The organism is Chromobacterium sp. IRSSSOUMB001 (assembly GCF_023507765.1).
Lineage (GTDB): Bacteria > Pseudomonadota > Gammaproteobacteria > Burkholderiales > Chromobacteriaceae > Chromobacterium > Chromobacterium haemolyticum.
Genome location: NZ_JALCYU010000002.1, coordinates 396,080 through 443,197 on the forward strand (window position 1 = coordinate 396,080; position 47,118 = coordinate 443,197).

The 47,118-nt window shown below is 64.0% G+C and carries 46 protein-coding genes (1 of these 46 running past the window's edge); 22 read left to right on the forward strand and 24 right to left on the reverse strand.

The features are described 5' to 3' along the window. The 5 genes in view from MOV80_RS03970 to mltG are tightly spaced (at most 48 nt apart) and all read right to left on the reverse strand, a layout consistent with a single transcriptional unit that may run on beyond the window. A protein-coding gene (locus MOV80_RS03970) for a TatD family hydrolase (RefSeq protein WP_019101878.1) crosses the window boundary here: on the reverse strand, window positions 1-596 show its 5' portion. Its footprint begins 175 nt before the window's first position; 596 of the gene's 771 nt are visible here — the first part of the coding sequence; it begins with the start codon at window positions 594-596; the stop codon falls past the left edge of the window. 48 nt (window positions 597-644) lie between these two features. Continuing rightward, a complete protein-coding gene (locus MOV80_RS03975) occupies window positions 645-1,019 on the reverse strand; it encodes a PilZ domain-containing protein (RefSeq protein WP_019101879.1) in 375 nt (124 codons plus the stop codon). 18 nt (window positions 1,020-1,037) lie between these two features. Further along, on the reverse strand, window positions 1,038-2,051 hold the full coding sequence (locus MOV80_RS03980) for a DNA polymerase III subunit delta' (RefSeq protein WP_019101880.1): 1,014 nt from the start codon (window positions 2,049-2,051) through the stop codon (window positions 1,038-1,040). Continuing rightward, complete coding sequence (tmk, locus tag MOV80_RS03985; RefSeq protein WP_019101881.1) at window positions 2,051-2,686, reverse strand: dTMP kinase; 636 nt, start codon at window positions 2,684-2,686, stop codon at window positions 2,051-2,053. The genes MOV80_RS03980 and tmk overlap by 1 nt, the downstream gene beginning before the upstream one ends. Continuing rightward, window positions 2,686-3,678 carry an endolytic transglycosylase MltG gene (gene mltG, locus MOV80_RS03990; protein WP_039755172.1) on the reverse strand — a complete coding sequence of 331 codons (993 nt, stop codon included), beginning with the start codon at window positions 3,676-3,678 and terminating at the stop codon, window positions 2,686-2,688. The genes tmk and mltG overlap by 1 nt, the downstream gene beginning before the upstream one ends. A 198-nt stretch (window positions 3,679-3,876) precedes the next feature. Here mltG and MOV80_RS03995 point away from each other — a divergent pair, with 198 nt between their 5' ends. The 8 genes from MOV80_RS03995 (at window position 3,877) to MOV80_RS04030 (ending at window position 11,012) form a co-directional block, all read left to right on the forward strand. Beyond that, window positions 3,877-4,554, forward strand: a complete 678-nt coding sequence (locus MOV80_RS03995) for a DUF3313 family protein (RefSeq protein ID WP_019101883.1) — start codon at window positions 3,877-3,879, stop codon at window positions 4,552-4,554. A gap of 106 nt (window positions 4,555-4,660) precedes the next feature. Continuing rightward, complete coding sequence (locus MOV80_RS04000) at window positions 4,661-5,341, forward strand: DUF3313 family protein (protein WP_019101884.1); 681 nt, start codon at window positions 4,661-4,663, stop codon at window positions 5,339-5,341. A gap of 57 nt (window positions 5,342-5,398) precedes the next feature. Then, window positions 5,399-6,127 carry a molybdate ABC transporter substrate-binding protein gene (gene modA / locus MOV80_RS04005; RefSeq protein WP_107732809.1) on the forward strand — a complete coding sequence of 243 codons (729 nt, stop codon included), beginning with the start codon at window positions 5,399-5,401 and terminating at the stop codon, window positions 6,125-6,127. Then, window positions 6,124-6,798, forward strand: a complete 675-nt coding sequence (gene modB / locus MOV80_RS04010) for a molybdate ABC transporter permease subunit (protein WP_107732810.1) — start codon at window positions 6,124-6,126, stop codon at window positions 6,796-6,798. The genes modA and modB overlap by 4 nt, the downstream gene beginning before the upstream one ends. 169 nt (window positions 6,799-6,967) lie before the next feature. Continuing rightward, the gene (locus tag MOV80_RS04015) at window positions 6,968-7,231 is read left to right on the forward strand and encodes a hypothetical protein (RefSeq protein ID WP_019101887.1); all 264 of its coding nucleotides are present in this window, start codon (window positions 6,968-6,970) and stop codon (window positions 7,229-7,231) included. A gap of 170 nt (window positions 7,232-7,401) precedes the next feature. Then, window positions 7,402-8,877, forward strand: coding sequence for a flagellar cap protein FliD N-terminal domain-containing protein (locus MOV80_RS04020; protein ID WP_161523178.1), 1,476 nt, complete (start codon window positions 7,402-7,404; stop codon window positions 8,875-8,877). A gap of 93 nt (window positions 8,878-8,970) precedes the next feature. Further along, window positions 8,971-9,669, forward strand: coding sequence for a FadR/GntR family transcriptional regulator (locus MOV80_RS04025; RefSeq protein ID WP_039755173.1), 699 nt, complete (start codon window positions 8,971-8,973; stop codon window positions 9,667-9,669). Window positions 9,670-9,740: 71 nt separating this feature from the next. Then, the gene (locus MOV80_RS04030) at window positions 9,741-11,012 is read left to right on the forward strand and encodes an MFS transporter (protein ID WP_249604851.1); all 1,272 of its coding nucleotides are present in this window, start codon (window positions 9,741-9,743) and stop codon (window positions 11,010-11,012) included. 208 nt (window positions 11,013-11,220) lie between these two features. Here MOV80_RS04030 and MOV80_RS04035 read toward each other — a convergent pair whose 3' ends face one another. The 3 genes from MOV80_RS04035 to MOV80_RS04045 are packed head-to-tail and all read right to left on the reverse strand — an operon-like array spanning window position 11,221 to window position 14,982. After that, window positions 11,221-11,745, reverse strand: coding sequence for a DUF2946 family protein (locus tag MOV80_RS04035; RefSeq protein WP_043592832.1), 525 nt, complete (start codon window positions 11,743-11,745; stop codon window positions 11,221-11,223). Between the two features lie 55 nt (window positions 11,746-11,800). Continuing rightward, the gene (locus tag MOV80_RS04040) at window positions 11,801-14,293 is read right to left on the reverse strand and encodes an FtsX-like permease family protein (RefSeq protein WP_249604852.1); all 2,493 of its coding nucleotides are present in this window, start codon (window positions 14,291-14,293) and stop codon (window positions 11,801-11,803) included. After that, window positions 14,290-14,982: an ABC transporter ATP-binding protein gene (locus MOV80_RS04045; protein WP_048414370.1), complete on the reverse strand. Its 693-nt coding sequence runs from the start codon at window positions 14,980-14,982 to the stop codon at window positions 14,290-14,292. The genes MOV80_RS04040 and MOV80_RS04045 overlap by 4 nt, the downstream gene beginning before the upstream one ends. Before the next feature lie 2 nt (window positions 14,983-14,984). Here MOV80_RS04045 and MOV80_RS04050 point away from each other — a divergent pair, with 2 nt between their 5' ends. Then, a complete protein-coding gene (locus MOV80_RS04050) occupies window positions 14,985-15,584 on the forward strand; it encodes an arylesterase (RefSeq protein WP_048414371.1) in 600 nt (199 codons plus the stop codon). A gap of 117 nt (window positions 15,585-15,701) precedes the next feature. Beyond that, a complete protein-coding gene (locus MOV80_RS04055; RefSeq protein ID WP_107732813.1) occupies window positions 15,702-16,997 on the forward strand; it encodes an MFS transporter in 1,296 nt (431 codons plus the stop codon). 88 nt (window positions 16,998-17,085) lie between these two features. Here MOV80_RS04055 and MOV80_RS23550 read toward each other — a convergent pair whose 3' ends face one another. The 6 genes from MOV80_RS23550 to MOV80_RS04085 form a co-directional block, all read right to left on the reverse strand. Further along, window positions 17,086-18,318 (reverse strand): GGDEF domain-containing protein, encoded by a 1,233-nt coding sequence (locus tag MOV80_RS23550; RefSeq protein ID WP_146176146.1) that lies wholly within the window; start codon window positions 18,316-18,318, stop codon window positions 17,086-17,088. Next, a complete protein-coding gene (locus MOV80_RS04065) occupies window positions 18,315-19,517 on the reverse strand; it encodes a GGDEF domain-containing protein (RefSeq protein WP_107732815.1) in 1,203 nt (400 codons plus the stop codon). The genes MOV80_RS23550 and MOV80_RS04065 overlap by 4 nt, the downstream gene beginning before the upstream one ends. Window positions 19,518-19,656: 139 nt before the next feature. Then, window positions 19,657-20,271: a peroxiredoxin C gene (locus MOV80_RS04070; RefSeq protein ID WP_019103359.1), complete on the reverse strand. Its 615-nt coding sequence runs from the start codon at window positions 20,269-20,271 to the stop codon at window positions 19,657-19,659. Between the two features lie 290 nt (window positions 20,272-20,561). Then, on the reverse strand, window positions 20,562-22,355 hold the full coding sequence (aspS, locus tag MOV80_RS04075) for an aspartate--tRNA ligase (RefSeq protein ID WP_249604853.1): 1,794 nt from the start codon (window positions 22,353-22,355) through the stop codon (window positions 20,562-20,564). Between the two features lie 84 nt (window positions 22,356-22,439). After that, window positions 22,440-23,108, reverse strand: coding sequence for a DUF502 domain-containing protein (locus MOV80_RS04080; protein WP_043632133.1), 669 nt, complete (start codon window positions 23,106-23,108; stop codon window positions 22,440-22,442). 6 nt (window positions 23,109-23,114) lie between these two features. Further along, window positions 23,115-23,390 (reverse strand): zinc ribbon domain-containing protein, encoded by a 276-nt coding sequence (locus MOV80_RS04085; RefSeq protein ID WP_114153413.1) that lies wholly within the window; start codon window positions 23,388-23,390, stop codon window positions 23,115-23,117. Between the two features lie 265 nt (window positions 23,391-23,655). Between MOV80_RS04085 and fabI the strand changes: the two genes are divergently transcribed. From fabI to MOV80_RS04100, 3 genes are read left to right on the forward strand one after another with little or no spacing between them, the layout of a single operon-like run. Next, the gene (fabI, locus tag MOV80_RS04090) at window positions 23,656-24,432 is read left to right on the forward strand and encodes an enoyl-ACP reductase FabI (protein WP_043632752.1); all 777 of its coding nucleotides are present in this window, start codon (window positions 23,656-23,658) and stop codon (window positions 24,430-24,432) included. Between the two features lie 11 nt (window positions 24,433-24,443). Then, window positions 24,444-25,379, forward strand: a complete 936-nt coding sequence (locus tag MOV80_RS04095; RefSeq protein ID WP_043632128.1) for a phosphate acetyltransferase — start codon at window positions 24,444-24,446, stop codon at window positions 25,377-25,379. Then, entirely contained in the window at window positions 25,376-26,530 is a 1,155-nt protein-coding gene (locus tag MOV80_RS04100; protein WP_203389545.1) for an acetate/propionate family kinase, read from the forward strand. Before MOV80_RS04095 ends, MOV80_RS04100 begins: the two co-directional genes overlap by 4 nt. Window positions 26,531-26,626: 96 nt before the next feature. Here the strand turns inward: MOV80_RS04100 and MOV80_RS04105 are convergent, their stop codons facing one another. Continuing rightward, window positions 26,627-27,670, reverse strand: a complete 1,044-nt coding sequence (locus tag MOV80_RS04105) for a phospholipase A (protein ID WP_249604854.1) — start codon at window positions 27,668-27,670, stop codon at window positions 26,627-26,629. 92 nt (window positions 27,671-27,762) lie between these two features. Continuing rightward, entirely contained in the window at window positions 27,763-28,026 is a 264-nt protein-coding gene (gene rpsT, locus MOV80_RS04110) for a 30S ribosomal protein S20 (RefSeq protein ID WP_039756090.1), read from the reverse strand. A gap of 126 nt (window positions 28,027-28,152) precedes the next feature. On the opposite strand from rpsT, the gene murJ reads away from it, so the two are divergent. From murJ to queF, 3 genes are read left to right on the forward strand one after another with little or no spacing between them, the layout of a single operon-like run. After that, on the forward strand, window positions 28,153-29,688 hold the full coding sequence (gene murJ / locus MOV80_RS04115) for a murein biosynthesis integral membrane protein MurJ (RefSeq protein ID WP_019103350.1): 1,536 nt from the start codon (window positions 28,153-28,155) through the stop codon (window positions 29,686-29,688). Window positions 29,689-29,690: 2 nt separating this feature from the next. Beyond that, window positions 29,691-30,458 carry a CPBP family intramembrane glutamic endopeptidase gene (locus MOV80_RS04120; protein WP_019103349.1) on the forward strand — a complete coding sequence of 256 codons (768 nt, stop codon included), beginning with the start codon at window positions 29,691-29,693 and terminating at the stop codon, window positions 30,456-30,458. Between the two features lie 50 nt (window positions 30,459-30,508). After that, entirely contained in the window at window positions 30,509-31,348 is an 840-nt protein-coding gene (gene queF, locus MOV80_RS04125; protein WP_249604855.1) for an NADPH-dependent 7-cyano-7-deazaguanine reductase QueF, read from the forward strand. Window positions 31,349-31,570: 222 nt separating this feature from the next. On the opposite strand, the gene MOV80_RS04130 is transcribed toward queF, so the two are convergent. From MOV80_RS04130 to aroQ, 5 genes are all read right to left on the reverse strand, one after another. Beyond that, the gene (locus tag MOV80_RS04130; RefSeq protein WP_043592853.1) at window positions 31,571-32,680 is read right to left on the reverse strand and encodes a DUF3426 domain-containing protein; all 1,110 of its coding nucleotides are present in this window, start codon (window positions 32,678-32,680) and stop codon (window positions 31,571-31,573) included. Next, a complete protein-coding gene (prmA, locus tag MOV80_RS04135) occupies window positions 32,677-33,573 on the reverse strand; it encodes a 50S ribosomal protein L11 methyltransferase (RefSeq protein ID WP_043592855.1) in 897 nt (298 codons plus the stop codon). The genes MOV80_RS04130 and prmA overlap by 4 nt, the downstream gene beginning before the upstream one ends. Beyond that, on the reverse strand, window positions 33,573-34,931 hold the full coding sequence (accC, locus tag MOV80_RS04140) for an acetyl-CoA carboxylase biotin carboxylase subunit (protein ID WP_249604856.1): 1,359 nt from the start codon (window positions 34,929-34,931) through the stop codon (window positions 33,573-33,575). The genes prmA and accC overlap by 1 nt, the downstream gene beginning before the upstream one ends. A gap of 121 nt (window positions 34,932-35,052) precedes the next feature. Continuing rightward, window positions 35,053-35,508, reverse strand: a complete 456-nt coding sequence (gene accB / locus MOV80_RS04145; RefSeq protein ID WP_043592859.1) for an acetyl-CoA carboxylase biotin carboxyl carrier protein — start codon at window positions 35,506-35,508, stop codon at window positions 35,053-35,055. A 36-nt stretch (window positions 35,509-35,544) separates the two neighbouring features. After that, entirely contained in the window at window positions 35,545-35,994 is a 450-nt protein-coding gene (aroQ, locus tag MOV80_RS04150; RefSeq protein ID WP_043592887.1) for a type II 3-dehydroquinate dehydratase, read from the reverse strand. Window positions 35,995-36,273: 279 nt separating this feature from the next. On the opposite strand from aroQ, the gene queA reads away from it, so the two are divergent. The 5 genes from queA (at window position 36,274) to ubiB (ending at window position 40,792) form a co-directional block, all read left to right on the forward strand. Further along, window positions 36,274-37,296 carry a tRNA preQ1(34) S-adenosylmethionine ribosyltransferase-isomerase QueA gene (gene queA / locus MOV80_RS04155; RefSeq protein ID WP_019101333.1) on the forward strand — a complete coding sequence of 341 codons (1,023 nt, stop codon included), beginning with the start codon at window positions 36,274-36,276 and terminating at the stop codon, window positions 37,294-37,296. Between the two features lie 37 nt (window positions 37,297-37,333). Further along, window positions 37,334-37,705, forward strand: a complete 372-nt coding sequence (locus tag MOV80_RS04160) for a DUF971 domain-containing protein (RefSeq protein WP_019101334.1) — start codon at window positions 37,334-37,336, stop codon at window positions 37,703-37,705. A 2-nt stretch (window positions 37,706-37,707) separates the two neighbouring features. Next, on the forward strand, window positions 37,708-38,442 hold the full coding sequence (gene ubiE, locus MOV80_RS04165) for a bifunctional demethylmenaquinone methyltransferase/2-methoxy-6-polyprenyl-1,4-benzoquinol methylase UbiE (protein WP_043592865.1): 735 nt from the start codon (window positions 37,708-37,710) through the stop codon (window positions 38,440-38,442). 232 nt (window positions 38,443-38,674) lie between these two features. Continuing rightward, complete coding sequence (locus tag MOV80_RS04170; RefSeq protein WP_118266585.1) at window positions 38,675-39,259, forward strand: sterol-binding protein; 585 nt, start codon at window positions 38,675-38,677, stop codon at window positions 39,257-39,259. A gap of 6 nt (window positions 39,260-39,265) precedes the next feature. Continuing rightward, on the forward strand, window positions 39,266-40,792 hold the full coding sequence (gene ubiB, locus MOV80_RS04175) for a ubiquinone biosynthesis regulatory protein kinase UbiB (protein WP_249604857.1): 1,527 nt from the start codon (window positions 39,266-39,268) through the stop codon (window positions 40,790-40,792). A 6-nt stretch (window positions 40,793-40,798) separates the two neighbouring features. Here the strand turns inward: ubiB and MOV80_RS23415 are convergent, their stop codons facing one another. From MOV80_RS23415 to MOV80_RS04195, 3 genes are all read right to left on the reverse strand, one after another. Continuing rightward, window positions 40,799-42,211 (reverse strand): 3'-5' exonuclease family protein, encoded by a 1,413-nt coding sequence (locus MOV80_RS23415; protein ID WP_275975315.1) that lies wholly within the window; start codon window positions 42,209-42,211, stop codon window positions 40,799-40,801. A gap of 129 nt (window positions 42,212-42,340) precedes the next feature. Next, on the reverse strand, window positions 42,341-43,615 hold the full coding sequence (locus MOV80_RS04190) for a Y-family DNA polymerase (RefSeq protein ID WP_114154941.1): 1,275 nt from the start codon (window positions 43,613-43,615) through the stop codon (window positions 42,341-42,343). Between the two features lie 135 nt (window positions 43,616-43,750). Then, window positions 43,751-45,505, reverse strand: coding sequence for a cholesterol oxidase substrate-binding domain-containing protein (locus tag MOV80_RS04195; protein WP_249604858.1), 1,755 nt, complete (start codon window positions 45,503-45,505; stop codon window positions 43,751-43,753). 302 nt (window positions 45,506-45,807) lie between these two features. On the opposite strand from MOV80_RS04195, the gene MOV80_RS04200 reads away from it, so the two are divergent. After that, window positions 45,808-47,118: condensation domain-containing protein (locus MOV80_RS04200; protein WP_249604859.1), on the forward strand; the 1,311-nt coding region annotated here is incomplete at its 3' end.

Genomic DNA, 47,118 nt, shown 5'->3' on the forward strand with positions numbered 1-47,118 from the left:
ATCAACATCCGTTCCAGCGGTACTTTCTGAGCCACCTCCTTGACCTGTGCCGCATTCTTGAAAGTCACCACGCCAGAGAAGGAAATGTAGAAGCCCAGCTCCAGCGCCGCCTGCGCCACCTCCCAGGTTTCGGTAAAGCAATGCATCACGCCGCCGCACACTTCAGCGTTCTCTTCACGCATCAGGCGGATGGTGTCCTCGGCGGATTCGCGGGTATGAATCACCAGCGGCAGGCCCACGCGCTTGGCGGCTCGGATATGGGTGCGGAAGCGTTGATGCTGCCAGTCCAGATCGCCTTTGCACCAGTGGTAGTCAAGGCCGGTTTCGCCGATGCCCACCACTCGCGGATGCGCGGCCAGCGCCACCAGCTCGTCCTCGCTGTATTCTTCCGCCTCCGGATCGTCCGGATGCACGCCCACGGTGGCGTACAAATTGCCGTGGCTTTCCGCCAGCGCCAGCACTTGCGGATATTTGGGACGGCTGACGCCGATCACCAGCGCGTGGCTGACCTGGTTGGCCTGCATATTGGCCAGCACTTCCGGCATGCGCGCGGCGAGGTCGGGAAAATTGATGTGGCAATGGGAATCGATAAACATAGTTGCGTCAATCAGGCTGCGGCGCGCGGAAGCGCGTCGCGAAAACAATCACATGGTATGGGTGGGTCGGCTGGAGTTGAGCACGCCGCTGAGCAGGGCCTCGATCTTGTCCTTGGCCTGCTTGCCGGCGTCGCCGGCGACGAACTCGACGCCGACGCCCTGCACCCGGCTGTTATTGGCGCCGGCCGGCGTCAGCCACACCACCTTGGCCTGCACCGCGATGCGCTGCGGGTCGTCCATCAAGGTCAGCAGCAGGAACACTTCCTCGCCCAGCTTCATTTCCTTGTTGGTGGGAATGAAAATGCCGCCGTGGCGCACAAAGGGCATGTAGGCGGCGAACAGCGCGCTGCGCTCCTTGATGTGCAGGGACAGCACCCCGGGACGGTTGGGGTTGAGGTCCGGGCGAGTGGCGGAAGTGTCCATACTTGCTAACCCTCAGTGTCAGGCGGCCTTGCCGCTGGCGAATATCTTGAGATAGTCCATCAGCACCGCCTCCAATTGCAAGCGCGTGTTCAGCGTATGCTGGCCAAACGGCGCCAGTTGGTTGAGCGTTTGCTGGCACGCCATCAATTGCGCGATGTCGGCGCGCGCCGACAGCTGCTGCAAGGCGCGCTCCTGATCTGGATAATAGCGGAGCAAACCGGCCAGTCTCAAACTCGCTAGATCATGCAGCCATTTCATCAGCCAGCCGATGGGTAGCAGCAGCGGCAGTTTCTGTTTGTCCACCGCCTCCGCCAGCTGCAGCACATTGGCGAAGCTGGGCTGGGCCAATCCTTGAACAAACTGGCCACGCAGCTTGGCCAGCGCCGGATCGTGGTCGAACAGCGGCGCGCCGCCATTGTGGGCCAGCTCCAGTTCGGCGTCGGCCACGCCTTGCTCTCGCAACCAGGCCAGCGCTTGCGCCTGGTCCGGCCGCGTCAGCGGGAATTGGCGGCAGCGGCTGCGTATGGTGGGCAGCAGGCGTTGGGGCGCATGCGCCACCAGCAGAAACAAGACCTCCGCCGGCGGTTCTTCCAGGATTTTGAGCAAGGCGTTGGCGGCGGCCGGATTCAGGCTTTCCGCCGGCTCCACCAGCACGATGCGCCGGCCGGCGCGATGGGCGCTCAGATGAGCGAAGTCGATCACCTCGCGCACCGCCTCGATTTTGATCACCGGCAGCTTGCGGCTGACCTTCTTGCCCTCCGCGCCCTCCTTGCCTTCTTCGTCCTCATCGCCCAGCGGCGACAAGCGGCGGAAGTCCGGATGAGTGCCGTGCAGATACCAACGACAGGCTTCGCATTCGCCGCAAGGACGGTGACCGGCTTGGGGGCGTTCGCATAGCAAGGACTGGGCCAGATGTTCGGCGAACTCCAGTTTGCCGATGCCCGCCGCGCCGGTGAACAACCAGGCGTTGGGCAGGCGGTCGCGCTCGGTGTTCAGCCGCGCCCAGTCGCCTTGTTGCCAGGGCAGCAGCATCACGCGGCCTCCAGCAGTTTTTGCAAGCAGGCCGCGATATCCACCTGGATCTCGGCGATGGAACGGCTGGCGTCCAGCACCGCGAAACGCGGCTGTCCGGCGGCGCGCCTCAGATAGGCTTCGCGCACGCGCACGTGGAAATCGGCTTTTTCCTGCTCAAAGCGATCCAGCTGCCGGGTCTTGGACATGCGCTCGGCCGCCACCTCCAACGGCAGGTCGAACAGCAAGGTCAGATCCGGCTGCAAACCGTGTTGCACCCATTGCTCCAGTTCGGCGATGCGCTCGAAGGGCACGCCGCGGCCGCCGCCCTGGAAGGCGAAGGTGGAATCGGTGAAACGGTCGGACACCAGCCACTGGCCGGCGGCGAGCGCGGGCTCGATCACGCTGTGCAGCAATTGCTGGCGCGAGGCGAACACCAGCAGGGTTTCCGCGTCCAGCGAGGCCTCGGTGTCCACCGCCAACAGCAGTTCGCGGATTTTCTCTCCCAGCGGAGTGCCGCCCGGCTCGCGGGTGAATACGGCGTCGACGCCGTGTTGCGCCAGCCAATCGCGGATAAAGGTCAGATGGGTGCTCTTCCCGGCGCCGTCTATGCCCTCCAGGCTGATGAAGCGGCCGCGTTGCTGCTCTAGCGCCATTACTGTCCTTTCTTCAAGATGTATTTGCGCACCGCCTGATTGTGTTCGTCCAGCGTCGCGGAAAAGTGCGAGGTGCCGTCGCCTCGGGCGACGAAATACAGGGCGTTGGTTGCGGCCGGATTAGCCGCCGCGTCCAGCGCCGCCTTGCCCGGCAAGGCGATGGGCGTCGGCGTCAGCCCGGCGCGGGTATACGTATTGTAAGGCGTGTCGCGGCGCAGATCAGCCTTGCCTATCTTGCCCTGGTACAGGCTGCCCATGCCGTAGATCACCGATGGGTCGGTCTGCAGCCGCATGCCCTGCTTCAAACGGTTGACGAACACTCCGGCCACCATTGGGCGGTCGGCGTCTTCGCCGGTTTCCTTTTCGATCAGGCTGGCCATGATCAGCAGTTCGTAAGGCGTGCGGTAAGGCAGCTCCGGCTTGCGTGCCGCCCAGGCCGCCTCCAACCGTTGCTGCATGGCGCTGAAAGCCTGCCGGTACAGTTCAGCGTCTTCTATGCCCGGGCTGAACAAATAGGTGCTGGGAAAGAACAGGCCTTCCGGCTTGGCGTCGCCAAAGCCGAGCCGCCGCATGATCTCCTCGTCGCTCCAGTCCTTGGCGGTGTGCTGGATATCCGGGTTGCGGTCTATCGCCTGACGGAACTGGCGGAAGGTCCAGCCCTCGATCACCGTCAGGCTGGCCTCGTCAGGGTGGCCATCCGCCAAGCGGTTCAAGATGTCCAGCATCGATGCCTGGCCGTCGAAACGATACAGACCCGCCTTGATCTTGCGGTCCACGCCTTGCAGGCGGGCCAGGGCCACCATCACCTGACGGCTGCGAACCACTCCCTCCTGTTCCAGCCCGCGCGCCACCTGGCTCAGGGTGCGGTTGGGCCCCACGGTCAGCTTGTAACCGGCTTCCGGCAAACCAACCGGAATCAGAACCACCCAGGCCAGCCAGGCACAGCCCAGCGCCAGGCACAGCAACATCAGGCGAAACAGTGTTTTCATCATTTGACGGAAAGAATCAGGCAGCGCAGCGGAACGATCGCGCATGATACCAGACAAGCCGGCCTGACCGACATGTCAGGCCTTCCTCCCGCAATCAAGCAAAGTTTGCGCCAAATCAACTGTCCACCTTTCCATTTTGCATAGTTTTGCTCGCGTTCTATACCTGATTAAATGGACTGCTTAAATGATGCGAGTCTTTTCATGAAGCCATTCTTCAATCTGGGATGCGCATTGGTGGCCTGGACGGCGCTGGCCAGATTGGCGGCAGTCCGGCAGACCGACAGGGATTTATGGCGCCTGCCTATGGCGGCCTTCCGGCAAGGCCGGCATGCGCAGCAATTGACTTACCTGCAATCGCCCGCGGCGCTGAACGACTACCACGCGCTGATCGTGGAACCGCTGTTGCTGCTGAACCGGCAACAGGACGGCGGCTGGCAGTTACTGCAAGCCGCGGAACAAGAAATCGTCAACCAGATCCTGCGCCGCCAAGTGGCCGCGCTGTTGCAAGCCTGGCCAATCGCGCTGACCGACGTCGCCACCCCAGGCGTGCTGCGCTTGCGCATCGCGGTGGCGGCGCGCCAGTCTCGGATCGCCCAAGACAGCCAACCGTTGAGCAGCAGCCACGTGGCCCTGCAGCTGCCTTGCATGGCTTCCAATATAGAACCGTATCTGCAACTGGTGTCCTCGGTGTCTCAATTGGAAGACGCGATGGGACGAGGCGTGGTCGCCGGCGGCGTCACCATGCAGTCACAGGCCGAAGCCGAAGCCAGCGACGAGGACGACGGCTGGCGGCAATTGCTGATCCAGGATTGGTCCCCGTTGCTGCGCCAGCAATTGACGCCGACGGCGCGGCACGGCGCGGCCTCGCCTGCGCAATAAACCGCATGACGATAGTCCGCCTCGTCACAAAGTTGCAACAATATCGATGGAACGCCGCTGGGCGGCCGCAGTCCATCTCCCACGCAATCCCCATTGAGCCCGCACGATGAAACCCTTCTTTAAACTCGCCTGCGCGCTGATGGCTTCCGCCTTGCTGGCCAATATCGGTCACGCCGGGGACAAGCCGGAGAATCTGGTCCTGCTGCCCAGCGAAGCCTTCCACCCCAGCCCGGATCATGCCGGCCAGGTGTTGTACCTGCAGCCCGGCGTTGATCTGAAACGCTATCACGGCATCCTGATCGAACCGCTGATCTTTCTGGGCCGCCAAGCGGACGGCCAGTGGCAGGCCACGGCGGCGGATGAGCATAACCGGCTCGACGCCTGCTACCGCAACAGCCTGGCCCGGGCGCTATGCCTCGAGGGGCTGCCGGTGGCCGACGCGGCCGGACCGGGCATCGCCCGGCTGCGCGTGGCGGTGGGCGACATGCTGAGGGAACTGGCCGGACCGGATGCGCGGCGGCCATTGCAGGCCTCACTCAATCTGGCCCGCTTCGCAGACGACATCGACCCCTACCTCGCCCAAGTCTCCACCATAGGCCAGCTGGAGGACTCGGAGTCCGGATTGCTGCTGGCCGGCGGCGTCAACCTGCTGGGAAAAGAATTAAATCCGGACGACGCGCAACCCTCCAACGCGGAGTGGCTGCAACAGCGCGTCGACCTTTGGAGCCGCCATCACGCGCGGCAGATGGCCCAACACTTGGCGGCGGCTACACCGTTTGGGGAGTAGGCTAGCGCCCGGGCTGGCGGCATAATGGTCGCCTCATACCCTGTCAGGAAGCAGACCATGCCGCGCAAAGTCTTGAGCTTGTTGCTGTTGCTGTCCCCGCTGTTCGCCGCCGCCGACACCGTCACCGTGGCGGTCGCCAGCAATTTCCAGCAGACGCTGGACAAGGTCGCGGTGGAGTTCAAGGCAGCCAGCGGCCACGACATCAAGGCTAGCGGCGGCGCTTCCGGCAAGCTGGCCGCGCAGATCCGTCAGGGCGCGCCGTTTGACGTGTTCCTGTCCGCGGACGACGAACGCCCTGCCGAATTGCTGCGCGACAAGATAGGCAAACCCGACAGCCGCTTCACCTACGCCATCGGCAAACTCGCGTTGTGGAGCAAGCAGCGCGACGACGCGGGCGAAGCCGCGCTGCGCGGCGGCAACTTCAACAAACTGGCCATCGCCAACCCGGCGGCCGCGCCCTATGGCCGCGCCGCGGTGGAAACCCTGACAGCGCTGAAGCTCGCCGACGCGCTCAAACCCAAGTTCGTCACCGGCGACAATATCAGCCAGACCATGCAGTTCGCCCAAGTCGGCGGAGCCGACTTCGCCTTCGTCGCTTATGCGCAATTGTTGGAGCAAGGCATCTCCAAGCACTACTGGCTGGTGCCCGCCAAGCTGCATCAGCCCATCCGCCAGGACGCGCTGCTCGTGCGCGACACCCCGGCGGCCAGGGCCTTTCTCGCCTTCCTCAAGGGCGACAAGGCCCGCGCGCTGATCAAGAAAGCGGGCTACGACTTCTCGCAATGACGGCTTCCGAATGGGCGGCCATCGCCCTCACGCTGCGGCTGGCCGCCATCAGCACCCTGATCCTGCTCATGCTGTGCGTGCCGCTGGGCTGGTGGCTGTCGCGCACGCGTTCCCGCCTCAAACCGGTGATAGAGGCCGGCGCAACCTTGCCGCTGGTGCTGCCGCCCACGGTGTTGGGCTTCTATCTACTGGTGGCCTTCGGCCCGCATGGTCCCATCGGCCAGCTGACCGCCTGGCTGGGCTGGCCCGGCCTCGCCTTCACCTTTCAGGGGCTGATCATCGCCTCGGTGCTGTATTCCCTGCCCTTCGTGCTGCAGCCGCTCATTGTCAGCTTCAACGCGGTGCGGCGCGAGGAAATCGAAACCGCGATGATGCTGGGCGCCAACCGCTGGCAGCGGCTGACCCGCGTCATTCTGCCTAGCTGCCGTTCCGGCGTGCTCGCCGCAGCCAGCATGGGCTTCGCCCACACCGTGGGCGAGTTCGGGGTGGTGCTGATGATAGGCGGCAATATCGAAGGGGAAACCCGGGTCATTTCCATCGCACTGTACAACCATGTGGAGCAGGCGGACTACGCCAGCGCGCACCGTCTGGGGCTATTGCTGGTCTTGTTCGCCTTCTCCACCCTAGCCCTGGTTTATCGTCTCAACACGCGTCAGCGCCACTACGACTGAGAACCTGTTCGCGCTTTGACCCGTTGTCGATTTTGCTAACGATACTGATATCTATTGATGCAAGCCGTTACATGACGTCAACAAAATGCAGTGTTCATGCGCTATAACTTGGAGTATCGTTTTTCTCGCCCGTCATGGGACCGACAACCCGCCCTACTAAGGATGAATCATGCGCAAATACCTGATGATCGCTGTTTTGGCCCTGACTTCCGCCAACCTGGCGCTGGCTGACGCCGCCTGCGACGCCAAAGCCGCCGAGAAAAAACTGGCCGGCGCCGCCAAGAGCAGCTTCCTGAAGAAATGCGAGAAAGACGGCGCCGCCGCCAACGCCCAAAAAAGCTGTGACGCCAAAGCCGCCGAGAAGAAACTGGCCGGCGCGGCCAAAGCCAGCTTCGTGAAGAAATGCGTGAAGGACGCGGCCCCGGCCAAGTAAGTCTCCTTCCCGGCGGCCTGTCCGCCGGGACAGCCCGCTCGCCGGCAAATTCCTGATTCTTCGCCTACACTGAGAGGTGGCAACAGGGATTCTGCGGGTGAGCCATGGCAAACAATATCCTCGGAAATTACAATCCGCTGTTATCGCTTTTCGGCAATAACAATCAATTCTTGAGCGGTTTATTGGGCTCGTCGCCCATTGTGCCGCTGATCCGCAGCAGCAACAGCTCGCAAAGCGCCGGCACCGATCCCAATGTGGTGCTGATTTCCGGGCTGGGCCAGTTGCTGTCCAGCCTGAACGTCTTCCAGGACAGCCTGCAACAGATCTATTCCCCGTACGCGGTCAACAACTCCATCAGCGGCAGCAGCAGCAATCCGTCGGTGGCCAGCGTTTCCACCGCCGCCGGCGCGCAAAACGGCAATTACAGCGTATCGGTGTCGCAGCTGGCGCAGGCGCACAGCGCAGTCACCGCCTTTACCTTGCCGGACACCAGCAGCACCGCGGTGGGCAGCGGTACCCTGACCATCAAGACCGGCAGCTACGCCTACACCTCGCCCACCTCGGCCACCAGCTTCACTCCCAGCGGCAGTTCGGCCACGCTGTCCATCAACAACGGCACGCTGTCCAGCATCGCCACCGCCATCAACGGCTCCGGCGTCGGCATGGTGGCCAATATCGTGCAGAATGCCTCCGGCAATTATCAGTTGCAGATCAGCGCCGCCCAGACCGGCGCCAGCAACAACTTTCAGATCCTGGTCAGCGATAACGACGGCAACAATACAGACCAAAACGGCCTGTCCCGTCTCGCTTTCGACCAAACCCAGGCGGTGGGCAGCGGCCAGAACCTGACCCAGACCCAGGCCGCGCAAAACGCCAACTACCTGATCAACGGCGCCTCGGGCTCCAACGCCGGCAACAGCGGCATCTCGCTGGGCTCCTCGGTGTCCATGGACCTGCTGTCCACCGGCAGCACCAATATCTCGGTCAAGCTGGACCTGAACGGCCTCAACGGACAGGCGCAATCGCTGGCCGACGCCTTCAACACCCTGCAAGGCAGCCTGAACGCGCTGCTGGTCAGCGGCGGCTTGCTCAGCCGCGACCCCATCGCCAAGCAATTGGCCAGTAGCATGAACCAGCAGGCCGCCGCCAGTTACAGCAACGGCAGCTCGCTGCTGGTCAAGCTGAACCAGATCGGCCTTAACTTCCAGTATCCGCAACAGTTCGGCCAGATGGGCAGCCTTAGCCTGAGCAACAACAGCCTGCAAAGCGCTTACAGCGGCGACTCCCAAGGCGTGGCCAACCTGCTCTACACCGCTGCCCGAGCGTTGAACTGGCTGGCCAATAGCTACGCCTCCTACGGCAACGGCACCATCCCTCAAACCCTGACCGCCTTGCAAAAAATGCAGTTCAGCCTGCAACTGAGACAATCCGCCACCCCGGCGTCCAACACCATTCCCGCCAATCTCTCCTCCCTGACGGTCAATCAGTCCGGCTCCATCCAGCTGAGCGCGCAACAGATCAGCGCGCTGTCGCTGTACGCGATGGTCTACTCCCTAGGGGCACCCTATGCGGTCAGCTCCCAGATTCTGAACAACGGTCTGGGCCTGTCCGGCAACAGCGGCAACGGCATCTCCACTTATGCATGATTGATATTTGCTATTTGTTTTCCATTTAGCATTGTCGGCACTGTATTGTCCCGCTAAAATTCATCGGATGATTGGATGAATCAGGAGCAAGTCATGTCGGCGCTTCCCTATAAACGCTCGCTGGTCGACATCGCTGTGGAAAACATCGCCAAGCGGCTGGCGGACGGCGATTGGCCGCTGGGCGCTCGCATTCCCACCGAGCCGGAACTGGCGGAACAACTAGGCGTCAGTCGCAACACGGTGCGCGAGGCGGTGCGGGTGCTGCTGTACGCCGGCCTGCTGGAGGTGCGCCAGGGCGACGGCAGCTATGTGCGCGCCACGGTCAACCCCGGCGAGGCGATGCGCGCCATCAGCCGCGCCAGCCTGCGCGAGCACCTGGAAGTGCGCTGCATGCTGGAGGAAAACGCTGCGCGGCTGGCCGCCAGCCGCTGCCCGGAAGCGGATCTCAGCGCGATAGCGGACGCGCTCGCGCGGCGTGGAGAGCGGCTGCCGCAGGAGCCGCTGGAGGCCTTCATCGACCGGGATCTGGAGTTTCATCTCGCCGTCGCCAACGCCAGCGGCAACCAGGCCTTGGCCGAGCTCTACGCGTACTTCTCGCGCGCGGTGCGCCAGCATGTGCAGCAGTCCATCCTCGACGAGGCGCTGCCGGACCCGGACCTCGCCGCCCACCAGGCCATTTACGAAGCCATCCGGCTGCGCCGGCCGGACGAGGCGGCGCAAGCCGCCGCCGCCATCACCCGCCCCCTGCTGGAGGCGCTGGATCGTTTGCTCAATCGCTCCGCCGCGGCTTGAGCCAGACTCGAGTCGGCCCCCTGGCGCGGGGAGCCCGCTCCGACAACAACAAAAGCGCAGAAGGAAAACCCATGTCCACACCCAAATCCGTGCCGGATCATTTGCCGGTCGAAGACACGCTGATCGACGCCGAGATCGACGACGCCGGCGTGCAAAGCCAGCGCCCCGCGCTGCACCGTCCCTGGCTCTTGCTGCTGGGCCTGATCTTGGTAGGCGTCAATCTGCGGCCGGCGCTGTCCAGCCTGTCCCCCGTGCTGCATGACGTCGCCGCCAGCCGCGGGCTCAGCGGCCTGATGGCCGGCCTGCTCACCACGTTGCCGGTCGCCTGTCTCGGCCTGTTCGGCCCCTTGGCGCCGCGGTTGGCCCGCCTCTGGGGCAGCGAAAAAACCATCGCGCTCATCCTGGTGACGCTGGCGCTGGGCATTTTGCTGCGCACTCAGTTCGGTCAATTCGGACTGTTCGCGGGTTCGGCCTTGGCCGGCGCCAGCATCGGCGTCATCGGCGTGTTGCTGCCCGGCATCGTCAAACGCGACTTCCCCGCTCAGGTCAGCCTGATGACCGGGGTCTACACCATGGCGCTGTGCCTGGGCGCGGCGCTGGCCGCCGGTCTGACCGTACCAGCAATGCGCTGGATGGACGACAGCTGGCAAGGCGCGTTGGCGATCTGGGCAAGCCCGGCGCTGCTGGCCTTGCTGGTGTGGTGGCCGCAAACGCGGATCCGGCAGGCGTCCCATCACGGTCAATGGCTGGTGCGCGGCTTGCTGCGCGATCCCTTGGCCTGGCAAGTCACCTTGTTCATGGGTTTGCAGTCGTCGATGGCCTACATCGTGTTCGGCTGGCTGCCGTCCATCCTGATAGACCGCGGCGAGACCGCGCTGCACGCCGGCCTGCTGCTGTCCATTTCCATCATGGTGCAGGTGGTGTCCTCGCTGCTGGTGCCGGCGCTGGGACAGCGCTGTCGCGACCAGCGCCCGCCGATCGCCGTCACCGTGGCGCTGGTGATCAGCGGCCTGCTCGGCATGCTGTTCGCGCCGACAGACAGCCTGCTGTTCTGGGCGGTGCTGCTGGGTCTGGGCCAAGGCGGCCTGTTCAGCATGGCGTTGAGCCTGCTGGCGTTGCGCTCGCCGGATCCCCATGTGGCCGCTCATCTGTCCGGCATGGCCCAGGGCGTCGGCTATGCGCTGGCTTCTCTCGGTCCGCTCAGCGTAGGCCTGATCCGCGACCAGACCCACAGCTTGTGGCCGCTGGGTCTGTTATTCACACTCATCTCCGCCGCCACCTTCGCCATGGGCATGTTGGCTGGGCGCAAGCGTCTGGTGCAGGTGGAGTCGCGTCCGCTCTAAGAGCTTGTTCAAAGTCTGCTGCGCTTCGTGGAGCGTTGCACGGTGAGTACAAGCTCAAAATGCTCATGTACGCCATGTACATTCGGCGTTCTCAGCCGTTTTCGCCTTGTTTCGCCCTTGTTCGCGAGATCGTAAACAGGTTCTAAGCCATCCGCGGACCAAACAAAACCCCGGGCAAGCCCGGGGTTTTGTTTGACGGTGAAACGGCTCAGCCTTTGGGCCGTCCGACGATGCCGTAACGCAGCCACAAATCCGGCAGGCTCTCCTTCCCCAGCGGAATCGCCGCCTTGCCCAGCGCCAGCCTGTCCGGCAACGAGGCCATGTCGCCGTCCCAGCCCGGCGCCCCTTCTTCCAGCACCGCGGCCAGGTCGCGGTCATCCACCGCCGCCAGCTCGCCGCCGATCTCGATCAACAACATGCCTTCCGGCGTCAGCCAGGCGGAGCGCGCCGGCACGTCGTCGTCGTACGGCAGCGTGCTCCAACCCGACGGAGTGCGCCGCGCCACCAGCGGCGCGGCGTCCAGCGTCACATAGACTTTTTGCGGCCCGTTCTGCACATAACAGCGCCCCAGACCGTCGCGGCTGTAGTTGCGGCCAAAAAACTCGGTCATCGCCTCATGCTGCAAGCGCTCGTCCTTGATCCACCACTGGCCGCGCGCGTCCAGCCGCAACCAGCCAAACACGGCGGGCACGTTCGGCCACTTGGCCATTGCCGCCTGTACTATCGCATCCATCATGCGTCTCCTTGCGGGTTTCGCCCCGCTTGACTCTCAGCTTTGACCACCAAACTCAAATCGCTCTCAACACCGCCATCGGCGAAGTCCGGGTCACTCTCCCGACGAGCGGCCAACCGGCCACCACCACCACCAGCGCGCCACAGGCGATGCCGGCGGGCAACAGCCACGGATTGAACACCAAGGGCAGGTTGAACAATTTGACCGAAGCCAAAGCGCCGATGCCCATCGCGCCCAATGCCGCCAATAAACCGGAAAACGCGCCCAGCCAGGCCAGTTCCGCCAGCACCACGCTGCGCACCTGCCGCCGCGACGCCCCCAGCGCCCGCATCAGGCCGACATCGAACAGCCTCTCGTCGCGAGTGGCCGCCAGCGACGCCCACAACACCAGCACGCCGGCGGCCAAGGCCAGGCCGAACATGGCCTCGATGCCGCGCGACAGCTTGTCCATCATCGCCCTCACCTCGGTCAGGATCGCCCCGACGTCGATCACGGTCAGATTGGGAAACTCGCCCACCAGGCGATTGACGAAATCCTCGTCCGCCGCCTCCAGCCGGAAGCTGGTGATCCAACTGGCCGGCTGCTGACTGAACTGACCGGGCGTGCCGATCACGAAGAAATTGACGCGGAAGCTGTCCCACGGCACTTCGCGCAAACTGGTGACCTTGGCGCGGTAAGCGGTGCCGGCCAGATCGAAAACCAGCGTATCGCCCAGCTTGATGCCCAAAGTGCCGGCCAGTTCCCGTTCCACCGAGAACTGCGGCGGAATCCGTTTCTGAACTGGCCACCACTGGCCCGCCGTCAGCTTGTTGCCCGGCGGCAACTCATCGCGCCAAGAGAGGTTGAACTCCCGCTCGGCCAAGCGCCGCGCGCGTTCGTCCTCATACGCGGATGGCCGCACCGGGCGCTCGTTGATCGCGATCAGCCGCGCCCGCACCATGGGCGCCAATTCAGGCGCCGCGCGTCCCTCCGCGGCGAAGGCGTTGCGCACGCCGTCGAGCTGGTGGCGCTGAATATTGATGACGAATTTATTCGGCGCGTCCGCCGGCACGCTGCGTTGCCAGGCGCCGATCAGGTCGTCGCGCACAATGGTCAGCGTCAGCAAGGCCATCAGGCCCACCGACAAGGACACGATCTGGATCACCGCCAGCCAGTGACGGCGGGCGATATTGGCGATGCCGAAGCGCCAGCCCACCCGGCGTCCGCGCGGCAGCCGCCGCATCAGATAGACCACGCCCAGCGCCAGCGCGCCCACCGCGGCGAAGAAGCCCAGCATGCCGGCCAGCAGCCAGCCGGCCACCGCCAGGTCGCCCACCTGCCAGGCGGCCAGGCCCAGCAGCGCCACCAGGGCCAGCAAGGGCGCCAGCACGCCCTGGCGCGTCGGCGTCAATTCATCGCGCAGCACCGCCGCCGGCGGCACGTCGCGTATGCCCATCAAGGGCGGCAGCGCCAGACCGGCCAGCAGCACCAGCGAGGCCAGCGGGCCCACCAGCCAGGTCAGCCAGCCCGGATCGGGCAGGATTTCACCGACATAGCCGCTGGCCAGCCGCATCAAGGCCAGCTGCACGCCGAAGCCGCCGGCGGTGCCCAGCGCGCCGGCCAGCAGGCCCAGCAAGAGGAACAGGCTGACGAACAGCCCCCACACCTCGCCCGCGGTCAGGCCCAGGCAGCGCAGCACCGCCACCTGCTGCCAATGGCGCGCCAGATAACGCCGCACCACCAGCGCCACCGCCGACGCCGCCAGCGCCACGGTCAGCATCGCGGTCAGGCCCAGAAAACGCCGCGCGCGCTCCAGCGCGGTGCGCACTTCCGGCCTGGCCTCCTCCACGTTTTCCAGCCGCGCGTCCTTGGGCTTGGCCTTTTCCAGCCACTGGCGGAAATCGGCGACGCCGCGGTCGTCTCCGGCGAACATCAGCCGCCAGCGCGCGCGGCTGCCTTCCTGAATCAGGCCGGTGGCGGCCAGGTCGGCGCGGTTGAACATCAGCCGCGGCACGAAGTTGTACAAATCCATCGCGCCGTCCGGCTCGCGGACGATTTCGCCGGCCAGCCGCAGCTGCGCGCCGCCCACGCCCAGGGTGTCGCCCAGCTTCAGCTTCAGCCGCCGCATCAGTCTGGCGTCGGCCCAGGCGGTGCCCGCGGCCGGCCGCAGGCTGCCGGTTTCGATCCGGCCGTCGGCCAGCCGCACGCTGACTTCGCCGCGCAAGGGATAGTTGTCGCTGACCGATTTATACGTGGCCAAGGCCGCCTGGCCGCCGGAAAACACCATGGAGGGAAAGCTGATGTTGTCGGCCAGCCGCAGGCCGCGCTTTTCCGCCTCGCGGCGGATGGACTCCGGCGCCGGCTGATTGCCGTTGAGCACCAGATCGGCGGCCAGCAGCTGGGTGGCCTGGGTGGTCAGCGCGCGCTCCACGCGGTCTGAGAAAAAGGCCACGCTGCTCATCGCCATCACCGCCACCACCAGGGCCAGCGCCAGGATGGTCAGCTCGCCGGACACCAGTTCGCGGCGGATGAAGCGGAACACCAGGGTCAAGCGGCCGGCCAGCGTCATGAGCGCGCTCCGTTGAGCTTGCCTTCCACCAGCCGGTAGATGGCGTCGCAACGGCTGGCCAGTTCGGTGTCGTGGGTAACCAGCACCAGCGCGGTGCCCTGCTCGGCGTTGAGCTGGAACAGCAGGTCGATGATCTGCCGGCCGCTGTGCGGGTCCAGATTGCCGGTGGGCTCGTCGGCGAACAGCAGGCCGGGATGAATGACGAAGGCGCGCGCCAGGGCCACCCGTTGCTGCTCGCCGCCGGAAAGATGACGCGGGTAATGGCCCAGCCTGTGGCTGAGGCCGACGCGGTCCAACATCTGGCGCGCCGCTTCGCGCGCGTCGGCGCGGCCGGCCAGCTCCAGCGGCAGCATCACGTTTTCCAGCGCGGTCAGTTGCGGCATCAGCTGGAAATTCTGGAACACGAACCCCACCTTGTCTCTGCGCAGCAGCGCGCGCGCGTCTTCGCTCAAGCCGGACAAGGCTTGGCCGAACAAGGACACCTCGCCGCCGGACGGATGGTCCAGCCCCGCCAACAGGGACAACAGGGTAGACTTGCCGGAGCCGGAGGCGCCGACGATGGCCACGCTCTCGCCCGGATACAGGGTCAGCGTGGCGCTGCGCAGGATGTTCAGCGGCTCGCCGTGGAAATGCACCTGCTTGGCCAGCTCGCTGGCCGCCAACACCGCCTGGGTTTCAATTGGATTCATTTATGCGCTCGATACTAAGCAAAGTTCTACTTTCCGCCGGCCTGTGCCTGCTGATGCTGCCGGCGTCCGCCGCGACGATACTGGTGTTCGGCGACAGTCTGTCCGCCGGCTACGGCCTGTCTCCCGGCCAGGGCTGGGTCAGCCTGCTCGCCAAGGAGATGGGGGCGAAGCACCGCATCGTCAATGCCAGCGTCTCCGGCGAAACCACCGCCGGCGGCCTGGCCAGGCTGCCGGACGCGCTGGCGCGCCATCGCCCGGACATCGTGGTGCTGGAACTGGGCGCCAACGACGGCCTGCGCGGCCTGCCGTTGGCGCAGATGCGCGGCAACCTGTCCAAGATGATCGCCTTGGCCAAACAAAGCAAGGCCAAAGTGGTGCTGGTGGGCATGGCCCTGCCTCCGAACTATGGCCCGCAATACGGCGCCGAGTTCCGCAAAGCCTACGCCGACCTGGCCAAGCGCGAACGCCTGCCCTTCGTGCCGCTGCTGGTGGCCGGCTTCGAGGCCGATCTGTCCCAATTCCAGCCGGACGGGCTGCACCCGGTGGCCGCCGCCCAGCCCGCGATGATGCGCACGGTCAAGGCCAAGCTGCCGCTGCGCTGAAAACCCGCGCGCGCGCCGCGCGGCGGCTTCAGACTCGCCCAGGATATTCACGGAGTTGACTTTCTTCGCTGCAACGCAGCAAGATAAGTCAAAAGCATAATCATATCCTGGATTCTTATGAGCCGCCCGCCCCCCGCCCCCTGGCTGAAACGCCTGCTGTCCCCCTATCGCGGCCTGCCCGCCACGGTCTACATCCAGGTGTTGTGCAGCCTGATCAACAATATCGGCGGCATCTCTAAGCTCTTCCTGCCGCTTTATCTGCGCGAGAACTACCAGCTGGGCTATGCGCAGATCGGCCTGATGATGGCGGCCTACGGCGCCGGCGCGCTGCTGGGCTCCCTCAACGGCGGCGCGCTGTCCGACCGCTTCGACGGCCGCAAGCTGGCCACGCTGTTCCTGACCGCCTCCGGCCTGTGCCTGCTGTTGCTGGCGCTGGCGATCCCGCTCTGGCTGTTCGTGCCGGTGCTGCTGGTCTCCGGCTTCGCCGACGGCGCTTTCCGTCCGGTCAATCTGCGGCTGGCGCTGGAGCCCTGTCTGCCTCGGCAGCGCGCGGTGGCCCAGGGCATGCTGCGGGTGGCCTTCAATCTGGGCGTCGCCGGCGCCGGCCTGCTCAGCGGCTCATTGGCCGCCATCGGCTACGACTGGGTTTACGCTGCCAACGCCGCCGCCACGCTGAGCGCGGCGCTGTGGCTGGCCTGGGCCTACCGCCGCAACGACTCGGCGCCCGTCCCTCCGGCTGCGCTCGAAACCGCCGAAACCGGCGCCGAAGCGCTGGTCGGTCCCTCGCGCGACCTTCCCTTTCTGCGCATGTTGCTGGCCCTGACGCTGATGACCGCGGTATTCGACCAGATCTATGTGACGCTGGGACTGTTCCTGCGCGAGCATTATCAACTGGGCCCGCAATGGATGGGCTATCTGTTCACGCTGAACGGGCTGATGGTGGTGGCGCTGCAGATTCCGATCAGCCGCCGCATCCTGGACTGGGGCTTGCTGGCCAGCACCCAGGCCGGCGTGCTGCTGACCGGCGTCTCCTTCCTGTGGCTGACGCTGGGCCAGGGTCCGCTGTGGGCGCTGCTGATGATGACGACGCTGACGCTGGGCGAGCTGTTGGTGTCGCCCTGTTACACCATGCTGGTGATGCACCGCTCGGAAGGCCGGCTGCGCGGCCGCTATCTGGGGCTGTACAACGCGGTGTGGCAGGGCCGCACCCTGTTCGCTCCGGCCTTGGGCACCTGGCTCTACGGCGCGGTGGGCGGCGTCGCGTTGTGGTGGATGTGCGCCGCCGCCGTCTGCCTGTCGGCGCTGATCCAGCAGCCGGCGCTGCGCCTCATGCTCGCCCGCCAATCCGAGCCGGCGCCGCAAAGCCGGTTCAAAGCCGCGCCGGCCAAGGCGAGCCAGGGCGAAAACGGCTGAGGAAGCCGAATGCGCGCGTCGTGGACCGTTCGGACCGCGCTCGCCGCGCCGCCTCTCGGCAAGCGCGGCAGCCTTTGGGCAGGCTGGCCTAGTCCCGCTCCGGCTCCGCGTCCCACACGCACACCCGGTTGCGGCCGGACGCCTTGGCCCGGTACAAGGCGGCGTCCGCCTGCAGCAAGGCTTGCTGGCTGCCGTTCAGCGGCGGCTGGCCCGCCACGCCGATGGACACCGTCTGCGCGTAGCCGTCCGGCAAACCGTCCAGCTGAGCCTGCGCCAGGCGCAGCCTGACCGCCTCCATCTTCTCCGCCAGCCTCTCAGGCGCCAAGCCAGGGGCCAGCACCACGAACTCCTCTCCGCCATAGCGCGCCAGCGTCATCCACCCCTCCAGACAGGAGGCAATGAGCTGCGCCGCCTGCTGCAACACCTGGTCGCCCACCAAATGGCCAAAGCGGTCGTTCACCTGCTTGAACTCGTCCAGATCCAACATCGCCAGGCTCCAGACCGCCTCGTCGGACTGATCCAGTTCCGCCATCCGGCAACGCAAGGCCCGCTGATTCAAGCAGCCGGTCAACACGTCGGAGTCCGCCAGCAGATTCATCTGCTCAGCCGCCTGCTGCAACATCTGCCTGCGCTGTTCCAGCAGTTCCCGCTTGGCCGCGCTTTCCGCGTACAGCGCTTGCAGGCAGCGCAGCACCACCGCATTGCGCTCGCGCAGCCTCACGGTGTCGCGCAGCAGGGGATTGAAGCTGGACAGGAATTCCCACTGCACCAGGATGAAGATCACCGCGCCCACCAGCAAAGCGCTGTACAGCAAAGTGCCCTCGCAGTGGAAACGATACAGCGGGTATATCCAGTAACCGACGAAAAACGTCAGGTGCAGATCGCGGCACGGGGCCAGCAGCAGGCAGACCGCGGCGAAGCCGCCGGCCAGCCACAGCACCACCACGATGCGGTAAGGCCCCTCCGTCTGGGGAAACATGAACCACATCATCATGCTCCACACCAGCGCGCTGAACAGCATCAACTGCCGCAGCGCCTGATAATGCCGGAACACTTGGTCCTGGCTATGCGCGTCACGGCGAAAACGATAAACCAGGCGCGCGAACAGCAATTGCATCAACAGGAACATCCCCACCCAGCTCAAGATGCGCCAGCCGGGCGCATGCCCGAACATCAGCAGACCAAACAGCGGGATGGCGATGAAAGATTGCAGAATCGAGAGCTGGAGCATGGAAACGAACTGACGCACCAATTCCGCCTCCAACTGCGGATGAGGCGCTTGCCAGGGAAACGGCATCAGAATGCCCAGTCTCCGCCTCACGCCTCGGCCTCTCTCGCCAGGCAGACGCGGTCGCGCCCCTGCGCCTTGGCTTGATACAGCGCCTTGTCCGCCTGTTGCAGCAGACTCAGCGGGTCCACGCCCCGCCGCCAGGCGGCCACGCCGCAGGACAAGGTCACGGGCAAGTCGCCGGTCAGACGCCTCCAGTCCCAGCCGCCCACCTTGCCGCGCAGCGCTTCCATGCGCCGGTTCAACTCGGAGCCGCTGCAGGCAGGCGCCAGCAGCAGGAACTCCTCCCCGCCGTAACGGCCGAACAGCTCGCCGTCCGCCAGCGCCTGCTGCGCCAGCGCGCACAGCTGTTGCAACACCTCGTCGCCGCGCGCATGGCCGCAACTGTCGTTGATGCGCTTGAAATGGTCCAGATCGATGATGGCGATGGCGAAAGGCGCGCCCTGGGTTTCCGAATGCTCCAGCAAGCGCTCCATTTCCCGCATCAAGGAACGCATGTTCAACACGCCGGTCAAGGGATCGCGCGAGGCCAGCTCGCTGATGCGTTCCACCGCCCCGTCCAGTTCTATGTTTTTCTGCTCCAGCATCGCGTTGTAACTATCCAACTGCGCCTGCTCCAACGTCAACTCTCGCATCAGGCTGGCGTTTTCTGCGCGCTGTCCCATGGATTCCAGCGCAAAGCGATGCAACAAAGAAGTGAACAGCGTCAGCGACAGACAATAGACGAGGCCGGAAGCGCCCACCCAGCGCAACACCGGTTCCGGAGAGAGAAACAAACGCAGCAGCAGCAAGCCCCAGAGCGGACCGACGAAGCCGTAAAACAGCTCGCGGCGCGCCGACAGCATCGCGCCTTGCACCGCGCTGACCGCAATGCCCCACAGCACCACGATCAGGCTGTATGTCAGGTCGTCGCCGGGCATCAGAATCCAGGCCGCGACGCCCCAGCCCGAGCCCGCGGCGACGATCTGCGCTGAAAAACGCCGGTACAAGGCGGCGATCTGCCAATCGTCGTGTTCGGGGCAACGGCTGGCGCGCCAAGTGGTGCCCCACAGGCTCAGCAGCAGCAGGCTAAAAAGCAACAGCCACAGCAAGGCGGCCGCGAGCGGCGCCCTTCCCCATTCCAGACCGGTCAGCAAAGCCGCGCCCAACAAGGCGTGCGGCACAGACAGGTGGGTGGAGCGCATCACATGCAGCATGGTGTAGCTGTCCAGCTGGCTGATCGGCAAAGACATGGCTCGGGCCTGTCGTTATCTTGGTAACTTATTGTTAGTTATAGCGAGCAATGCGCCAAGTCGGCCAAGGCCGCGCAAGAAAAAGCCCCGCGGGCCAAGGCGCGCGGGGCAGGGTCGGACGCAATCCGTTTACGACGAATTACAGGTCCTTGGCGTTTTCAGCCAGGTAGGAAGCCACGCCCTCGGCGCTCGGCTTCATGCCTTTCTTACCCTTGTTCCAACCCGCCGGGCACACTTCGCCGTGCTCTTCGGTGAATTGCAGCGCGTCAACCATGCGCAGCATTTCGTCGACGTTGCGGCCCAGCGGCAGGTTGTTCACCACTTGGTGCTGCACCACGCCGGAGCGGTCGATCAGGAAAGAACCGCGGAAAGCGACGCCGCCATCGGCTTCAACGTCGAAGGCCTTGCACAGTTCGTGCTGAATATCGGCCACCAGGGTGTAACCAACCTGGCCAATGCCGCCTTTTTCCACCGGGGTGTTGCGCCATGCGGCGTGGGTGAACTGGCTGTCGATGGACACGCCGATTACTTCCACGTTCTTGGCTTTGAAGTCGGCCAGACGGTGGTCGAAAGCGATCAGTTCGGACGGGCACACGAAGGTGAAGTCCAGCGGGTAGAAGAATACTACCGCGTACTTGCCGGCGGTAGCTTGCTTGAAGGAGTAGTTGTCAACGATCTGACCATCGCCCAGCACGGCGGAGAAGGTTTTCGCGCCATCGAAGAAGGGGGCTTGTTTGCCAACGAGTACGGCCATTGCGGATCTCCTTAAAGGTCTTGGTATGACTGCGCTTCCCTGATCGGGCGTCGGGAAACGCGGCGGAATGCGAGGCTTTATAAATCAGGCCCGCCGATATCGGCAAATTGTAAATCCATATCGTTGCGATAAAGTTTTGCAATGCCGGCCCGGCAGGCGCTCGCGTCAAGTATGAGGCTGCTGTTAGATTGGGCCAAAAGCGCAAGGTTCAAGCCAAGGCCGTCAAGAGCCTCAGAATGAAAAACGGCCGCTGCTTGCGCAACGGCCGTTATCGTCGGATCAAACCAGCATCAAGCGGACGGCTCGGCCTTCTGGCGCAGACGCAGGTTCAGTTCGCGCAGTTGCTTGTCGTCCACCGCGTTGGGCGCGTTGGTCAGCAGGCACTGAGCGCGCTGGGTTTTCGGGAAGGCGATCACGTCGCGGATGGACTCCGCGCCGCACATCAGCGTCACCAGGCGGTCCAGACCGAAAGCCAGGCCGCCATGCGGCGGCGCGCCGAACTTCAGGTTGTCCAACAGGAAGCCGAACTTGTTCTGCTGCTCTTCCGGGCTGATTTTCAGCGCGCCGAACACTTTTTCCTGGATGTCGGCGCGATGGATACGGATGGAGCCGCCGCCGATTTCCCAGCCGTTCAGCACCATGTCGTAGGCGCGCGCCAGGCAGGCGCCCGGATCGGTGGCCATCAGGTCCTCGTGGCCCGGCTTCGGGCTGGTGAACGGATGGTGGCAAGCGGTCCAGCGATCGTCGTCCTCGTCGTGCTCGAACATCGGGAAGTCCACCACCCACAGCGGACGCCATTCCTTGACGAAGTAGCCGTTGGCCAGGCCGTGTTCGTGGCCGATCTTGATGCGCAGCGCGCCGATGGCCTCGTTCACCACCTTGGCCTTGTCCGCGCCGAAGAAGATGATGTCGCCGTTTTGCGCGCCGGTGCGCTCGATGATGGCTTTCAGGCCGCCCTCGGACAGGAACTTGACGATGGGCGACTGCAGGCCTTCTTCCGTCGGCTTGCTGGCGTCGTTGACCTTGATGTAAGCCAGGCCCTTGGCGCCGTAGATGCCGACGAACTGGGTGTAGTCGTCGATTTCCTTACGGCTGAGGCCGGAACCGCCCGGCACGCGCAGGGCCACCACGCGACCATTGGCCATGTCGGCGGCGCCGCGGAACACCTTGAACTCTTCCGACTTCATCACATCGGTCAGTTCGGTGAATTTCAGGTCCACGCGCATGTCCGGCTTGTCGGAGCCGTAGTAGAACATCGCGTCGGCGTAAGTCATGCGCGGGAACTGCGGCAGCTCCACGCCCAGCACGTCGCGGAAGATCTCCTTGGTCATGCCCTCGGTGATGTCCATGATCTGGTCCTCGTTCAGGAACGAGGTCTCGATATCGATCTGGGTGAATTCCGGCTGACGGTCGGCGCGCAGGTCTTCGTCTCGGAAGCACTTGGTGATCTGGTAGTAGCGGTCAAAGCCGGCCACCATCAGCAATTGCTTGAACAGCTGCGGCGATTGCGGCAACGCGAAGAATTCGCCCGGATGCACGCGGGACGGCACCAGGTAATCGCGCGCGCCTTCCGGCGTGGAGCGGGTCAGCATCGGGGTTTCGATATCGATGAAGCCCTGCTTGTCCAGATGGTTGCGCACGCCCATCGCCACCTTGTAGCGCAAGCGCAGGTTTTTCTGCATCGCCGGGCGGCGCAGATCAATCACGCGGTTGGTCAGGCGCACGTTCTCGGACAGGTTTTCGTCGTCGATCTGGAACGGCGGCGTGGCGGCGGCGTTGAGGATTTCGATTTCCTTGGCCAGGATTTCGATCTCGCCGGAAATCATCTTGCTGTTGGCGGTGCCGGCCGGGCGCTCACGCACAATGCCGGTGATGGACAGCACGTATTCGCCGCGGCTGCTGTCGGCCAGCTGGAACGCTTCCGGGGTGTCCGGATCAATCACCACCTGCACCAGGCCTTCGCGGTCGCGCAGGTCGATGAAGATCACGCCGCCATGGTCGCGGCGGCGGTGAGCCCAGCCCTTCACGGTGACGGTCTGGCCGAGGTATTTCTTGTCAATAAGTCCGCAATAGTCGGTACGCATTTGGGTAAACCCTTTTATTCAAATTCGTTGAGGCTTCCCCGCCCGGGGGAAAGAAAGGCGTTAAGGGCTAGACAGGGTGTCGGTCTAGCCCTGCCGATTATGTTCGTCGTTCAGGCGCGGACGCTGGGCGGCCGGCGGCGGATTCGGCGCCACCATGCCCATGGAGATCGCGTATTTCAACGCTTCGTCCACGCTCATGTTCAAGTTGCGGGTGTCCTTCTTGGCCACCATCACGAAATAACCCGAGGTCGGGTTGGGGATGGTGGGCACATAGACCCCGATGAACTCGTCGTCGGACAAGGATTCGGACACGACATCAGGCAGCGGGCCGGTTTGAAACGCCACCGTCCACATGCCGGAATGAGGAAACTGGACCAGCAGCGCTTTTTTGAAGGCCTGGCCGGAATCGGACAGCAAGGTGTCGCTGACTTGCTTGACGCTGTTGTAAATGCTCTTCACCACCGGAATGCGGGACAGCAGCGCGTCCCACATATCCAGCACGCGCTGGCCCAGCACATTGGCGGCCAACATGCCGGTGCCCAAAAGAATCATCACAGACAGCACCACGCCCAGGCCCGGCAGATGGAAGCCGAGCAAGGCCTCCGGCTGCCATTCCTGCGGCAGCAGGTTCAGCGTCTGGTCCAGCGAAGTGACGATCAGGTTCAACACCCACAGCGTCACGGCCAGGGGCAACCACACCAGCAAGCCGGTGACCAGATAGCCCTTTAGCGTCATTTTGATTTGCGGCGTCATTGGGGTTTACGCGCACCCACAGCCAGTGCCGCAACTATGCCCACCGCCGCTGTCCGAAGACGCGCTGTCGGAGGATGCGGAGGATGAGCCGCCGGATGCGCCGCCCTTGAAGTCCGTGGCGTACCAGCCGGAACCTTTCAACTGGAAGCCGGCCGCGGACAGCTGCTTGCGATACTCGGCGCTGCCGCAGGCAGGGCATTGAGCGATCGGCTCGTCGCTGAGTTTTTGCAGGTGCTCTTTGGCGACGCCGCAGGCGCCGCAACGGTATTCGTAGATTGGCATAGCTTTGCTTCCCCACCAGTAATCATGATGGCATAATAAACCGAACTCATGCTGCACTGCACTATCCGAGCGAGAACTTCCGCTCGGCATGCCTAGTCGGACAGATGCGGACGAAGCGCCTCGAGATCAAGCCTTCGTTCCCGCCAAATCGTCGATTATATCCGACTGAATCGTCAATACAAAAATCCCTTTGCTTCATTAGCCCGCAATACTGCCCTGCAACCCTACAAATCCCGGAGGTCACATGGTTTACCAAGAGGGTCAGATGGAAAGCATTCGCAACATTCTTGCCGGCAAGAAAGGCCTGATCGTCGGCATCGCCAATGAGAACAGCATCGCCTACGGCTGCGCCAGCGTATTACGCGACCTTGGCGCGGAGTTCGCCGTTACCTACCTGAACCAGAAAGCGGAAAAATATGTGCGTCCGCTGGCCGACCAACTGGGCTCGCCGCTGGTGCTGCCGCTGGACGTGGAGCAGCCCGGGCAGATGGAAGCGGTGTTCGAGGCGATCCGCCAGCAATGGGGCAAACTGGATTTTGTCATTCACTCCATCGCCTTCTGCCCCATGGACGACCTTCACGGCCGCGTCACCGACTGCTCGCTCGCCGGTTTCCAGCAGGCGATGCGCGTGTCCTGCTATTCCTTCATCGAAATGGCCCGCTTGGCCGAACCCTTGATGATTCAGGGCGGCAGCCTGATCACCATGAGCTATTACGGCGCGGACAAGGTGGTGGAGAACTACAACATCATGGGCCCGGTCAAGGCGGCGCTGGAAAGTGTATCGCGCTACCTGGCCAGCGAACTGGGCGCCAAGAACATCCGCGTGCACGCGGTGTCTCCCGGCCCGCTGCGCACTCGCGCCGCCTCCGGCATCGCCCATTTCGATCAATTGATCGAGGACGCCATCGCGCGAGCGCCGCAAAACCGCCTGGTGGAAATCGAGGATGTGGGCACCACCTGCGCCTTCCTCATCTCCGAAGCCGCCCGCGGCCTGACCGGTCAGACCATCTATGTTGATGGCGGCCATCACATCAAGGCCTGAGGGAGCACGCCATGACTCGCGACGAACATGCTTTTTCCGACATCCTCCAACAGGCCGTCGGCCTGGGCCCGCTGCCGATGGCCGTGGCCCACCCCTGCAGCCGCGAAGCGCTGCTGGGCGCGGTGGAGGCAGCCGACCACGGCATCGCCACTCCCATTCTGGTCGCCCCCGCCGCCAGGCTGGCCAAGTTGGCCGACGAACTGGAAGTGGACCTGAAGCGCTTTGAGCTGGTCGACGTGCCGCACAGCCATGCCGCCGCCGAACAGGCGGTGACCCTGGTGCGCGAAGGCTACGCCGACATTCTGATGAAGGGCAGCCTGCACACCGACGAATTCATGGGCGAAGCGCTGGCGCGCGGCACCGGCATCCGTACCGACCGCCGCATCAGCCACGTTTGGATCATGAAGGTGGAAACCTATCCGCGCTATCTGTTCATCACCGACGCCGCGATCAATATCGAGCCCGACCTGCTGACCAAGCGCGACATCTGTCAGAACGCCATCGACCTGACCCAGGCGCTGGGCATTTCCCAGCCCAAGGTGGCCATCCTGGCGGCGGTGGAAACCATCAATCCGGCGATGCGCTCCACACTGGACGCCGCCGCGCTGTGCAAGATGGCGGATCGCGGCCAGATCACCGGCGCCATCCTCGACGGCCCGCTGGCCTTCGACAACGCCATCTCGCGCGAAGCCGCCGACAGCAAAGGCATCGTCTCGCCAGTGGCCGGCGACCCGGACATCCTGCTGGTGCCGGACCTGGAAGCCGGCAATATGCTGGGCAAGCAGCTGACCTATCTCGCCGCCGCTGCTTCCGCCGGCATCGTGATGGGCGCGCGCGCGCCCATCGTGCTGACCAGCCGCGCCGACGACGCCACCGGCCGCCTCGCCTCCGCCGCGGTGGCCAACCTGCTGGCGCACAAACGCCGGCAAAGCGGGCCCCGCTCATGAGCCGGGTACTGCTCGCCGTTAACGCCGGTTCCTCCACGCTTAAATTCCGCGCCTTCACCCCGGATGGACGCCAATTGCTGGCGCGCGGCATGGTGGACCGCTTTGGCCAGACCAAGCCGGAACTGCAATTGCTGGACGGCAAGGGCCAGACGCTGAGCCGCCACGCGCTGGACGACGGCAGCCGCGGCAGCGCCATCGCCGCGGTGATCAACAGCCTGGCCGATCAGCAGCTGGAGCCGCTGGCCGTGGTGCACCGGGTGGTGCACGGCGGCGGCCGCTTCACCGCCGCGCTGCGGCTGGACGCCGACATTCGCGCTCAGTTGGAGGACTATGTGGCGCTGGCGCCGCTGCATCAGCCGGTCAGCCTGTCCGTGATCGCCGCCTTCGAGGAGTACGACGCCCGTTTGCCGCAGTTCGCCTGCTTCGACACCGCCTTCCACGCTCAGCAGCCGGAAGTGGCCACCCGCTTCGGCATCGCCCGCCACTGGCACGACGACGGCGTTCGCCGCTACGGCTTCCACGGCCTGTCCTACGCCGCCATCGCGCGGCGGCTACCGGAACTGGGCCTGGACCGCGCCAAGGTGGTGGTCTGCCACCTGGGCAGCGGCGCCAGCGCCTGCGCGCTGGACGCCGGCCGCAGCATGGCCTCCAGCATGGGCTTCTCCGCGGTGGACGGGCTGATGATGGGCAGCCGTCCCGGCTATATCGACCCTGAAGTCATTCTCTACTGGCAGGAACAGGCCGGCATGAGCGTGGCCGATGTGCGGCGCGAGCTGTACAAGAACTCCGGCCTGCTAGGGGTCTCCGGTCTCTCGTCCGATATGCGCGAACTGCTGGCCAGCGATTTGCCGGCGGCGCGCGAAGCCATCGAGCTGTTCTGCTATCGGGTGGCGCGCGAGGTGGCCAGCCTGGCAGCGGCGATGAAGGGCCTGGATGCGCTGGTATTCACCGCCGGCGTGGGCGAGCACTCGCCGGAGGTGCGCGGCCGAGTGCTGCAACAGCTGGCCTGGCTGGGCTTTGAAGCCGACCAGGCGGCCAACCTGGCCCAGGCCAGGCGGCTGACCACCGCCACCAGCGCGCGCGCCGCCTATGTGCTGCCCACCGACGAGGAGGGCGAGATGGCGCGCCAAGCGGCCGCGCTGCTGCAATAAGCGCAGGGCCCGCCCATGGGCGGGCCCGCTGCCAGCCTGCTCACATTCTTTCCAGCAGCCGCGCAGCGGACTCCAGCCCCGGACAGCTCGCGAGGCTCACTCCAGCCAATCGCTCATCGTCAGGCCAATGCCCAGCGCGCGAGTGCGCACGTTGTAGTCGATCAGGCTTTCGCCGTAACCGTCGAAAGCCTGCACATACCCCCTCAACTTGCCCTTCACCGGGAAACTCCAGTCCAATTGCAGGCCGTGCTTGCCGCTGTCGAAATTAGGCCGCCACAAGGCGCTGAAAGTCTGGCCGCGATATTGGTAGATCGCCTGCAGATCGCCGTGCCCCATGTATTTCACGATATCCGGGTTGTCGTCCTTGTCGCCGGACTCCGGCAGCCGCGCCCACCAACGCCCCTGCAGGGTAAACGGGCCGTTGTCCAACGCCGCCATCGCATACACCCGGTTCCAGCTGCGCGACAAGGGATTGGCGCGGCCATTGGACTGGTGCAACAAACCCAGGCCGCCCATGCGCAGCCGGGTGTCACCCCAGGCCCAATTGGACGGCAACGGGAAAGTCAGAATCAGCTCCGGCTCGTAGTCGGTCTCGCGGAACGGCGCGGAATGCGCCTGGTTGTAGATTTGCCAATGCGATTGCTGGGTGTAGGCGAACCACAGGTTCAGCGGGATATCGAAAATGTCTTCCCACACCTTGGTCTTGAACGACAGCTGGAACTTGGCCTCGGTCTTGTCCAGATCCCCGCCCGGCGTCTGACTGGGCGCACGGGTTGGCGATTGCGGCTCGTTGTTGGGCTTGGCCATCTGCCAGACCGGCAGATAGTAATTGGGGCGGTACAAGCGGAAACCGAAAGTGTCGCCGCGGGAGCGGCCGTCCAAGTCCCATGCTTCTGTCAACCGGCTGGGAGCCGGTACAGCGTCCGGCGGAACGCCGCCGGCCGAAACCTGCCGCTCCTGGGACGGAACGGCGGGGGAAGGCAAGGCCGCCGCGGGCTGGCCGGCGGCTAGTCCGTCATAGCAGGCCAAACGCAGCTTGGCGTCCGCCAGGCGGCCGCACTCGGCCAGTTGCTGCGGCAGCTCCGCCGCCAGGGTCTGCGCCGCGCACAAAGCCAGCGCACAAGCCGTCCATCCAGACATAGCCATGCCTCCCCCAGGGAAATCAATGCGCCAGACACACAAAAGGCCCCGCGATGCGGAGCCTTTGCGTATTCTTCAGCGCTGGGCTGTGATCAGGCCATGGCCTTGATCTGAGCCGACAGACGGCTCTTGTGACGAGCGGCCTTGTTCTTGTGGAACACGCCCTTGTCAGCAATGCGGTCAATCACTTTTTCGGAAGTGTGGAACACTACCTTGGCAGCGGCTTTATCGCCGGCTTCAACTGCCTTGAGCACTTTCTTAACTGCAGTACGGAATGCAGTACGCAGGCTGGCGTTGTGCGCGCGCTGCTTAAGGGCTGTGCGTGCACGCTTGCGAGCTTGTGCGCTGTTAGCCATGAATCTTTCTCCTGATGAGCGGAATCTGAAACCCGCGATTCTAAGCCCTAAACTCAGGTTTTGCAACAATAAACCTGGCGGCGTACACTAGCGGGCCTGCTCAACGCTAGATAAACCACCCGCAACATGAATCTGCTCAAGGCTCTGGCTGCTGTCAGCAGCATGACCATGGTGTCCCGCATCCTGGGCCTGGTCCGCGACACCATCATCGCTCGCGTTTTCGGGGCCGGCATGGCCGCCGACGCCTTCAACGCCGCCTTCAAGATTCCCAACATGCTGCGCCGCCTGTTCGCCGAAGGCGCGTTTTCGCAAGCTTTCGTGCCCATTCTGGGCGAATACAAGAACCAGCGCAGCGAAGAGGAAACCCGCGAATTCGTCGCCAAAATCACCGGCGTGCTGGGTTCGGTGCTGCTGCTGGTCACCGCCGTCGGCATGCTGGCCGCGCCTCTGATCATGTGGATATCCGCGCCCGGCTTTTACCGCGAACCGGCCAAAGCGGCTCTGTTCGCCGATATCCTGCGCGTGTCCTTCCCTTATATTTTCTTCATTTCGCTGTCGTCCATGACTGGCAGCGTGCTCAACAGCTGGGGCAAGTTCTCGATTCCGGCCTTCACGCCCACCTTTCTCAACCTCAGCTTCATCGTGTTCGCGCTGTTCTTCAGCAGCCACTTTGATCCGCCCATCATGGCGCTGGCCTGGGCGGTGTTTGTCGGCGGCCTGGTGCAACTGGTGTGGCAGTTGCCCTTCCTGAAACAGATAGGCATGCTGGCGCGCCCGGTGTTCGCCTTCCGCGACCCGGCGGTCTGGCGCGTGATCAAACAGATGGGGCCGGCCATTTTCGGCGTGTCGGTGGCGCAGATCTCGCTGCTGATCAACTCGACCTTCGCCTCCTTTCTGCCCACCGGCAGCGTGTCCTGGATGTATTACGCGGACCGGCTGATGGAGTTCCCCTCCGGCGTGCTGGGCGTGGCGCTGGGCACCATCCTGCTGCCCTCTCTATCCAAACACGCGGCCACCCGCTCCGACGGCGAGTTCAGCGTGCTCTTGGACTGGGGCATCCGCCTGTCCTTGCTGCTGGCGGTGCCGGCCACGGTGGGCCTGGGCCTGCTGTCCGGCCCGCTGCTGGCCACGCTGTTCACCTACGGCAAATTCACCGCCCACGACGCGCTGATGTCGCAGCAGGCAGTGATCGCCTACTCCTTCGGCCTGCTCGGCCTGATTCTGGTCAAAGTGCTGGCGCCCGGCTTCTACGCGCGCCAGGACATCAAAACCCCGGTCCGCATCGCCCTGATCACCCTGTGCCTGACCCAAGTGATGAACCTGGCCTTCGTGTTCCCGCTCAAGCACGCCGGCCTGGCGCTGTCCATCGGCCTCGCCTCCTGCCTCAACGCCGGCCTGCTGCTGCGCGCGCTGCTCAGACGCGGCATCTACCAGCCCTCCGCCGGCTGGGGCGGCTTCCTCGGCAAAATGGCCGTGGCCATCGCCGCCATGGCCGCCGCCTTGCTGGCGCTGCAATGGCTGCTGCCCATCCACTGGCACGGCCCAGCCTGGCTGCGCGTGGCCTGGCTCAGCCTGCTGGTGACGGCCGGCGCGGTCGTCTATTTCGCCGCGCTGTTCGCGCTCGGCTTCCGCCCGCGCGACTTCATGCGCCGCGAACGCTAAACATGAGCAGCCTGCCGCGCACGCCCTTCCTGACGCCCGCCGACCGCCAGGCCGCGGGCGTGCTGCTGGTGAGCTGTCTATGCCTGACCCTGCTCTACTACCCCGCCAACCGCTACTGGATGCTGGACTGGCTGCAACAATCGTGGCCGGCGCTGGGCCTGTCCTTCCGCCAGCAGGTGGTGCACAACCCGGACACCGATCTCTACCGCGCCGCCTATTGGGCGCTGGCCAGCATCGCCAGCTACTGCCTGCTGCCGCTGCTGGCCATCCGCCTGCTGGACCGCCGCCCGCTGGCCGACTTCGGCCTGGCCTGGCCGGACCGCGCCGCCTTGAAAACCGACCTGAAGCTGTTTCCGCTGTTCTACGCGGTGATGCTGCCCCTGGTATGGTGGGCGTCGGGACAGCCGGGCTTTTTGAAGATCTACCCTTTTTTCCGACTTAGCGCCGGCGAAAGCCTGTGGCCGCACTGGCTGCTGTGGGAGCTGTTGTACTTCGCCCAATTCGCCGCGCTGGAATTCTTCTTTCGCGGCTATATGGTGCATGGGCTCAAGCCCAGGCTGGGCGTCAGCGCCGTCTTCGTGATGGTACTGCCCTACTGCATGATCCATTTTGAAAAACCGCTGCTGGAAAGCCTGGCCGCCATTGTCGCCGGCGTCGCGCTGGGCGCGCTCAGCTATCGCTACCGCTCCATCTGGCTGGGCATCGCCTTGCACTGCAGCGTGGCGCTGACCATGGATGTGATGGCGCTGTGGCGCAAGGGCCTGCTTTAAAAAGCGGCTCACGACCTGCGGCCTCTTTGAAAATCGATATAATTCAAGCCATGAACACTCAATCCATGTCTCCGGAGCAATCGCCTCTGGGCAAAACCGTCAGCTACCAGGACCATTACGCCCCCGGCCTGCTGTTTCCGATCCCACGCCAAGTCAAGCGCGATGAAATCGGCGTGGACGCCGCCGCGCTGCCGTTTGCCGGCGTGGACATCTGGACCGGTTTCGAGCTGTCCTGGCTCAATGCACGCGGCAAGCCGCAAGTGGGGATCGCCACCTTCCGCATTCCGGCCGACAGCCCGAAGCTGATCGAATCTAAATCGTTCAAGCTCTATCTGAACAGCTACAACCAGACCCGGATGGCCGGCCTGGACGCGCTGCGCCGCCAGCTGGCCGACGACCTATCCGCCGCCGCCGGCAAGGCGATAGGCGTCGACATCATGCTGCCGCAAGAGTTTGGCGGCGAAACCATCGCCGAACTGGCCGGCGACTGCATCGACGATCTGGACATCGAGGTGGATAACTACGCGCCCTGCCCGCAGATCCTGCGCGCCGACGCCGACGATGTCGTCAGCGAAACCCTGTGCAGCCATCTGCTGAAATCCAACTGCCTGGTCACCGGCCAACCGGACTGGGGCAGTGTGCAGATCCGCTACACCGGCCCACGGCTGGACCGCGAGGCGCTGCTGCGCTACCTGATAGGCTTCCGCCAGCACAATGAATTCCACGAGCAATGCGTGGAGCGCATCTTCACCGATCTGCTGCGCGCCTGCGCGCCCAGCCGGCTAACCGTCTACGCGCGCTACACCCGCCGCGGCGGGCTGGACATCAACCCCTTCCGCAGCAATTGCGGCGAGATGCCGGTGGGCAACACCCGCACCGCGCGGCAATAAGCTTGTTCTGAGCGGGAAAAGCAAACAGGCCGGCAAATGCCGGCCTGTTTGTCGTTCTGGAAACGATGATCAATGGATCTTAGAGCCTGTTTACGATCTCGCGAGCTAGGGCGAGACAAGGCAAAAACGGTTGAAGAAGCGGAATGTACAGGTGGTACATGAGCATTCTGAAAGCGTTTTTAACGCCGTATCGCCGACGCGTAGCAGATCGTAAACAGGCTCTTAAGGATAGAACCAATAAAGGCTATACCCCATCGCATGCACCTTGCCCGCGTCCAGCCGCATAGTCACCTTGACCTCGCTGTTGGAGTTGAAGTGGCCGAGCTTGAAATCGTCGGCCTTCAAATACTCCTTGGGCGCGAACACCTTGCGAATCAGCACCTGATCGTCCGAATCCTTCAGCGTCACTTCCAGCATCGGATAGGCCTGGGAGTAAGTGGCGTGGTTCTTCAGCGTGGCGGACAACTGGATCAGATTGGGGAAATCCGGGACGAAGGCCAATTCCGACCACTCGGTGCGCACGCGGGCGATGTCGGTGGGCCAAGGCACCGCGCAGCCTACGGCGCCGCACAGGCTTTCCAGCGTCGGACGCAGCTCCGGCACTTCCGCCGCGATCCGGGTGCGGTTGAAATACACCAATTGGCCGGCCAACACCAGCACGCCTATCACCGAGGCGAGGACAGCCAGGAAGGTTAGCGCCGGATGGCGTCGCCGCGGCGACTCGTCCGGCACGTCCTCACGGTGGCTAGACAGCGGCTCGACGCGCGCTTCCTGCATCGGTCTGGCGGGGGGCTCTTCAAACTTGGGCTCAGCAATCGCTGCCGGCGCGGCTTCCGCTTCCGGTTCCGGCGCGGGGCGACGACGGTTGCCGAACACCTCCGGCGCGGGCTCCGCGGCGGCAGGCGGCTCGGCGTCAAACGGGTTGCCCAGCGGCGCGCTGACATGGCGATTCTGCATCGCCTCCGCCAAAGCGCGCTGGAACTCCTCGACGTCGGCGCGGGCGGCCGGGGCCTCCTCCGCCATCGGCGGCGGCATCAGCAATTCGTCCGGCGGCGCTTCCGCCACGCTGGCGCCCGGATCGAAATCCGGCACTTCCAGCTCGAAATCGTCCAGCGCCTCGCGAGGCTGGGCAGCCGGCTGCGGAACGGCCGGCTGCGGCGCCACGGCGCGCGGAGGCTCCGCCGGCGGCGCTTCCGCCGCGACGAAGTGCTCGGTGGCGTTGAACACATGCGAACAGCGCCCGCAGCGCACCAAGCCATTGGCGGCCGCTAATTGGGCATCATTGACCTTGAAGCGTGTCTGGCAATTGGGGCACTGTGTCGTATATGTCATACCGTGGGACGTCGGGTTCCTGTCAGTCTGGTCCATCCTTCGTCGAACACCGGAGCGTCCATCTGGAACCATTGTTCGTAGATGGCCGACAATTCTTCGGCTTGTTCGGCGAGAATGCCTGAAAGCACGATTCTACCACCGGTTTTGACGTGGCTCGCCAGCAACTGGCCCAACATGCGCAGCGGATTGGCCAGAATATTGGCCAGTACCACGTCGTAGACCGCTTCCGGGTTCTGGTCCGGCAGGCGGAAATCCGCCTTGACCTGGTTCTGCTCGGCGTTGTCCTGGCTGGCCCGCACCGCCTGCGGGTCGATATCCACGCCCAAGGCCGAAACCGCGCCCAACTTCAGCGCGGCGATGGCGAGGATGCCCGAGCCGCAACCGTAGTCCAGCACGCTTTCTCCGCCTTGCAGATGCGCGTCCAGCCACTGCAGACACAAGCGCGTGGTGGGATGGCTGCCGGTGCCGAAAGCCAGGCCCGGGTCCAGTTGCAGGTTGACGGCGTTCGGCGCCGGCGGTTCGTGCCAGGTCGGCGTGATCCACAGCCGGTCCGAAATCCGGATCGGATCAAACTGCGACTGGGTCAGACGCACCCAATCCTGCTCTTCCACCCGCTCCACGTTGTAGCTGGGCAGGCTCAGGCCGCAGGCGTTGGCGGCGGCGGCGATCAGCAGGGCCACGTCGGCCGCTTCATCAAACAGGGTGATGATGCGGCTGCGGCTCCACAGCTTGTCCACCGGCTCGCCGGGCTCGCCGAAAATGGGTTCTTCGCGCTCGGTGCCGGCAAAAGCGTCCTCGATCGCGGTGGACAGCGCGCCGGCGTCCATCAACGCGTCGGCCAGACGCTCGGCAACGGTTGACTCGGCGTCAATGGTGGCTTGCAGCCAGGCCATCACGCGCCCCCTTTTTTCTGCTGCGACAAACGCTGCTCCAGATAGTGAATGCACGTGCCGCCGCGTTGGAAGGCCGCGTCCATGAACAGTTCCTGATGCAGCGGAATGTTGGTCTTGATGCCGGAAATGGAGATTTCCGACAGCGCCACCCGCATCCGCGCCATCGCCTGCTCGCGGGTATCGCCGAAGGCGATCAGCTTGCCCACCATGGAATCGTAATGCGAAGGCACGGTGTAGCCCTGGTAAATATGCGAATCGATGCGAATGCCCGGGCCGCCGGCCGGATGGTAGCTTTCGATCTTGCCCGGGGACGGCACGAAGGTGAACGGGTCCTCGGCGTTGATCCGGCACTCCATCGCATGGCCGCGCAACACCACGTCTTTTTGTTTGTAGCGCAGTTTCTCGCCGGCGGCGATGCGGATCTGCTCTTGCACGATGTCGATGCCGGTAATCATCTCGGTCACCGGGTGCTCAACCTGCACGCGGGTATTCATCTCGATGAAGTAGAACTCGCCTTTCTCGAACAGGAATTCGAAAGTGCCGGCGCCGCGGTAGCCGATGCGTCGGCAAGCTTCGGCGCAGGCTTCGCCTATCTTCTGGCGCTGCTTGTCGGTGATGCCCGGCGCCGGCGCTTCCTCAATGATCTTCTGGTGGCGGCGCTGCATCGAGCAGTCGCGCTCGCCCAGATAGATGGCGTTGCCGTATTCGTCCGCCAGAATCTGGATTTCGATGTGGCGCGGCTCTTCCAGGAATTTTTCCATGTAGACGGTGGGGTTGCCAAAAGCCGCGCCGGCTTCAGTGCGGGTCATCTGCACCGAATTGATCAGCGCGCCTTCGGTATGCACCACGCGCATGCCGCGACCGCCGCCGCCGCCGGCGGCCTTGATGATCACCGGGAAACCGATCTTCTTGGCGATCTTGACGATTTCGGCCGGATCTTCCGGCAAGGCGCCGTCGGAGCCCGGCACGCAGGGCACGCCGGCCTCTATCATCGCGTTCTTGGCGGACACCTTGTCGCCCATCTGGCGGATGGTGTCCGGACGCGGGCCGATGAACACGAAGCCGGACTGCTCGACGCGCTCGGCGAAGTCGGCGTTTTCCGACAGAAAACCGTAACCCGGATGGATGGCCTGGGAGTCGGTCACTTCGGCGGCGGCGATCAGGGCCGGCACGTTCAGGTAACTCTTGCCGCTAGGCGCCGGGCCGATGCAAACCGACTCGTCGGCCAGCTTCACGTACTTGGCTTCGCGGTCGGCCTCGGAATGCACCACCACGGTCTTGATGCCCATTTCGCGGCAGGCGCGCTGGATACGCAGGGCAATCTCGCCCCGGTTGGCAATCAGAATTTTTTCAAACATGGAATTCTCCGCTGGCGGCCCCGCCGGCGTCGTCGCCGGCGGGGCCGCCAATGCTGTCGTGGCAAACGACAAGGGCACAGACGCTGCGCCGTGCCCCCTTGCCGTCAGCCTGTCGTCTGGCTTACTCGATGATGAACAACGGCTCGCCGAATTCCACCGGCTGGCCGTCTTCAACCAGAATGGCCTTGACCACGCCGGAACGGTCGGCTTCGATCTCGTTCATCAGCTTCATCGCTTCGATGATGCACAGGGTATCGCCGGCGTTGACGTTCTGCCCCACCTCGATGAAGCTCTTGGCGCCCGGACTGGGCGAACGATAGAACGTACCCACCATAGGCGATTTCATTGCGTTCTTGTCGTTGCTGGCCGGCGCGGCGGCCTCGGCAACCGGAGCGGCAACGGCTGCGCTTTGCGCGTTGGGCACTTGCAGTGCGGTCATCGGCTGAGCGTAAGCCATCTGCGGCGCGGCGGATACGCGGGTGATGCGGACTTTTTCTTCCCCCTCGGTCACTTCGAGTTCGGCGATGCCGGATTCCTCGACGAGATCGATCAGCTTCTTGAGTTTACGGAGATCCATTGATAATCCTTCGAGTGGGATATTCGGTAGAGTGAGTCAGGCTTGCGCGGCAAGGTGCCGGATGGCGTGCGCAAGCGCCAGTTCATAGCCGTGGGCGCCGAGTCCGCAGATCACGCCGACCGCGAGGTCGGAGAAATACGAATGTTGGCGGAACGGTTCGCGGGCATGAACGTTGGAAAGGTGGACTTCGATAAACGGCACTCGCACCGCCGCCAGCGCATCGCGCAAGGCGACGCTGGTATGGGTGAAAGCGGCCGGATTGACCAGAATGAAGGCAGTACCGTCATGCAGGCACTGCTGCACGCGATCAATCAACACATGTTCCGCATTGCTCTGCAATGCCGACAATTCAAACCCTGCGGCGCTAGCCTGCTGTTCCAGCCGCTGGTTGATATCGTCAAGCGTTTCCCGGCCGTAGTGCTGCGGCTCCCGCTGTCCCAGCAGATTGAGGTTGGGGCCATGCAACACGAGGATTTTTCCGGTCAAAGCCTGCTCCTGTTTATCATCTTGGGCGCGAGTTTGCCGCAATTCGCTGCAAGATGTCTAGCTTTTGCATCATTTAAAACAGTTGTTTGGACACCAGACACGGTCATTCTTCGAGTCAAAGCACTAGTATCCACGGGCGTTTTTCCACGTGGCAAGTTTTTACCGCCTTGCCGAAAATCGATGTTGATTCAGCGCAAATCCCGCCACTTCGCTCACTAAGCTGATGCCGGAGGGCGGCGGCACGGGTATAATTTGCCGATTCTGAATCTTTTACGTCTTATGCAGCTTTCCGACTTCGACTACCACCTGCCCGAGCGCTTGATCGCCCAGCACCCTCCGGCGGAGCGCGGCGCCAGCCGCTTGCTGCGCGTGGCCGGCCATGACCGCGCCAATCTGCGCTTCACCGATTTCATTGATCAGGTCAGCCCCGGCGACGTGATGGTGTTCAACGACACCCGCGTGATCAAGGCGCGGCTGTTCGGCGAAAAAGCCAGCGGCGGCAAGATCGAGGCGCTGATTGAACGCGTGCTGGACGCGCACACCGCGCTGGCCCACGTCCGCGCCTCCAAATCGCCCAAGCCCGGCACCCGGCTGATCTTCGCCGATCGCTGGGAGGCGGAGATGGTAGAGCGCCACGGCGAACTGTTCAAGCTGCGCTTCCTGGCCGAGGACAATCTGTTCGACATCCTGGAAGCCTCCGGCAAGCTGCCGCTGCCGCCTTATATAGAACGCGGCGCCGGCCACGAGGATGACGAGCGCTACCAAACCGTCTACGCCCGCGAACGCGGCGCGGTGGCGGCGCCCACCGCCGGCCTGCATTTCACCGAGGACATGCTGGAGCGGCTGCGCGCCAAAGGCGTGCGGCTGGCCTACGTCACCCTGCACGTCGGCGCCGGCACCTTCCAGCCGGTGCGGGTGGACAATATCGCCGAACATAAGATGCACAGCGAGATCTACGAAGTGCCGGAAACCACTCGCGCGCTGATAGCGGAAGCCCACGCCGCAGGCCGCAAAGTGCTGTCGGTGGGCACCACCAGCATGCGCGCGTTGGAATCCGCGGCCCGCGGCGGCGAACTGACCGCAGGCCATGGCGAAACCGACATCTTCATCACTCCGGGCTATCGCTTCCGGGTGGTGGACCGCCTGCTGACCAATTTCCACCTGCCCAAGTCCACGCTGCTGATGTTGGTCTCGGCCTTCGCCGGCTACGAGGAGATCCGCGCCGCCTACCAGCACGCGGTGGAGCAGGAATACCGTTTCTTCAGCTATGGCGACGCCATGCTGCTGGAACGAAAAGACTGATGCGCGGCTTAATCGGCCGCCTTTAGAGGATCAGACCATGTCCGGACTCTCCCCCGACGCGCCCGCGCCGCAGGACATCCAGCTACACGCGGTATCGCGCGTGCTGGAAATCAGCTTCGACGACGGCGCTCGCTTCGAACTGCCTTGCGAATACCTGCGCGTCTACTCGCCATCGGCGGAAGTGCGCGGCCACGGCGCCGGCCAGGAAGTGTTGCAAACCGGCAAGCGCCATGTCGCCGTCACCGCGCTGGAGCCGGTGGGCCATTACGCGCTGAAGATCACCTTCGACGACGGCCACGACAGCGGGCTGTACAGCTGGAGCTATCTATACGAGCTGGGCGCCAAGCGCGACCAGTACTGGCAGGATTATCTCAATCGCCTCGCCGCCGCAGGCGCGAGCAGGGAGTGACCATGGACAAGACGACCCACTTCGGCTTCAAGACCGTAGCCGAAAGCGAAAAAGCCGCCAAGGTGGCCGATGTGTTCCACTCGGTGGCCAAGAAATACGATGTGATGAACGACCTGATGTCTGGCGGGCTGCACCGGGTGTGGAAACACTTCACCCTGACCACTTCCGGCGTCAAGGCCGGCGACAAGGTGCTGGACATCGCCGGCGGCACCGGCGACCTGTCCCGAGGCTGGGCCAAGCGCGTGGGCAAGAGCGGCGAAGTGTGGCTGACCGACATCAACAGCTCCATGCTGACCGTGGGCCGCGACCGGCTGCTGGACGAAGGTCTGATACTGCCGGTGTCGCTGGCCGACGCGGAGAAACTGCCCTTCCCCGAGAATTACTTCGACGCGGTGTCGGTGGCTTTCGGCCTGCGCAATATGACGCATAAGGATGCGGCGCTGAAGGAAATGTGCCGGGTGCTGAAGCCGGGCGGCAAACTGATGGTGCTGGAGTTCTCCAAAGTGTGGAAACCGCTGTCGCCGTTCTACGACTTCTACTCCTTCAAGGCGCTGCCGGTCATGGGCAAGCTGGTGGCGAACGATCCCGACAGCTATCAGTACCTGGCGGAATCCATCCGCATGCATCCGGATCAGGAGACGCTGAAGCAGATGATGCTGGACGCCGGCTTCGGCAAGGTGGACTACCACAATATGAGCGGCGGCGTGGTAGCCCTGCACAAGGGCTACAAGTTCTAAGAAGCTGTTCATAGTCTGCTGCGCTTCTGCGATACGGCATTAAAAACAAGCTCAAAATGCTCATGTACCCCTTGTACATTCCGCTTTTTCGCTAGTTTTTCGCCTTGTCTCGCTCTTGCTCGCGAGATCGTAAACAGACTCTTATAAAGAACCGGTTTATCATCGGCGGCGCTCCGGCAATGCGGCCTTGAGACTAGACCCCTTCACCTTCCAATCACGGCGGAGACAACGCATGGGCATCCAGATTGCGGCATTCAACCACTTGTTGAACCAGCACCCGGCGGTGCGAGCGGAACTGGCCGCGCACGCCGGCCGACGCGTCGCCGTGGCGCTGCCGCCCTTTCATGTGGCCGGCGTGATCACCGACGACGGCTGGCTGGCCGCCTGCGAGGGCGAGCCGGAAGCCACGGTGCGGCTCAAGCACGCCGTCGCGCTGGCGGCGGTGGCCGGACGGGACCCGGCGCTGAACGACATCCAGCTGGAAGGCGACGCCGAACTGGCCGCCGCCGTCGGCCGCTTGCTGGGCCGCCTGCAGTGGAGCGCCGCCGAGGACCTGTCCCGGCTGGTGGGCGACGCCGCCGCCCAACGCGCGGAAACGCTGGCGCGCGCCCTGCTCGGCTTCAAGGGCCAGGTGGCCTGGCGTTTGGCCGCCAACTGGGTGGAGCATCTGCGCGAGGAAGCGCCGGTCCTGGCCGGCCGCCGGCAAGTGCAAGGCTTCGTCGCCGCGGTGGACACCTTGCGCGACGACGCCGGCCGCCTGGAAAAACGCCTGGCGCGGCTGCAGGCCGCGCTGCAACAAGAACAGACAAAGGCCTGACGGCACATGCGGATTTCGCGCTTCATCAAAATTGTTGGCACTTGCTATCGCTTTGGCCTGGACGACTTTCTGGAAGGTCATTCCAAACTCGGCTTCGTCCACAAGCTGTTCGCCCTGTTGCCGAGGCGCCGCGACGCCAGCGCGCCGCTGCCGCAGCGGGTGAGGCTGGCGCTGGAAAGCCTGGGGCCCATCTTCGTCAAATTCGGCCAAGTGCTGTCCACCCGCCGTGATTTGCTGCCCCCGGATTACGCCGACGAACTGGCGCGGCTGCAAGACCAGGTGCCGCCTTACGACGGCTTGCAAGCGCGCGAGATGATAGAACGCAGCCTGGGCCGCAAAGTGGACGAACTCTACGTCGACTTCGACAACACCCCGGTGGCCAGCGCCTCGGTGGCCCAGGTGCACAAGGCCTGGTTGCGCCAACCCGACGGCGGCCGCGGCCGCGAAGTGGCGGTCAAGGTGCTGCGCCCCGGCATCCAGCCTGTGATAGAGCAAGACCTGGCGCTGATGGCCACGCTGGCCGCCTGGGTGGAGAAGCTGTTCACCGACGGCAAGCGCTTGAAGCCGCGCGAAGTGGTGGCCGAGTTCGACAAATACCTGCACGACGAACTGGATATGATGCACGAGGCCGCCAACGCCTCGCAGCTGCGCCGCAACTTCAAGAACTCGGACATGCTGATCGTGCCCGAGGTGTTCTACGACTACACCAGCCGCGACGTGCTGACTCTGGAATGGATGCACGGCATCCCGGTGGGCCAGGTGGACCGGCTGCGCGAAGCCGGCGTGGACCTGTCCAAGCTCAGCCGCTTCGGCGTGGAAATCTTTTTCACCCAGGTGTTCCGCCACGGCTTTTTCCACGCGGACATGCACCCGGGCAATATCTTCGTCGCCGCCGACGGCCGCTACATCGCACTGGACTTCGGCATCGTCGGCACCTTGACCGACACCGACAAGCACTACCTGGCGGTCAACTTCCTCGCCTTCTTCAACCGCGACTACCACCGCGTCGCCACCGCTCACATCGAATCCGGCTGGGTGCCGAAAGACACCCGCGCCGAAGAACTGGAAGCGGCGGTGCGCACCGTGTGCGAACCCATCTTCGAAAAACCGCTGTCGGAAATCTCCTTCGGCATGGTGCTGCTGCGTCTGTTCGAAACCAGCCGCCGCTTCAATGTGGAGATCCAGCCCCAACTGGTGCTGCTGCAAAAAACCCTGCTCAATATCGAAGGCCTGGGCCGCCAGTTGGACCCCAATCTGGATCTGTGGGACACCGCCAAGCCCTTCCTGACCAAGTGGATGAACGAGCAGATAGGCTGGCGCGGCCTGCTGCGCACGCTGAAGCACGAAGCGCCTCAATGGGCCACCACTCTGCCCACGCTGCCGCGCAAGCTGAATGACGCGCTGTCCTCCGCCAACAGCGAGCTGCTGATCAGCGGCTATATCCAGCTGATGCGGGAACAAAAGCGCCAGAACTGGCTGCTGGCGCTGATCGCCGTCCTGCTGGGGGCGCTGCTGCTGAAGAACTGGCTTTAAACCTGTTCACAGCTCGCGCAGCGCCGTCCCCTCCACTGGCTTGCGCAGCCAGCCCTCCAGCAGCTTGTAGCTGTCCAGATCGAAAGACGGCGCGCCCTCCAGCGGGCCGCCCTCGCCCTGACGCGACCCCAGATAGCACCAGCGGTCGAACACATGCTCGGCATGCTCGCCGGTCACTTCGTCGGTTTCCACCACCGCGATGGCGCCGGCGAACGGCCAGGCCTTCACTTTCAGCTTGGCCAAGGCGCCCAGCAACCGGATATCGTGCACCTCCGCCGGCTCGCGGCCGACACAGGCGCCGCGGCAACGGCCCAGCTTCAAGGCCGCGCACGGCGCGCCTTTGCGGCTGGTCACCGCCTCCACTCCCAGCACCGACTGGCACAGCGCATTGCCCAGCGCGATTTCCGCCAGGATCTTGCGCGCCTCGCGCGCATGGCGGAACAAGCCGTACAAATCCGCGGTGCGGCTGAAATCCAGTTCGCGCGCGTACACCACCTTGGGACGAATGAAGCCGTCCTCCGTCACCAGTTGGATGGAACACAGCTCAGGACTGAGCTTGCCGCGATGGTTATGCCTCGGCACCAAAGCGTGTATGCGCTGCAACTCCAGCAAATGCGCGCCGAAATCGCCCAAGGTCTCCTGCCATTCCACCCTGCCTATCGGCTCGCCGATATGCACCTCGCGGCTCTTGCCTCCGCCTTTGACCGCAACGAAATGCGCCAACACCCGGTTGCGCAGATTGTTTCCCCGGCCCACGTACAAGGGCTTGCCGTCCTCGCCGTACAGCGTGTACACCCCCGGCACGTCCGGCAGCAGTTCCAATTGATCCTGCAAGGCCGCCGGCAAGCCGGCCAGCTCCGGCGGCGCGGCCAACACCGCCGCCATCGCCGCGCCCATCGTCTCCGCGCCCAGTTCAAGATGGGCGATGTCCAGAAAACGGCGCACCGCCTCCGCGTCCGCCAGCGCCCGGTGGCGCTCCGGCAGGCGAATGTCGTGGCGCTCTATCAGGCTGTCCAGGCTATGCTTGAAAAACTGCGGGTACAGGCGGCGCGACAGCTTCACCGTGCACAGCGACTGGCTCTGGAAGCGCAGCCCGACACGGCGAAACTCGTTTTTCAAAAAGCTGTAATCGAAACGCGCGTTATGCGCCAGAAACAGACGGCCGGACAGCATCGACAGCAAACGCTCGGCCAAGTCGGAGAAATTCGGCGCCTCCGCCACCATGGCGTTGGAAATGCCGGTCATGTTCTCGATAAAGGGAGGGATGGGCTGGCCGGGGTTGATCAGAGAGCTGAAGCGCTCCACCCGGTCTCCATCGATCAGGATGACGCCCACCTCGGTAATGCGGTCGCGGCTGATGTGGCCGCCAGTGGTTTCCAAGTCGACAATGGCGCAAGGCTGGGCAAACAGAGGGTTCAATGTCTCGCTTTCAAGTGCGGCGCGCGGCGGCTTGATTGCACTATAGCCACCGCCCTGGCCCCGCGAAGTTGCAAATCAAGAGCGGCATTTTACTCCAAGAGCCGGGGCGCAATCCGCTTTCCGCCGCCGCTATTTCGCCTTCGCCACCGGAATATCTTCCCAGCGCGTGGTATAGGCCGGCGACAACATGTCCTGCTTCATCTTCCAAGGCTGTTCCAAGCCTTCCGCCAACAACTTGACCGTCCCACGGCCCATGCGCTGGTTGATCGCGTCCAGCGCCGCCATCAAGCGTTTCCCTTTCTCGGGATCCGGCCCGCTGGCGAACAGGTCCGGCTGCGCCCGCTCCGCGTCCACCAATTGCCAGGCCATCACCCCGCACTTCTGGTAGCTGGCTCCGGGCCGCCACAAGCGTTCAAGCGCTCGGCTGGCCGCGGCCACCAACACCCGGCTGTCGGCGCTGGCCGGCAGCAAGGGCACCACCTCGCTGTCCCGCTGCACCGTGCCCTGCTGGTACACGCCGCGTTGCAGGCTCACTTGCAGGAAGGAGGCCAGAGAGCCTTGTCGCCGCAAACGCTCCGCCACTTGCGCCGCGTGCATCGCCACCGCCTCGCGCGCCTCCTCCAGCCGCGTCACCTTGTGGCCGAAGGAGCGCGTGGACATCAAGGACTGCCTCGGCGGCAGCGCCTCCTCCAGGCTCAGGCAGGACAGGCCGTCCAGTTCGTCGGCGATGCGCGCCACGGTGACGCCGAAACGGCGGATCAGCCAATCCCGGTCCGCAGCCGCCAGCGCCGCGGCGTGGTTTATGCGCTCCAGCCGCAGCTTGACCGAAAGCTTGCGTCCCACGCCCCAGATATCCTCCACCGGCACGGCGGCCAGCAAGCTCCGCAGCTCCGCAGCGGCCAGCGCTTGCAGATTCATCACCCCGTCGCAGGCCGGGTTTTGCTTGGCCAGGTGGTTGGCCAGCTTGGCCAAGGTCTTGCTGGGGCCGATGCCGACGCACACAGGCAGGCCCAGGCCGCGCAGCATGGCATAGCGCATCTCTTGCGCCAGCCGTTCCGGCTCCGGCTCGCCGCCGATGTCCAGAAAGCATTCATCTATCGAATACACCTCCTGCGCGCGCGCGAAGCCGGCCAGCAGCCGCATCGCGCGGCCGGACAAATCGCCGTACAAGGCGTAGTTGGAGGAAAACACCGCCACGCCCAACTGCTCCAGCCGCGCCTTGTGCAGGAAGTAAGGCGCGCCCATGGGCACGCCCAAAGCCTTGGCCTCGGCCGAGCGCGACACGATGCAACCGTCGTTGTTGGACAACACGACAATGGGCAAGCCGGCCAGACCAGGGTTGAACACCCGCTCGCAGGAAGCGTAAAAGGAATTGCAGTCGACTTGGGCGTAACAGGATGGCATGGCTGGGCGGAATGGCGCGAATCCGGCGCGGTGGGAACTGCTTATAGTGTAGCCTTCCCCGCCCGGCGTAAGCGAGCGCGCAAAGAAAACGGCGCGCCTTCAAATGGAGGCGCGCTGTCTTTACCCCCTCAAACATCAGAGCGCGAGGCTGTCCAGCAAGGGCGAGGAGAACAGACGGTACGGGTCATAGGCCGCCAGCGCCGCCTTGGCCGCGTCCCAGTTGGCCGCCGCCGGCTGCCCGGCGCGGAAGGCGTTGGGGATGGTCGTCTGCAGCATGGCGGAATCCGCCCACGCCGCCTGATCGGTATAGCCCCAGCCCTTGGACCACTCAGGACGCACCGCCGCGTAAGAACCGTTGAAATTGGCCTCTATCCACTGCTCTATCTCGCGATAGAACTGGTTGGCGTACGGCGTGCCCGGCAGCGTCAGAATGTCCAGCCACACGGCGACATTCCATTCAGGATGATCCGGGCGCGGGCGAATGGCGGACAGCGCCGGCGCCACGCCGCCGCTCAGCGCCGCCTCGCTCGGATCGTCCAGCCCGGTCACGCGGATTTCGACCGGCCCGTTCATAGGATAGCGGCCCTGCTGCTGATACGCCTGCACCCGCGCCTGATAGAAGGTGACGAATTCATTGAGCACGCGCTGCACGTTCTCGCGACGGGTCAATACCGCGTAACCGTTGGCGGTGACGCGCAAGGTGGTGGGCTTGACGTAGAGCAGCAGGTTTTTGGACCAGCCCCACAAGTCCCAGCTGGCCGTGGCCACCAGGCCGGCGCTGGCAGCGGCGAACTGCGCCTTGCCGAAGGCCGGCGTCAGCTTGCCGTCTCCCAGCGACAGAATCTTGTTGGCCAGATCGGTCACTTCGTCGGGCAGGTTGTCGGAGAAGGGATAGTTGAACGGCTTGTCGGTCTGGCGGGAGAACAGCGGCTTGTTCGGCGTCACCGTCCACACCTTGAGCCAGGGATTGCTAGTGAACGGGAACCAGATCGCCTCCACCCGGCCCGCGCTGTCCAGATAGCTGGCGAAGGTGCGTCCGCCGCTGCCCGCCGCGGCGAACATTTCGCCATAGGGGATGTTGAACCAGCTTTGACAACGCAAACGCTGGTTGGGCGCCGCCTGCAAAGTGGCTTCCACGATCAGCGAGCGGCCCACATGCGCCAGCAGCGGCGCGATTTGCGGATCGTTGCGGGCAAACTTGCGCAGCGCGTAAGCGCCGCTGGCCTTGTCGTAAACCACGGCGGTGAGGCTGAGCACCAGATTGCTGATCGAGCCGTAACTGGCGCCGGCCAGACGGCGTTCGCCCTTGGCCGGAATCGCGGTGCCGTGGCCGTTGATGGCCAGCACGCCGCCCAGGGTCAGGTCCCCCGGCGCCGGCGCGGCGGTCACGCCCAGGCCGGCCTTTTCCAGGCCGGTAAGCAAGGCTTCCATAGTGATGCCGGCCTGGGCCGTGACCTTGGCCACCGGACCTGAAGCGTCGATGGACATCGCGGTCAAGTATCGCGTGGTGTCCAACAACACCACAGCCGGGCAGCTGACGCCGGCGGCCAGCGTCAACGGCGACCAGTTATGCATCATGCCGCGCGCCCGCACCTTATAACCGTTGTCCTTGGCCCAGTTGGCCACCTTCACCACCTCGTCCGCGGAACGCGGCGCGCAGGTCCAGACATCATCCACCTTGATATCGCCGGCCCAGTTTTTGAAGCTTTGCTTATATAAGGGGATTTCCGCAGGGAAATTATTGGGTTGGCTGCAAGTCAGCCTCCCCGCCATGATCCGTTCGGCCGGCAACCATCCCGCCAGCGCGCCCGCGGAAGCCAGTTTCAAGCTTCCGGTCAAAAAGTCCCGACGGCTGGAGGCCAAAGGTTTTTCCGCATCATTCGAACTCATTCCAAAACTCCTCGCAAATGCAAAAGTAAAAATAAAAACAATACGGATTAAACATGAATTATTTAAACCGTATTTAGCAGGAATATTTGAAAATTTATAATGCGGATCGCTGATTTAGCTATCCCATTATCTTAATAGAATGACGCTATCATGTAATACAACCATTAAAAACCTGACTTATTTACCAGTTAAATTGCTTCACTAATTTAATTCACATCAGTGTAGATTTACGCGACACACACATGGCAGTACAGAAGCATATTTCGGCATAATACTTTCTAAATAAGATTGGAATAACTCAAATGAAAACCTTCCCGCTTACACGCCGGCAGCTGGAAATTTATTTTCATCAATCGTTATTCTCCGCGCCCGAACTATTCAATATCGGCGGTTTCATCAAAATACAGGGCGCACTCGATATCGAAACCCTGCAAGCCGCGCTCGCCGCCCTGATGGAGCACACGCCGGCGCTACGCATCGCCATTGACGATGCCGACGGCCAGCCACGCCAAGTGCTGTGCCCGCGTCATCCCCGCCCGTTGACGGTAATCGACACCCGCGGCGAGCCGGAGCCGGAACGCGCTGCCCGGGAATGGACCGAGCGCGACTTCGCCCAAGCTTTCGCGTTCGACGGCCAAACCCCGTTGGCCGCCTACACCTTGCTGCGTCACGGGGAAGAGGATTTCATCCTGTACGGCCGCTTCCACCACATCGCCTTCGACGGCTGGGCCATTGCCCAGCTCTACAGCGAGAAGTGCCGTTACTACAATCACCTGCGCCAGGGCTTGCTGCCCGCGCCGACGCCGATGATGACGCCGGCCGAATTGGTGGAGGAGGAAGACGGCTATTACGAATCGCGCCATTACGCGAAGGACCGGCAATACTGGCAAGACAAACTCGCTGGCTACCAAACCCGGCTGTTCGCCGACGCCGGCGGACAACTCGCCTGCGGGCAGCGCAGCTTCCAACTTTCGGCGGAAACCTACAAGCGCATCGGCGAACTGGCCGCCGCGCACCAGGCCACCGTCTTCCACTTTTTCATCGGCCTGATCTACACCCATGCGCTGCGCGAGTTCGGCGCCGACGATCTGCTGCTGGCCCTGCCCATCCTCAACCGCCGCAATGCCTTGGCCAAGAACACCCCGGGACTGTTCGCCAGCCTGTGCCCGCTGCGCTTGAAACTCCAACCGCACTGGAGCTTCGCGGAACTGCTCAGCCTGATCCAGCGCGAACTAAGAGCCGATTTCCGCCATCACCGCTATCCGATAGGCGAAACCGAAGGCCTCGGCCGGGACAGGCTGCCCTACGAAATCAGCCTGTCGTACGAGAAGCACGATTACGACGCCATGTTCGACGGCACCGTCAGCAATATGACCGCGATGCGCGCCTTGTCGCAGCACTATCCGCTGAAGGTCTTCGTGCGCGAGGCGGACTCGCGCCAGCCGGTGAAAGTGGACCTCGACTACAACCTGACCAGCTTCGCCGAACTGGACGCCGCCGCCTTCATCGACGGCGTGGAACCCTTGCTGCACAGCCTGCTGCGCGATCCGGAGCAAACGCTGGCCAAGGCCCCGCGCCTCGCTGAGCCGCTCGCCCCCATCGCCCCGCCTCAC

Bases quoted from the DNA above. Each gene is read 5' to 3' on its own strand.
- MOV80_RS04065 (WP_107732815.1), bottom strand. From the start codon at position 19,517: ATGTCTTTGCCGATCAGCCAGCTGGACAGCTACACCATGCTGCATGTG.
- aspS (WP_249604853.1), bottom strand. From the start codon at position 22,355: ATGCGTACCGACTATTGCGGACTTATTGACAAGAAATACCTCGGCCAG.
- tmk (WP_019101881.1), bottom strand. From the start codon at position 2,686: ATGGCGCTAGAGCAGCAACGCGGCCGCTTCATCAGCCTGGAGGGCATA.
- MOV80_RS04120 (WP_019103349.1), top strand. From the start codon at position 29,691: ATGAGCAGCCTGCCGCGCACGCCCTTCCTGACGCCCGCCGACCGCCAG.
- MOV80_RS04080 (WP_043632133.1), bottom strand. From the start codon at position 23,108: ATGACGCCGCAAATCAAAATGACGCTAAAGGGCTATCTGGTCACCGGC.
- MOV80_RS03980 (WP_019101880.1), bottom strand. From the start codon at position 2,051: ATGCTGCTGCCCTGGCAACAAGGCGACTGGGCGCGGCTGAACACCGAG.
- MOV80_RS04000 (WP_019101884.1), top strand. From the start codon at position 4,661: ATGAAACCCTTCTTTAAACTCGCCTGCGCGCTGATGGCTTCCGCCTTG.
- MOV80_RS04100 (WP_203389545.1), top strand. From the start codon at position 25,376: ATGAGCCGGGTACTGCTCGCCGTTAACGCCGGTTCCTCCACGCTTAAA.
- MOV80_RS04195 (WP_249604858.1), bottom strand. From the start codon at position 45,505: ATGAGTTCGAATGATGCGGAAAAACCTTTGGCCTCCAGCCGTCGGGAC.
- murJ (WP_019103350.1), top strand. From the start codon at position 28,153: ATGAATCTGCTCAAGGCTCTGGCTGCTGTCAGCAGCATGACCATGGTG.
- MOV80_RS04015 (WP_019101887.1), top strand. From the start codon at position 6,968: ATGCGCAAATACCTGATGATCGCTGTTTTGGCCCTGACTTCCGCCAAC.
- ubiE (WP_043592865.1), top strand. From the start codon at position 37,708: ATGGACAAGACGACCCACTTCGGCTTCAAGACCGTAGCCGAAAGCGAA.
- queA (WP_019101333.1), top strand. From the start codon at position 36,274: ATGCAGCTTTCCGACTTCGACTACCACCTGCCCGAGCGCTTGATCGCC.
- MOV80_RS04035 (WP_043592832.1), bottom strand. From the start codon at position 11,745: ATGGATGCGATAGTACAGGCGGCAATGGCCAAGTGGCCGAACGTGCCC.
- MOV80_RS04070 (WP_019103359.1), bottom strand. From the start codon at position 20,271: ATGGCCGTACTCGTTGGCAAACAAGCCCCCTTCTTCGATGGCGCGAAA.
- mltG (WP_039755172.1), bottom strand. From the start codon at position 3,678: ATGATGAAAACACTGTTTCGCCTGATGTTGCTGTGCCTGGCGCTGGGC.
- fabI (WP_043632752.1), top strand. From the start codon at position 23,656: ATGGAAAGCATTCGCAACATTCTTGCCGGCAAGAAAGGCCTGATCGTC.
- modB (WP_107732810.1), top strand. From the start codon at position 6,124: ATGACGGCTTCCGAATGGGCGGCCATCGCCCTCACGCTGCGGCTGGCC.
- MOV80_RS04170 (WP_118266585.1), top strand. From the start codon at position 38,675: ATGGGCATCCAGATTGCGGCATTCAACCACTTGTTGAACCAGCACCCG.
- MOV80_RS04085 (WP_114153413.1), bottom strand. From the start codon at position 23,390: ATGCCAATCTACGAATACCGTTGCGGCGCCTGCGGCGTCGCCAAAGAG.
- MOV80_RS03995 (WP_019101883.1), top strand. From the start codon at position 3,877: ATGAAGCCATTCTTCAATCTGGGATGCGCATTGGTGGCCTGGACGGCG.
- MOV80_RS04105 (WP_249604854.1), bottom strand. From the start codon at position 27,670: ATGTCTGGATGGACGGCTTGTGCGCTGGCTTTGTGCGCGGCGCAGACC.
- modA (WP_107732809.1), top strand. From the start codon at position 5,399: ATGCCGCGCAAAGTCTTGAGCTTGTTGCTGTTGCTGTCCCCGCTGTTC.
- MOV80_RS04130 (WP_043592853.1), bottom strand. From the start codon at position 32,680: ATGACATATACGACACAGTGCCCCAATTGCCAGACACGCTTCAAGGTC.
- MOV80_RS04190 (WP_114154941.1), bottom strand. From the start codon at position 43,615: ATGCCATCCTGTTACGCCCAAGTCGACTGCAATTCCTTTTACGCTTCC.
- MOV80_RS04050 (WP_048414371.1), top strand. From the start codon at position 14,985: ATGCGCTCGATACTAAGCAAAGTTCTACTTTCCGCCGGCCTGTGCCTG.
- accB (WP_043592859.1), bottom strand. From the start codon at position 35,508: ATGGATCTCCGTAAACTCAAGAAGCTGATCGATCTCGTCGAGGAATCC.
- MOV80_RS04160 (WP_019101334.1), top strand. From the start codon at position 37,334: ATGTCCGGACTCTCCCCCGACGCGCCCGCGCCGCAGGACATCCAGCTA.
- MOV80_RS04040 (WP_249604852.1), bottom strand. From the start codon at position 14,293: ATGACGCTGGCCGGCCGCTTGACCCTGGTGTTCCGCTTCATCCGCCGC.
- MOV80_RS03975 (WP_019101879.1), bottom strand. From the start codon at position 1,019: ATGGACACTTCCGCCACTCGCCCGGACCTCAACCCCAACCGTCCCGGG.
- rpsT (WP_039756090.1), bottom strand. From the start codon at position 28,026: ATGGCTAACAGCGCACAAGCTCGCAAGCGTGCACGCACAGCCCTTAAG.
- queF (WP_249604855.1), top strand. From the start codon at position 30,509: ATGAACACTCAATCCATGTCTCCGGAGCAATCGCCTCTGGGCAAAACC.
- accC (WP_249604856.1), bottom strand. From the start codon at position 34,931: ATGTTTGAAAAAATTCTGATTGCCAACCGGGGCGAGATTGCCCTGCGT.
- ubiB (WP_249604857.1), top strand. From the start codon at position 39,266: ATGCGGATTTCGCGCTTCATCAAAATTGTTGGCACTTGCTATCGCTTT.
- prmA (WP_043592855.1), bottom strand. From the start codon at position 33,573: ATGGCCTGGCTGCAAGCCACCATTGACGCCGAGTCAACCGTTGCCGAG.
- MOV80_RS04055 (WP_107732813.1), top strand. From the start codon at position 15,702: ATGAGCCGCCCGCCCCCCGCCCCCTGGCTGAAACGCCTGCTGTCCCCC.
- MOV80_RS04025 (WP_039755173.1), top strand. From the start codon at position 8,971: ATGTCGGCGCTTCCCTATAAACGCTCGCTGGTCGACATCGCTGTGGAA.
- MOV80_RS04030 (WP_249604851.1), top strand. From the start codon at position 9,741: ATGTCCACACCCAAATCCGTGCCGGATCATTTGCCGGTCGAAGACACG.
- MOV80_RS04045 (WP_048414370.1), bottom strand. From the start codon at position 14,982: ATGAATCCAATTGAAACCCAGGCGGTGTTGGCGGCCAGCGAGCTGGCC.
- MOV80_RS04095 (WP_043632128.1), top strand. From the start codon at position 24,444: ATGACTCGCGACGAACATGCTTTTTCCGACATCCTCCAACAGGCCGTC.